Raw genomic sequence first — 54,511 nt, 5'->3', positions numbered from 1 at the left:
AGGAGCGGAGCTGGCTGCGCAAGGCGATCGAGGCGGTCATGACGCCGGCGGTGGAGCTCGTCTGGTCCAAGCGGCGCATCCTGGAGGTCTATCTCAACGTGGCCGAGTTCGGCGAGGGGGTGTTCGGCGTCGAGGCCGCCGCGCGCCACTGGTTCGGCGTCCCGGCGGCAGAGCTGACCGCGACGCAGGCCGCGCGGCTGGCGGCGGTGCTGCCGGCGCCGAAGACCCGCGACGCGGCCAACCCCTCGCCGTGGCTGCGCAGCCGCGCCGCCTCGATCCGCGACGGCGCGGCCACGATCGCCGCCGACGGGCGGGCGGCGTGCTTCGAGGATTGAAATGGTCGGGGTGGCGCGGCATGACAGGCAAGGCTTTCGGCCCGGCACGCAGCCGGGCACACCGCGAGGCACGGCGCACATGACCCGTCTCTACCATGTTCCCCTGTCGCCCTTCTGCCGCAAGGTGCGGCTGGTGATGGCCGAAAAGCGCATCGAGGTGGAACTGGTCGAGGAGCGCTACTGGGAGCGTGACCCGGACTTCCTGCGCCGCAACCCCGCCGGCAAGGTGCCGGTGCTGCGGATGAACGGGCGGGCGATGGCCGAGAGCCAGGCGATCGTGGAATATCTCGACGAGGTGCACCCCGAGCCACCGCTGATGCCGGAGAGCCCCGAAGGCCGCTACGAGGTGCGTCGGCTCTGTGCCTGGTTCGACGACAAGTTTCACCGCGAGGTGACGGCCAACCTGCTCTACGAACGGGTGAACAAGAAGATCACGCGCGAGGGCTTTCCCGACTCGCGGGCCGTCAAGGCGGGTGCCAAGGCGATCAAGTATCACCTCGACTACATGCACTGGCTGCTCGACCAGCGCCGGTGGCTGGCCGGCGATGCGCCGACGCTGGCCGATTTCGCCGCCGCAGCCCACATCTCGGCGCTCGACTACATCTCCGACGTCGACTGGCACCGCAGCGAGAACGTCCGCGACTGGTATGCCAAGATCAAGTCGCGCCCCGCCTTCCGCGGCATCCTCGCCGACCAGGTGCCCGGCTTTCCCCCGCCTGCGCATTACGCTGACCTCGATTTCTGAGGCGTGGCCCGGCCTCCCGCATCGTCGCGCGCGCCTCGGCGACCCGCGCGACGCCGCGCCGCTGACAGCCGGGCAAGGGCCGGCCGTGCCCGCAGAGGAGCGCGCCCCGCGCTGACGCGGCCTTCGGCCCCGCCGCCATCGGGGCCGGCGCCACGGACCCGCCCTTCGGCACGAGGCCCCTCCCCCGGTCAGGCCGACTCGCCGGCGAGGCCCGCCGGCCGTCAGCCAGCATTCGCCGAAAACCCTCCGGAACCTCCCCGATCTCGCCACGAGCCGCGCCCGTCCCGCGCCTCGTGTGCGGGCGACCCCTCCCCCGCTTCGTGGAGCCGAATGGAGGGGGCGTCATGGCAATTCAGTGGGCGGGGTCTGCCGTCAGCACCGCGCCGGTGCGCTCGGAGATGTTCGGCACCAACATGCTCTACGACCGCGATCGCGTCGGCCCGAACGGCACATTCGACGACTCGATGCGCGCGCTGGGCATCGAGCATCTGCGCTACCCGGGCGGGTCGATCACCGAATGGTACTTCGACATTGCCGACCCCGACGCCTCGACCGTCTGGGCGAAGGACCGCAATGCCTGGCGCGAGGTGATGCCGCTCACCGAGTTCCTGACCTGGGCGGGGCAGGAGGGCGTCGGGGTCAACCTCGTCGTGCCCACCGGCTCGCTCATGGCCGGCGGCCCGATGGGCGACCGGCGCCCGCGTGACGGCGCCTGGGGTGATGTCCATGGTTACATCACCGACGTCCTGCAGGGTGATTACGGGGCCGCCCGGATAGATACGATCGAGATCGGCAACGAATACTGGCTGGGTGCCGAGCTGAACCATGTCGAGTATTCGCGGATCGCCAACGTCATCGCCGACGCGGCGCAGAGCGCCATCGACGACCACCGCGCGCGCGAGGGGCTCGGCGCGGGATGGGACGAGCCCGACATCTCGATCCAGATCGGGCAGTACGGGCGCTACTCCACCACGCCCGGCCACATCCAGAACCGGCAACTGATCGACTGGCTCACGCTCGAGGCCGCCGCCGCCATCGACGCCGTGGTGGTGCATTACTACACCCGCGGCGACTGGGCCGAGATCGGCACCCACGGCTACTACTTCGACCGGCTCGACACCTGGGCGGCCGACCCGCGACTCAAGGACATCGATTTCCACGTCACCGAGTGGAACGTGAACAACCAGCAATCGACAGAGCTCGGCCTCAAGCAGGCGAGCGCGATCTGGTTCATGTTCTCCGAGATGATGCTGCGCGGGGTCGACGCCGCCCATGTCTGGCCGATCCAGCAGAACAACCGCACGAACCTGTCGGGCGACGAGGGCCAGTCGGAGCTGACCATCGCCGGCGAGGCGTTCCGCCTGCTGTCCGAGGTGACGGTCGGCACCCAGCTCACCCACCGCACCCTGTGGGAGGGCGGCGCCGCCTGGGTCTACCAGGGGCAGGGGGCAACCCATGTCTACATCGCCTCCCGCTCCGACACGGCCCAGAGCTACACGCTCGACCGCGCCGATCTGGGCCTGCAGGGCAAGGTCTGGTGGAAGACGACGCTCGGCACAACGGGCGCGCCCGGCGACTGGAAGGCGGACCCCGAAGTGGAAGTGCGTGCCGATGTCAGCCCCGACTGGGCGCGTCTGACCTTCGATCTGGCCCCTTACGAAGTGGTGCGCGCCACCTTCTACGATAGTCTCCTGCCCGCCGGGCCGGGGAGCGGCGCGGCCGGGGCGTTCCAGCACGCGCTGACCGGCAGCGATTTCTCTGACCTGATCGTTGCCTCCGATTTCGGCAACCGGCTCGAAGGGCGCGGCGGCGACGACGTGCTCAAGGGCGGTGCGGGGCGTGACGCGGTCTCGGGCGGTGCGGGGAATGATCTCGTGCAGGGGCGCAAGGGCCACGACACGCTCGAGGGCGGGGCCGGCAACGACACGCTGGAAGGCGGCGACGGCGAAGACGGCCTCTTCGGCAGTGCCGGCAACGACCGGCTCGATGGATGGACGGGCGCCGACTTCCTCGTGGGTGGCGCGGGCAATGACCTGCTCCTCGGCGGAGCGGGCAACGATACGCTGTGGGGCGGTGCGGGCCGCGACACGCTCGACGGCGGCGAGGGCGGCGACGTCTATGTGTTCACAGCAGGGGGCGGGCCGGCGGCCGACAACATGCCCGCCATCCCGCATCTCTCGGCAAATGCGCTCGATTTCTGGATGTGACATGCCGCGCCTCGCCCCGACGGCTCGCGCGCCGCGGCGTCGGGCAGTGCGTATTTGGAACAGAAAGAAGCCCGCGAGGAGAGGACGGGGAGCGCCGGGCAGGTGTCACCCGCCGGCTGTGCGCTCCACGGCCCTGGTCGGGCCGTCGAGCGCCACCCGCGTCAGCGCCGCGCAAAGCCGCACGAAGCGCTCGCGGCTGCCCGCCTTCCCGGCCAGCGCCTGCGCGTCTTCCGGCAGGCCGAAACGGCGCGCCTGATCCACCGCCGGGCCATCGACCGTGGGGTAGAAGACGTCCCACGCAAGTTGCGCCTCGCGGGCGAAGATGCGCGCCCCGAGGGGCCCGAGGCCCTTGGCGCCCTGGAGCCGTTTCAAGACGGCGTCCGCATCGCCGCCTTCATCGCGCAGCCGGCGCAGGTCGCCGCCGTACTCTTCCCGCACCCAGGCGGCCGTGTCGCGGATGTAGTCGGCGGTCGACTCGTCGTAACGCGCATAGCCGTTCTCGTTGAGCATGCGCACAAGTTCGGCCCGGTCGGTCTCCTCGATGGCGTCGATCTTGTGCAGCCCCGCCGCGCGCAGCGCACGCGCGGCCCGCACCGCGTTGGCAGCCGAGATACGCGCCGAGAGCATGATCGCACCCACCAGCCAGTGGAACAGTTCCTGCGGCGTGTCGCGCCCCGGCTCCGCCCCCATGTCCTCGGAATAGAGCACGCCCTGCTCCTCGATCAGCACGTCGATCAGAGTGTCGCCCATGACGCATCCTCCTCGGCGGTAGAACCTGTCGGGCGCGCCCCGGTTCCGATCAGAGCAGTGGATAGGCCGCGAGCTCTTCGTAATCCGCGCCGCCCTCGCCCAGATGCGACCGGTAGAGCACCAGCCGTTGTGCCTGGGCCGACCCGACGGGCGTGCCGACATGCGTCAGCGCCCCGTCGAGCTCGGGCTGGCGGCGCGGCGACAGGCCCGCGCCGAAGCGGATCAGCGTGACATGCGGCCTGAACCGCCGCCGCTCGAGCGCGAGGCCCGCCGCCCGCGCCGCCCGTGCGCAGGTCGCCTGCAACTCGTTCAGCGCCGGGTCGGGGCGAATCTCGACCGCGAGCAGCCTGGCCCGGTCGCCGCCATAGGTGGAAAGCCCGTCAAAGGCGAGTACCGGGCGCGGCAGCCGCCGCCCGTCGAGCGCCTCGTGCAACTCCTCCGCCGCCGCCTCGCTCACCTCGCCCAGGAAGACCAGCGTCAGGTGCAGGTTGTCCTCGTCGACCGCCCGGCCGAGCGGCACCGCCTCCTGCACCGACAGAAGCGGCGGGATCAGCGCCTCGGGCACCGGCAGGCCGAGGAAGAGACGCACCGCCTCAGCTCAGCCAGCGCTTCCGACGCCGGTAGGAGCGGACTTCGCGGTAGCTGCGCCGCCCCTGGTCGGACATGCCGAGGTAGAATTCCTTCACGTCGGGGTTCTCGCGCAGCGCCTTCGCCTCGCCGTCCATCACCACGCGGCCCGACTCGAGGATGTAGCCGTAATGGGCGTAGCGCAGGGCGACGTTGGTGTTCTGCTCGGCCAGCAGGAAGGAGACGCCCTCGTTCTCGTTCACCGACTTCACGATCTCGAAGATCTGCTCGACGAGTTGGGGCGCCAGCCCCATCGACGGCTCGTCGAGGAGCACCGTCTCAGGGCGGCTCATCAGCGCGCGCCCGATGGCGCACATCTGCTGCTCGCCGCCAGAGGTATAGCCGGCCTGAGACCGCCGCCGCTCCTTCAGCCGGGGAAAGTAGGAATAGACCATCTCCAGATCGGCCTCGATCGCCCCCGTACCGTCGCCGCGAGTATAGGCGCCGGTCAGAAGGTTCTCCTCGATCGTCAGGTGCGCAAAGCAATGGCGCCCCTCCATCACCTGGATCACCCCGCGCCGCACCAGCGCAGATGGGTCCATGTGGGCGACGTTTTCACCCTGGTAGCGGATGGTGCCCTTGGTCACCTCGCCCCGCTCGGAGTGGAGCAGGTTCGAGATCGCCTTGAGGGTGGTCGTCTTGCCCGCGCCGTTGCCGCCGAGCAGCGCGATGATGCCGCCCTTGGGCACGTGCAGGGACACGCCCTTCAGCACGAGGATCACGTGGTTGTAGATCACCTCGATGTTGTTGACGTCCAGCAGCACCTCGGTGCCCAGCACCTCTTCCGGCGCCTCCGCCCCGATATGGGCGGGCTCGGTGTCCAGCATCCTCGCTCCTCCGTCGCGGCCGCCCGGGCCCTCGGCCTTCGTTCGAACCGCCTGCCCCGGTCAGGGCGAGGCGCGGCCCGCCCCATCATCTTGGCAAAAATACTCGAAACTCCGGCGGCGACGCCCGTGCCGCCGCCGGGCAGGCGCGCTCAGCTTTCAGGCTGGCAATCCTCGTTCATCGGCCAGGGCGCGTTCTCCTCGGCGTAGTCCATCGCGCGGGCCTCGACGAGCGGCGCGATCAGTTCCTGGTCGGCCGAGAGCAGGTCGCTGTCCTGCACGAACTTCTCGCCGTCCCAGCGCAGCATCCAGCCGCCCGCGCTGCCGGTGTGGTTGGCGCAGGAAGTCGAGAAGGGCGGTACCATGCCGGTCATGCCCAGTTCGGCCAGACGCTCCTCGGTGATCTCGAGGTTCTCCAGCCCGTCGCGCAGCATCGGCCCGTCGATCTCGGCAACACCGTGGATCTCCTGCGCGGTGCGGATGCCTTCGGCGAGGATCATCGAGATCACGAGGCCCCGCTGGTAGAACACGCCGCTCGTGTTCTCGGCGTCGCTGAGGCCCTTGGAATAGACGTGCTCCTCGAGCTCGGCCATGATCGGGGCATCCGGCTGCGGCATCGACCACGAGATCGAGCGGTAGCCCGCCCCCTCCTCGCCCAGCAGCGCGAGGTCGGCATCCTGCCCCGCCCACCAGATGCCCACGAACTGGTCCATCGGGTAGCGCGTCTTGGCGGCTTCCTGCAGCGCGGCGGCATTCATCGCGCCCCAGCCCTGCATCACCACGAAGTCGGGCCGCTCGCGGCGGATCTGCAGCCATTGCGACGACTGGTCCTGCATCTGGCTCAGGCCCACCGGGATCGGCAGCACCTCGAAGCCGTTGTTCTCGGCCATGTCCTCCCAGAGCGGCAGCGGCTCCTTGCCGAACGGGTGGTCGAGATGGAGATACGCGATGGTCTTGCCCGATAGGGTCGAGAGATCGCCGCCCGCGATCTCCTGAGCGATCATCGAATGCCCCTCCCAGTAGGAGGCCGGCGGGTTGAACGCCCACTGGAACACCCGCCCGTCCTGCATCGGCGAGAAGCCGTAGCCGGGCGCGAGGATCGGGATCTGGTCCTGGTTGGTCTTGGGCAGCACCTGCAGCGTGATGCCGGTCGACCAGGGTTGCGTCACCACCGCGTCGGCCTTGGTGCGCTCGTAGCACTCCACGCCCTTCTCGGTGGAATAGCCCGTCTCGCACTCGTCGAAGTTGATCGGCACGCCGCCGATCCCGCCGTCGCGCTCGTTGAGCAGCGCCATGTAATCGGCCTGCCCGTCCATCAGCGGGATGCCGGTCGAGGCGAAGGGCCCCGTGCGGTAGCTGAGGTTCGGCGCGTAGATCTCCTGCGCGACGGCCGCGCCGGCCGTTCCGGCCGCCAGCGCGCCCGCCAGCGCCAGTCTGGTGAAGTGGTGCATGTCGTACCTCCCTTGGGTTGCGCGCCCTCTCCGGGCACGTCGTTCGGCCGCCCCCCCGCGCGCCTCAGTGCGGGAAGGGCCAGACCAGCAGTTTCTCGCGGATCAGGCCCCACAACCGGGCGAGCCCGTGCGGCTCGACGATCAGAAAGAAGATGATCAGCGCGCCGATGATCATGATGTTGATGTGCTCGAGCGTCGCCGACTTGATGTCGAGGCCCACGAGATCGGGTACGGAGTTGAGCACCACCGGCAGACCCACGATCAGGATCGCGCCGAGATAGTTGCCGAGGATCGAGCCGAGACCGCCGATGATCGCGATGAACAGGATCTGGAAGCTCAGCGCGATGTCGAACAGGTTCGGCTCGGCCGCGCCGCGCCAGAGGAAGACGAACATCGCCCCCGCCACGCCCACGATGTAGGACGAGATGGCGAAGGCCAGCAGCTTCGATTTCATCAGGTTGATGCCGATCAGCTCGGCGGCGATGTCCATGTCGCGGGTCGCCTTCCACATCCGGCCGAGATTGCCGCGCGTGAGGTTGATGCAGACGACCGTCAGCAGTGTGACGATGGCGAGGACCACGTAGTATTTCGTCAGGCTCTCGGAGAGCGGCCCGGCCACGATCAGCGGCCCCATGTCGAGGTTCGGCACCTGGATCGCGCCCGAGGCGTTGTAGTTGTAGAGCCACGGCCACTTCTCGAACAGCCAGACGAGGAAGAACTGCGCGGCGAGCGTGGCGATGGCGAGGTAGAAGCCCTTGATCCGCAGGCTGGGGATGCCGAACATCACCCCGATCCCGGCGCTGAAGACCCCCGACAGCAGGATCGCGAGGATCGGGTTCATCCACGGAAAGATCGTGACCAGCTTGTAGCAGGCATAGGCGCCCACGCCCATGAAGGCGCCGGTGCCGAGGCTCAACTGGCCTGCATAGCCGGTCAGAATGTTCAGCCCCAGAGCGGCGAGCGAGTAGATCAGGATGGGGATCAGCAGCGTCTGGAAGGCGAACTCGCTCGCCGTCAGCGGAAAGACGACCCAGGCCAGCACCAGGATGACGCCGAGCAGTAGGGCGTCCTGCCGGACGGGAAACAGCGCCTGGTCGGCCCGGTAGCTCGTCTTGAACTGCCCCGCGGTACGATAGAGCATCAGCGCGCCCCTTCCCGTTGTTGCAGACCAGGGGCCGGTGCGCGCATCGCTACCAAAGCCCCGCCAGCAGGCCGAGCGCGGCCAGCGCGGCCACGCCCCAGAGAGCCAGCTCGGCCCGGCTGCGCCCCTCCGCGTGCCGTCGCAGGGCGTCGGTGATCCGACGCAGTCCCGGTGCCATCCCGGCGAGGAATGCCAGTGCGACCCAGGCGAGGCCGGATCCCGTCAACGCCATCACGAGCCCCACGACGACAGGCACCATGAGGCTGGTCTCGCCTGGCGGGGCAGGCGGCAGCCCGAGCCATGCCCGGGCCCGTATCAGGACGAGCGCGGCGGCCAGCGTGCCCGCCGAGACGAGGAAGACGTAGGCGCAGAGCCGTTGCAGTCGGTCGATCACGCGGCCCCCGGTGGCGGTGAGATGTCCGGTTGCAAATCCCTTGAAGAAGGGATTTGCAAAATCCTTGCCAAGGATTTTGCGTCGCGCCCATCCCTATACCCTTTCGATGATGCGCTCGCCGAACAGGCCCTGGGGCCGAAACAGCAGCACGATGAGTGCCAGCACAAAGGCGAACCAAGTCTCGGTGCCCCCGCCCATCAGCGGCGCGCCCCAGTAGATCTCGAAGATCTTCTCCAGCACCCCGATCATGAGGCCGCCGACGATCGCGCCGGTGATGCTCTCGAGCCCGCCGAGCATCAGCACGGGCAGCGCCTTGTAGGCGATGATCTCGAGCGCGAAGGAGACGCCCGCGCGGCTGCCCCAGGCGATGCCGGTGACGAGCGCGATGATGCCGGCGATGAACCACACCAGCACCCAGATCGTCTGCAGCGAGATGCCCACCGAGAGCGCCGCCTGGTGGTCGTCGCCCAGCGCCCGCACCGCGCGGCCCATGCGGGTGAAGTTGAGAAAGGCCAGCAGGGCGGCCACCAGCAGGCCGGCCACGACCACCGCGGTTACGTCGATGTGCTGCAGGATCAGCAGGCCGCCGCCGGGCTCGAGGACGAAATCGCCGGTGGGGATGCCGAGCTCCTCGGTGATCATCTGCCGGTTCTCGCCGCCGAAGATCGTCTCGCCGAAACCGATCAGGAACAGCGTCAGCCCGATCGTGGCCATGAACAGGATGATGTCGGGCTGGCCCACGAGCGGCCGCAGCACCACCCGCTCGACCGTCCAGGCGAGCGCGAACATCACCGCCAGCGTGCCCGCCACCGCGACCCAGGCGGGCAGGCCCATCTCGTGCAGCCCAACGAGCGTGAGCGCGGCGAACACCACCATGATGCCCTGCGCGAAGTTGAAGATCCGCGACGAGCGGAAGATCAGCACGAAGCCGAGCGCGATCAGCGCGTAGAGCGTGCCCGAGACCAGCCCCTCCCACACCACCTGCAGGAAGAAGTCGGGCGCCGCGGCCATCTCGACCCAGGGTTCGAAAAGGATGCGGTTCACAAGATCCATGCGCGGGCTCCCCTTGGGAGGGTGGCGGCGGGGGGCCAGCCCCCCGCACCCCCCGGAGTATTTCGGCCAAGATGATGGGACACGGGCCGGCTGGGGGGCCTGCGGTCGCGCCGCGGGTGCCCGCTCCGACGCGATGCCGGCGCGATACCGCCGCGATATCCACGCTCCGCCTCACTCATGGGGCACCCCCAGATAGGCGTCGATCACGGCCTGGTCGTTGCGCACCTCGTCGGGCGTGCCGTCGCCGATCTTCTTGCCGTAGTCCATCACCACCACGCGGTCGGAGAGGTCCATCACAACGCCCATGTCGTGCTCGATCAGGCAGATCGTCGTGCCGAACTCGTCGTTCACGTCGAGAATGAAGCGGGACATGTCCTCCTTTTCCTCGACATTCATCCCCGCCATCGGCTCGTCGAGGAGCAGCAGCGACGGCTCGGCGGCAAGGGCACGGGCGAGTTCCACCCGCTTCTTCAGGCCGTAGGGCAGGCGCCCGACGGGCGTCTTGCGGATGTTCTGGATCTCGAGAAAGTCGATCACCCGCTCCACCTTTTCGCGGTTCTCGATCTCCTCGCGCTCGGCCCGGCCCCACCAGAGCGCCTGCTCGAGCACGGTGGCCCGCATGTGCGTGAGCCGCCCGGTCATGACGTTGTCGAGCACGGTCATCCCCTCGAACAGCGCGATGTTCTGGAAGGTGCGCGCCACGCCCATGCGGGCGACCTCGTAGGGCTTCATCGGAGGTCGCCTGGCGCCCTTGTACCAGACCTCGCCCTCGGACGGCGTGTAGAAGCCCGAGACGATGTTGAGCATCGACGACTTGCCGGCGCCGTTCGGCCCGATGATCGCGCGGATCTCGCCCTCGCGGATGTCGAACGTGATGTCGTTGATCGCCACGACGCCCCCGAACCGCAGGGTGATATCACGCATTTCCATCAGCACGCCGCCGATGGTACGGCCGTCCTCGGTGACGAAGGGCTCGGGGCTCAGCTCGGTCATTCGTCCTCCGGCAGGATGGTCTCGACGGCGGAGAAGGTCACGCGCCCCTCGGGGGGCTGGGCGACGAAGGTTACCTCCAGCCCCCGGTGGCGGTGCGTCGCGAAGCGCGAGCGCAGCGACGCCACGCCGGTCAGCCAGTCGTCATCGTAGCGGGTGCCGACGAACGAGTAGCGGCGCGCGTCCTGCACCGCCTCGGCCCAGTCGAGGAAATCGGAATAGACGGCGTTTATGGTCTCGGCGCTCAGGATGCGGCTGTTGAGCACGTCGCAGAGGCGGCGCTCTCCGGCCGGGCCGGGAAGGGTGACCGCTCCGAGCAGGAAGGGCGCATCGGGGTGGCGCCAGGTCTCGGTCGGCGCGGCATAACCGAGCGCGATGTCGGGCGCAGGCATCAGCCCCATGGCCCTGCCGTCGATGGTCTCACCCCGCTCCAGCGCGGGCAGGCAGCCCGCGATGGTCGCGTCATGCCAGGCCTCGACGAAGGGCGTGGCGCCGGCCGGGCCGGCCGCGAGCGCCACGAGCCCGAGGGCGGCGAGCCCCTGCGGGATGGTGGGTGGGGCGATGTGCGCAGCACGAGCGTCACCCATCATCCTCACTCCGCCGCCATCGCCTTCGGCGCCGCCGGCACCACCGCCGCGTCGCGGATCTCGAGCGTCGCGCGGATCGCGCCCTTGCGGCCGTCCTCGTAGGTGACTTCCGTCTCGGTCGCGATCTCCGTCGCCCCGCCGTAGAGCGCATCGACGAGGTCGGCGTATTTCTCTCCGATCACCGCGCGGCGCACCTTCCGGGTGCGGGTCAGTTCGCCGTCGTCGGCGTCGAGCTCCTTGTGCAGCACGAGAAACCGGTGGATCTGGCAGCCCGACAGCATCTCGTCTTCGGCGACGCTGCGGTTCACCTCCTCGACATGGCTCTGCACGGTATCGAGCACCTGGGGGTGTCCGGCGAGCTCCTGGTAGCTGGAATAGGCGATGTTGTTGCGCTCGGCCCAGTTGCCCACCGCCGTCAGGTCGATGTTGATGAAGGCGCAGCACATCTCGCGGCCCGCGCCGAACACGACCGCCTCGAGGATGTTGGGGTAGAACTTGAGCTTGTTCTCGACATATTTCGGCGCGAACAGGGCGCCGCCGGCCATCTTGCCCACGTCTTTCGCGCGGTCGATGATCCGCAGGTGGCCGGTGCCCTCCTCGATGAAGCCCGCGTCGCCCGTGGCGACCCAGCCCTCGGCATCCTTCGTCTTTGCCGTGCTCTCGGGGTTCTTGTAGTAGGCCTCGAAGACGCCCGGGGAGCGGTAATAGATCTCGCCCGACTCATCGATGCGGATCTCGACGCCGGGAGAGGGCACGCCCACCGTGTCGGGGCGCACCTCGTGGTCGGGCTGCTGGGTGATGAAGACCGATGCCTCGGTCTGGCCGTAGAGCTGCTTGAGGTTGATGCCGAGCGCGCGGTAGAAATCGAAGATTTCGGGCCCGATCGCCTCGCCCGCGGTATAACCCACCCGCACGCGGGTGAAGCCGAGCGCGTTCTTCAGCGGCCCGTAGACGAGCACTTCGCCCAGGGTGTACAGCGCACGGTCGGTCGCGCTCACCCGCTTGCCGTCGAGGATGGCGGGGCCAACCCGGTTCGCCACCGCCATGAACCGCCGGAACAGCCACCGCTTGAGCCGCCCGGCATCCTCCATGCGGATCATGACGTTGGTCAGCTGGGTCTCGAACACGCGCGGCGGCGCGAAATAGTAGGTCGGCCCGATCTCGCGCAGGTCGGTCATCATCGTGTCGGGGCTCTCGGGGCAGTTGACGCAAAAGCCCGTCCACATCGCCTGCCCGATCGAGAAGATGAAATCGCCCACCCAGGCCATCGGCAGGTAGGCCAGCACCTCGTCGCCCGGCCGCAGGCGATCGAACTCGGCAGAGTTCTTCGACGTCTCGACGATGTTCCGGTTGGACAGCACCACGCCCTTGGGCTTGCCGGTCGTGCCCGAGGTGTAGAGCATCACGCAGGTGCTGTCGGCGTCGAGCTCTCGCACCCGCGCCGCAAGCTCCGTCTCGAACCGCTCGTGGGCGACGCGCCCCTCGGCCACGATGTCGGACAGCGCGTGCAGGCGGGTGTGGTCGTATTTCCGCATGCCCCGCGGATCGAGATACATCATGTGGCGGATCGCGGGCAGCCGGTCCTGGATCGACAGCACCTTGTCGATCTGCTCCTGGTCGCCGGCCACCACGAAGACCGCGCCGCAATGGTCGAGCACATAGGCCATCTCTTCGGCCACCGCGTCCTGGTAGAGCGGAACGGGGATCGCGCCGCACATCTGCGCGGCCACCATCGACCAGTAGAGCGCGGGGCGGTTGCGCCCTATGACGGCAACGTGCTCGCCGCGCTCGAGCCCGAGCGCGAGAAAGCCCATCGCCATGGCGCGGATCTCGGCCTCGGCCTCTTTCCACGTCCAGCTCTGCCAGATGCCGAATTCCTTCTCGCGATAGGCGGGCTTGTCGCCGAACCGCGCCGCGTTGCGCGCCAGCAGGCCGGGTACGGAAACGGGGTCGCCCTCGGGCGTCGCCATCGCGGATGCTCCTCCCTTGTGCCCGGGGTCTTGTTGGTGGCGCCCCGTGGTCACAATCGACGCACCGAGTATAGCCAGCCCCGCCCCCGAGTCGTCAAATTCTTTTTGAACGAGCGTTCAAATAACGCGGTCCCTGCCCGCGTTGCGCCGCGGGGCGCTTGCCCTTTCAGGCCGACATGGTAGCGGAGTGGCAGAGGGAGGGCGTGTGCCATGACGCATCTGTGGGTCCGGGCCGAGGAACGCGAGAACGAGCGGCGCGTCGCCGTCACGCCGGAGGGCGTGGCAGATCTGGTCGCCGCCGGTCTGCGCGTGACCGTCGAGGAAAGCCCGGCCCGCGCGTTGGGAATCGACGGGTATCGTGCCGCCGGAGCCGTAGTCGCGCCTGGGGGAAGCTGGCGCGAGGCGCCCGGTGACGCGCTGATCCTCGGGCTGAAGGAACTGCCGGAGGACGACACGCCGCTTCCGCACCGACACATCCTGTTCGGCCACGCCTTCAAGGGGCAGCCGGCCGGGCGGGCGCTGCTCCGGCGCTTCGCGGAGGGGGGCGGCACGCTTCTCGACCTCGAATACCTCGTCGACGACGAGGGCAGGCGGCTCGCCGCCTTCGGCTTCTGGGCCGGGTTCGCGGGGGCGGCCGTGGCGCTCAAGTGCTGGACGGCGCAGCAGCGGGGCGAGACCTGCCCTCCGGTCGATACCTACGCCACCCAGCAGGCGCTCCTGCAGGACTGCGAGGACGAGCTCGACGCGCTCGGCACCGCGGTCAGGCCCGAGGTGCTGATCATCGGGGCAAACGGGCGTGTCGGCCAGGGCGCGACCGAGTTCTGCCGGCTCGCCGGCCTGCCCCCCACCCTGTGGGACATGGCCGAGACCGCCCATGGCGGCCCGTTTCCGGAGGTGCGCGCGCACCCGATCTTTCTCAACTGCATTCTCGCACGCCCCGGCGCCCCGGTCTTCGTGCCCGAGGGCACGGGCGACGCCCCCCGGATGCTGCGGGTCATCGGCGACATCGCCTGCGACCCCACGTCTGATTTCTCCCCGATCAAGGTCTACGACCGCGCCACGACCTGGGCTGCGCCCGCGCTGCGCGTGCACGAGGCGCCCCCGCTCGACGTCATGGCGATCGACAATCTGCCCTCGCTCCTGCCCGCCGAGAGCTCGGAGGATTTCGCCGCCCAGCTCCTTCCGGTGCTGAAGCAGCTTCCCGCCTGGGAGAGCGGCGCCGAGGGCCCCTGGGCCCGCGCCGAGGCCGAGTTCCACCGCCACGCCCCGAAACAGACCGCCTGAGGTGCCATTATGACGATCCACTGGTGCGGAACCGGCCTGAGTGCCATCCCGGGCCTGCGCGCCCTGATCGAGGAGGGGCGCGAGGTCTGCGTCTGGAACCGGACGCCGGAGAAGGCGCGCGAGGCCGTGGGCGACCTGACCGACTGGATCGAGCCGTTCGAGATCGGCACCCTGCAGGAGACGATGAACGCGGGCGACATCGTGGTGTCGATGCTGCCGGGCGACTGGCACCTGCCGCTCGCCCGCGCCTGCCTCGCCGAGGGCGCGCATTTCATCACGTCGAGCTACATCGCCCCGGAGATGCGCGCGCTCGACGAGGCGGCGAAGGCGCGCGACCTGCGCTTCGTCAACGAGGTGGGGCTCGACCCCGGCATCGACCACCTGATGGCCCACTGGCTGGTGGCCGACATGCGAAATGGGGGGCACGCGCGGCCGGGCGCGGAGTATTCGTTCCTGTCCTATTGCGGCGGGGTTCCGAAGCACCCCAACGCCTTCCGCTACAAGTTCTCGTGGTCGCCGCTGGGCGTGCTCAAGGCGCTGCGCTCGCCCTCGCGCTCGATCCGCGATTTCTCGACGCTCGAGGTGCGCCGCCCGTGGGACGCGCTGACGAGCTACCAGGCGCCCCTCGACCCGCCCGAGACCTTCGAGGTCTATCCCAACCGCGACAGCCTGCCCTTCATGGCCGAATACGGCTTCGAGGAGGGCTGGCGCGTGCGCGACTTCGTGCGCGGCACGTTGCGGCTGGGCGGCTGGGCCGAGGCCTGGGCCGGCATCTTCGACGAGATCGAGGGGCTGGCGGGCGCGGCCGGCGAGGCCCGCCTGCGCGAGCTGTCCGACGAATTGTGGGCGAGGCACGCCTACGGCGAGGGCGAGCCCGACCGCGTGGTGCTGTGCGTCTCGCTCGAGGTGCGGCACGAGGGGCGACCGACCTACCACAAGACCTACGCGATGGACGCCTGGGGCGACGCGCGCGGCTCTGCCATGGCGCGGCTCGTCTCGCACACCGTGCGGCTGGCGGTCGAGTCGGTCTCGGCCCGCGCGATCCCCCCCGGGGTCACCGCCGCACCGTCCGACCCGAAGCTGGTGGCCGACTGGCTCGCGCAGGTCGACGTGCAGGCCCAGCGTCTGGGCGTGGTCGACCACCTGCGCTGAGGGGGCTTGCCGTAGGGCGCCGCCCGTCGGACCGTGGGCGCGCGGCAGGAAGGGAGGCGCCGATGTGCTGGGGGCTGGCCGCCTCGGTGGGCATGGTGGCGGCGGGGGCCGCGGGCACCGCGCTCACCCTGCGCCGGGGCGAACACCGGGCAATCCCGCTGACGCTCGGATACTTCACGCTGATGGAGGCGCTGCAGGTCGCGGGCTACGCCACGCTTGATCAGTGCGGCAGCCCGGTGAACGACGCCGTGACGCTGGCCTCCTACCTGCACATCGCTTTCCAACCGCTCGTCATCAACGCCTTTGCGATGGCCATCACGCCCGCGGCCGTCTCGCCCGCTCTGCGGCGCGCGGTCTACGGGCTGGCCGCTCTGGCCACGCTGTCCCTGCTGATCCGGCTCGCGCCCGCAGGCCCGTTCGGCCCCTGCGACCCGGCCACGGCCATGTGCGCCGAGGCGCTCTGCACCCGAACGGGGACGTGGCACATCGCGTGGGAGGTGCCGCTCAACGCCGGCCTTCCGGGCCTTCTCGGGCTGTCGACGCCCAACGTCCAGTTCCCCGCCTATCTGGCGGCGGTGTTCCTGTTGCCGCTCGCCTATGGCGCATGGCGCTTCGTGCTCTTCCATGCCGCCTTCGGCCCCGTGCTCGCCTGGCTGCTGACGCCCGACATGGACGAGATGCCGGCGATCTGGTGCCTGTTCTCGATCTTCCTGCTTGTGGTCGCGCTGAGCCCCGCGATCCGCGTCCGCCTCCTCGCCGCGCCGCAGGCGACCTGACCCGTTGGCGTTGACAGCGGTCATCGCGCCCGGCCCGGCCGGCGGCATAGAGCCGTTGAAGGACAGCTGTCGCAAAGGAGAGCGCAATGACCACACGCGTCCGCACCGCCCTCTTGCTCGCCCTGCTCGTCGCCTCGGCCGCCTGCACCCGAACGGAGACCTACCCCGTGTCGGGTCGCCCCTGCGGCCCCGACGACCCGGTGCAGGACATCCGGGCCGGAGAATGCATCCCTCCGGGCTGACGGCCGGTGCGGGCGAGCTCAATAGCGGCTGAGGTCGTCTTCCTCGTCGCTCACGTCGAGGCCGAGCGCCTCCATTCCCGCTTCCAGGTAATCGGCCAGTTCGGGCATCGAGGCGAGGTAACTCTCGGTCGGCGAGGTCCGCTCCTCGCGGGCGGTGCGCAGCGCCTCTTCCACCTCGGAGGCATCGAAGCTGTCGCGCCCGATCCACACGCAGGCGACGAGGCTGGTCTGCTCGTCCTCGTTGAGCCCGGCGATGTAGTCCATCAGCCGGGGGTGGTCGGGCCCGTATTCCCGGGCCAGCGCGATCACGCGCACGACCTTGCCGTTGGCGATGTCGAGCATGGGTCCCTCCGCGATAGGTCCTCCTTGTCCCGCGCCCTCGGCCCATACGCAAGCGACATGCGGCCGCAACGCCGCAACGGCAGGGGCGCGGGCAGACACGGCATCGCGCCGCCCTCTCGGGCCGGGAAGCACAGCCAAGGCTCGCACCTGCCGCCCGGTCGCGCTATGGCAGGGGTGGATCTGCCCGGAGGAAGGGATGTTCTTCGCGCTCGGCCGCCTTGTCCTCATGCTGCTCGTCGTCTCGACGGTGGCCTACGTGAGCCTGTGGTTCTACGCCCGCGCCGCGCAGAAGGAGCGGCTGGAGCGCCGCTGGGAGGAAGAGGGGCGGCCCGGCAACCGCGACCTTTTCGTGCAGGAGGGGCTCGACTCCGAGCGCTACGCGTTGCGCCGTCGCCTGCTTCTGGGGGTCTACGCGGTGCCCTTCACCGTGCTCGCCATCGTCGTGTATTTCGCCAACTATGCCTGAGTGAGGGAGGCCGCCCGTGCTATCCTACCTGAAATGGACGTTCTGGATCGTCTTCTGGGCCGCGATCCTCTCGGTCCTGCACTACACGCTTCCCCGGTGGGACGTGGTGCGCATCGCAGACACCTACGAGCGGCGCGAAACCTTCGGCGCCAATTCGATCTTCTGGTCGCACGCCGATACCGGCTCGGGCACCGGGGAGGTCACGCGCGAGGTGTTCTTCATCCAGACGATCACGCCCGGCGGCCGACCCATCGTCTATCGCAACGAGGACACGGGCTGGGGCTGGCCGCCCTTCTTCAAGTTCGATTCGGCGAACCTGCAGACCCTGGCCAACGACATGCGCTCGACGTCCGACAGCCCCGACTGGGTGGCGGTCAAGCATTACGGGTGGCGGGCGGAATTCATGACGATCTATCCCAACGCCCTGCGCATCAAGGATGTCGACGGCCCCGACGAGCGCGTCATTCCGTGGACGGCGATCGCCATCCTGATCGCGCTCGGCTGCGTGTTCTGGGCGATCTACGCGCGCTGGCGCCGCTTCTGGGATAACCGGGTCGACCCGCTGCTCGACGGCGACGAGGCCTGAGCCCCCGGCAGTGCCGACGAATAGGGCGCGCACCCCGCGGATGCGCGCCCCGGCGAGATCAGGCTTCGGCTGTCTCGGCTGCCTGGGCGCCGGCCTCGACGGTCCTGCCTTCGGCGCCGAGCCGGGCGGTATCGCCGCGGGCGATCTCGATGCGGCGCGGCTTCAGCCCCTCGGGCACCTCGCGCACCAGCTCGATGTGCAGCATGCCGTCGACATGGGTCGCCCCGGTGACGCGCACGTGGTCGGCAAGGTGGAAGCGCCGCTCGAACGCGCGTGTGGCGATGCCGCGGTGCAGGTAGGTGCGGCCCTCGTCGGCCTCCCGCTTGCGGGCCGCGACGATCAGGGCGCCTTCCTTGACCTCGACGGTCAGGTCGTCTTCGGCAAAGCCGGCGACGGCGATCGAGATGCGGTAGGCGTCATCACCGAGTTTCTCGATGTTGTAGGGCGGGTAGGTCGGCTGCGCGACATCGGCCGACATCACGCGGTCCATCAGGTCGGCCACGCGGTCGAAGCCGACAGTGGCACGGTAGAGCGGGGAAAGATCGTAGGTTCGCATAGGTCATCCTCCATCGAGCGATACCATCGTTGCGGAGCGGCCCCCTCCACGCGGGACGGAGGCCGGTTCGGCTGGTCCGGGCCCTGGGGTCGGCGCCCGGATGTCGCGCAGATGGGAAGCGCGACCCGTCGCATCAAGAGGGGGGAGGGCGCCGGCCCGGCCCCCCGGCCTCGCGGTGCCGACAACACGCAAACGGGCCCCGGAGCAACACCCCGGGGCCCTGGAATTCCGTCGTGCGGGTCTATCGCGCTGGTGCGATCAGGCGAGCGCGATGTTGACCGCAGCCTGCCGGCCGTCGCGCCCGGTCTCGAGGTCGAAGGTGACCTTCTGGTCGTCGGCGAGGCCGGTCAGCCCCGAGCGCTCGACCGCGCTGATGTGGACGAACACGTCCTTGCCGCCCGAATCGGGCTGGATGAAGCCGTAGCCTTTGGTGGTGTTGAACCATTTCACGGTGCCAGAGGCCATTCCCGTGTCTCCTGTAGTGTTGCTGCCCGCGGAAGTGCGGCAGCCCGGCGCGTCAGAGCGGTATCGATAGAACTGACGTGCGGTAGGCAGACAGGGATCGAATGCGGTAACGGTCGCCTTTCATATATCGCATGACCCAGTCGGTCTGGCAAGAGCCGCGACGCGGCGCGCGCCCCCGTCCCGATGGGCCGAAACGGCGCCAGCGCGCCGCCCGGCCGTCGAGGCCCTCGAGGGGCGTCGGCCGTTCCTTCGCAGGGCTGCGCGCCCGCCCGGCCATGTCCGGCATCTCCTCCCCATCTCTTCCTCATCGGGCGGGATGCACCGCCTCGCCCCCCCTGCTGGTTTCCCTGCTCGATGGCATGAGCGGAGCGGGGCGCGTTGGCCTTACGCATCGGCCCCCCCGGTCATCTCGGCGATCCAGTCGCCGAAGGGGTGATGGGCGAAGTCGAGACTCTGCGCCACGAGGGGCGGCACGTCGTAGGGGTGCGACTCTCGCACCATCCGCTCGATCTCGGGCAGCAGGTCGGCGCGCGACTTCAGTGCCAGCGGCACCTCGCTCTCGACCTGTCGCGCGCCCTGCCAGACGTAATGCGACTCGATCTCGGGGTAGATGTTGGCGCAGGCCACGAGGCCCGCATCCAGAAGCGACGCGGCCAGCGCACGGGCCGTCTCGCGGTCGGGGCAGTTGAGCAGGATCCTGACGGGGGTCATCGGTCTCTCCTTTCCTGTCGCGGGGAAGCTAGACGGCACCTGCCGCGCCCGAAAGAGGGCGGCATGCCCCGCATCCGCGCGGGGCCGGGCCGGAACAGCGCGCCCGGCGCGGCGTTTTCATGAGGGCACGGCACGGCGAGCACGCACGGCCCGCGAGGGCCGACACAGGGCGTCGCCGCCGCGTGCCGCGGTCGTGTGCCGACCTCGCCGGGGCCGCCGCGCGCCCCGATCCGCGCCGCGGCTTGAGGCCGCCCAAGGCGGGTTCCGCCTCTGCGGGCCTGGCGGGAGAGGCCATGGTTCACAGACTGTTTCTGCCGACCCGCAGGGCTGTCGCATGGACTCCGCCCGCTCGAATCGCTACGACCCGCGCCAGGGGGCCAAGGACGTGATGTTGAAGAAAAGAGCCAAATACCATCTGGGCCAGGTCGTGCGCCACCGGAAGCATCCCTTCCGCGGCGTCGTCTTCGACGTCGATGCCGTCTTCTCGAATTCCGAGGAATGGTACGACGCCATCCCCGAAGACAGCCGGCCGGCCAAGGAGCAGCCGTTCTACCATCTGCTCGCCGAGAACGACCAGAGCTACTACGTCGCCTACGTGTCGGAGCAGAATCTCCTGCCCGACTACTCGGGCGAGCCGGTCGACCACCCCGACGTGCCCGACCTGTTCGGCGAGTTCGAGGACGGCGTCTACCCGCTGCACTTCCAGCTGAACTGATCCGCCCCAACGCGTCTTGCGGTCAGATCGGCGCGCCGCCACGGGCGCTGCGCGTGCGGCGCCGGGGGGCTGTGCGTATTTGAGACAGAAAGAAGCCGACAGCGCGCTCGGGCGCGTTCGGACCCGGGTGCGTTCGTGCGACGACTGCTGCCGAGTCGCGCTGGGGGCAGGGCGTCACGACCAGACGGGGCGGTCAGCCCTCGCCGACGTTCCGGGCGAAGCTTTCGCCAAAGGCCGCGCGCTGGGCATCGCTCGCCTCGGTCTGGTGCCGCGCCTTCCACTCGGCGTAGGGCATGCCGTAGACGATCTCGCGCGCCTCTTCCTTGCCCATGTCGAGGCCGCGTTCGGCGGCCGCCTCGGCATACCAGCGGCTCAGGCAGTTTCGGCAGAAGCCCGCGAGGTTCATCATGTCGATGTTCTGCACGTCGCTCCGCTCGCGCAGGTGCTGCACGAGGCGGCGGAAGGCCGCGGCCTCGAGCTCGGTGCGGGTCTGGTCGTCCATCTCGGCCTCCATCACGCTCTGACAGGGATCTGGGCGGGACCGCCCATGTCGGCAAGGGCGCCCTCGAGCAGGGGCGCGAGCCGCGCGGCCCAGGCGCGCTGCTGCGCCACGGTTTCGATCAGGTCCTGCCGCAGCTCGATCAGCACGTTGGGCCGGCCGTGGCGCAGGGCGTGACGATCGACCGCGTCGCCCGGCAGGTGGCCGCCATAGGGCTGATTGTCGCCAACCACGATGTCGCCCTCGGCCTCGAGCCGGGCGATGAGCGCCAGCGCGAGGCGCGGGTCGAGATGCGAGTGCAGCACGCCCACGTGCCACGGCCGGGGCGGCCGCCCGCGCAGCTGCGGCACGAAGGAGTGGATCGAGCACAGGACCGTGTCGTCGCGCCGCCCGGCCATCCGCGCCAGCGCGGCGTCGTAGGGGCGGTAGCACAGCGCCATCCGGTGCTCGAGCTCGGCGGCGTCGGCGAAGCGGTTCCCGGGGATGACCGTGCCGTCGTAGATCCGCATGAGCAGCGTCGGATCGTCCTCGCCGCGGTTGGGGTCGATCACGAGGCGCGAGAAGTTCGATGTCAGCACCGGGGCGCCCAGCGTCTCGCCCAGCGCCAGCGCCACGCCTGCCGCACCGGGATCGTAGGCGATGTGACGGCCCATGTCGGCCTGGCCGAGGCCGAGCGCGCCGCCCCGCACCGCCTGCGGCACGGTGTTGGTGGCATGGTCGCAGGTCACGAGCCATGGCGAGGCGCGGTCCTCGCCGGTGATGCGGTAGGGTTGATACGTCATGTCCGGTGTCGGTCCTCGGGGGCATGGCATAAGGCGGGCACGAGGCGAGGGCCAGAGGGGTCGGCGCACGGGGGTGACAGCCCCGCCGGTTTACCGCTAACAGGGTGCCGGAAATCCAGGAGCATGCCATGAGACGCAACCGCAACGTCAAGATCGTCGCCACTCTCGGTCCTGCCTCGTCGGACCACGGCACGATCCGCGCGCTGTTCGATGCGGGGGCGGATGTCTTTCGCCTCAACATGTCCCACGGCAGTCACGACGAGATCGCCGCCCGTCACCGCATCATCCGCGAGGTCGAGCAGGAGACCGGCCGCCCCATCGCCATCCTCGCCGACCTGCAGGGGCCGAAGCTGCGGGTGGGCGTGTTCGCCGGCGACAGCGAGGAGCTGATGGACGGCCAGCGCTTCCGCCTCGATCTCGAGGAGCGCGAGGGCGACGCGAGTCGCGTCGAACTCCCCCACCCGGAGATCTTCGCCGCGCTTTCGCCCGGCGCGACCCTGCTGGTCAACGACGGCAAGATCCGGCTGCGGGTCGACGAGTGTGGCCCCGACTTCGCCGACTGCACCGTGATGGCGGGCGGCACGATCTCGAACCGGAAGGGCGTGAACGTGCCCGACGTGGTTCTGCCCGTCGCCGCGCTCTCGGACAAGGACAAGGCCGACCTCGAATTCGTCTGCGAGCTCGGCGTCGACTGGCTGGGGCTGTCGTTCGTGCAACGGGCGGACGACATGCACGAGGCGCGGACGCGCGCTAAGGGCCGCGCCAAGATCCTCGCCAAGATAGAGAAACCTGCCGCCGTGCAGGCCTATGACGAGATCCTCGTCGCCTCCGACGGCATCATGGTGGCGCGCGGCGATCTCGGCGTCGAGTTGCCGGTGCAGAATGTGCCCCCCATCCAGAAGCAGCTCATCCGGGGCGCCCGCAGCGCCGCCAAGCCGGTGATCGTGGCCACGCAGATGCTCGAATCGATGATCGAGAGCCCGGTGCCGACACGCGCCGAGGTGTCGGACGTGGCCACCGCGATCTACGAGGGCGCCGACGCGGTGATGCTCTCGGCGGAGTCGGCCGCCGGTCAATACCCGGTCGAGGCGGTGACCACGATGAACGACATCGCCATGGAGATCGAGAGCCACCCGACTCACCGCGAGATCATCGAGGCCAACCGCAGGATCGACCGCACCACGCGGGCCGATGCCATCGTGTCGGCCGCGCGCGAGATTGCCGAGAATACCGGCATCGAGGCGATCTGCTGCTTCACCGAGTCGGGAACCTCGGCGGCGCTGATCGCCCGCGAGCGGCCGCGCGTCCCGATCGTGGCGATCACGCCGCACATCGCCACCGCGCGGCGGCTCTGTCTGTACTGGGGCGTCAACAACTTCCTGCTCGAAGACGAGGTGACGCGCTTCAAGATGGCCGTCGTGGGCGCGGCGCGCACGGCCCGCGCGGCGGGCTTCGCCACCGAGAACGATCATATCGTCGTGGTGGCCGGCGTGCCCTTCAACGAGGCGGGCACCACCAACATCCTGCGGATCGCTCCTTGTGACGAACGGTTGATCTTCCGCTCCGACCCCGAATAATGCCGCCGTCGCGTCGGCCGGTGAGGAGGGGCGAGTGGACCCGGATCTGTTTTTCGTCATCGGCCTCCTCGTGGGCCTGCTCGCGATTCCCGCGCTGATCAGCGCCTTTTCCGAGAGCAGGCCGCCCCGCGCGGCCGCCATCATGGTGATGATCTCGATCGTGCTGATCCTGCTCGCCGTCCTGCAGAAGCCGGGCGGCTACGACATGGGCGAGATCCCGGGGGTCGTGGAGCGGGTCGTCTCCGGCTTTCTGAACTGACGCCGCCCCTTGCCCCGCGCGCCGGCCTGCTGTATGCGCCGCCGCTCAAACGCCGCGTGCGCGGGCCACAGTGGCATGCCTGCGGGCGCGCGAAGACCCCGAAGAGGAGCGTCAAATGCCCAAGATGAAGACGAAGTCGAGCGCCAAGAAGCGCTTCAAGGTCTCCGCCAACGGCCGGGTCATTGCGGCCCAGGCCGGCAAGCGGCACGGGATGATCAAGCGGACCAACAAGTTCATCCGCAAGGCCCGCGGCACGCAGGTCCTGTCGAAGCCTGACGAGAAGATCGTCAAGCGCACGATGATGCCCTACGCCCGCTGAGGAGGAGAGACCATGCCGAGAACCAAAGGCGGAACCGTCACCCACGCCCGTCACCGCAAGGTCGTCAAGCAGGCCAAGGGCTATTACGCCCGCCGCTCGACCAACTTCAAGACGGCGAAGCAGGCTGTCGACAAGGCCAACCAGTATGCCACGCGCGACCGCAAGAACCGCAAGCGCCAGTTCCGCGCGCTGTGGATCCAGCGGATCAACGCCGCCGTGCGTGCCCATGACGAAAGCCTGACCTATTCGCGCTTCGTCAACGGGCTGGCCAAGGCCGGGATCGAGGTCGACCGCAAGGTGCTGGCCGATCTCGCCGTGCACGAGCCCGAGGCCTTCGGGGGCATCGTCGACAGGGCGAAGGCCGCGCTGGCCTGAGCCAGGCGCAGATCCGACGCGAGAGGCCGCCCCGTGGGCGGCCTTTTTCGTGCCCCCGCCGCGGTCGCGTCCATGCCGGGAAGGCTGGCGCGTGTCAGACAGCCTCCGCCCTGCGTCGCGCCGCGCCACGCGGCTTGCGGCGCGGCGCCGCGCGGGGTAGGGCGACGCCGCCGGGAGGGCCTGCGGGGTACGGAGCGCGCCATGGATGACCTGCGAGACAAATACATGCGGCTCATTGCCGGGGCAGCCGACGAGGCCGCGCTCGAGGAATTGCGCGTGCAGGCCGTCGGCAAGAAGGGCGAGATCAGCCTGAAGATGCGCGAACTGGGCAAGATGTCGCCCGACGAGCGCAAGGAAGCCGGGCCGCGGCTGAACGCGCTGAAGGACGAGATCAACGGGGCGCTCGCCGCAAGGAAGGCCGCGCTGGGCGACGCTGCGCTCGAGGAGCGGCTGCGCGCGGAGTGGCTCGACGTGACGCTGCCCGCCCGACAGCGGCCCGCCGGCACCATCCACCCGGTCAGCCAGGTGACCGAGGAGGTGACGGCCATCTTCGCCGACATGGGCTTCGCCGTCGCCGAGGGGCCGCAGGTCGAGACCGACTGGCACAATTTCGACGCGCTCAACATTCCCGGCCACCACCCCGCGCGGGCCGAGATGGACACGTTCTACATGGCGCGCGCCGAGGGCGACGATCGGCCGCCGCACGTACTGCGCACCCATACCTCGCCGGTGCAGATCCGCTCGATGCTGGCCCATGGCGCGCCGCTTCGGGTGATCGCGCCGGGCCGGGTCTACCGCGCCGATTACGACCAGACGCACACGCCCATGTTCCACCAGGTCGAGGGGCTGGCGATCGACACCGACATCACGATGGCCAACCTCAAGTGGTGTCTCGAGGAGTTCTGTCGCGCCTTCTTCGAGGTCGACCATGTCGACCTGCGGTTCCGCGCGTCGCACTTTCCCTTCACCGAGCCCTCGGCCGAGGTCGATATCCGCTGCTCGTGGGAGGGCGGCACCCTGAAGCTGGGCGAGGGTGACGACTGGCTCGAGATCCTCGGCTCGGGCATGGTGCACCCCAAGGTGCTCGCGGCGGGCGACATCGACCCGACCGCGTGGCAGGGTTTCGCCTTCGGCATGGGGATCGACCGGATCGCGATGCTCAAATACGGCATCCCGGACCTGCGCGCCTTCTTCGACAGCGATCTGCGCTGGCTGCGGCACTACGGGTTCGGCGCACTCGACATGCCGGCGATCCACGCGGGCCTCAGTCGCTGAGGCCGCGGAAGGGGCGTCGTGCCGTGCGGCGGGGCGCGCGAAACGTCAGAACGACGAGGGCGGCGGTTGATCGGCCTTGATCGGGTGGCGCGAGACGCGGCCGCAATTCCATCCCGACTGGGCGGCAGACGGAACGTAACCCGTCGCGCAGGAGGGTGGGCCGTCGTTTCGCACGAGCGAGGTGCTGCCGCGCATCGGGTCCTGCGCATGGCTGAGCAAGGCGATGAGACCGAGCAGCACGAGGCTGAGCACACGTGCACTGAACAGGTCGAACGGCAGGAAGCTCATGGCGTTTCCTCGCGGCATCCTTCGTTCTGCAGACGGTGCAGCAGGAACGTGGCGATTCTTGGGCATGGTTGATTTGAGGAGAATCCGGGGCAGATTGACGGAATGCTGAAGTGGACGCGCCTTCGCTGGGTCCTGTTGCTGGCGGCCATCGTCGCCGGGCATGTCGCCATGTGGCTGTCGCCGAGGACGACGTCGGACGAGGCGCTGCGGCTCACCCTCATGAACGCCTCGATCTGGGCGGTGGTGCTCCTGCCCGCGATCGGGGTCAGCATGTGGGCACGCGCGCACCGGGGTCGGCGCGATGCGGTAAGCCACTTGAGCGATCGGGCGCCGACGCGGGAGAGGACGGGGGCCGAAGGGGAACGGCCCGAGTAATTTCCGCCCGAGTGCTTTCGGCCCGAGTTCTTTCGGCCCGAGTGGCGCTGCCCGGCGTCGCGCCGGCCGGCATCGCGGTGGAGTCGAACGCGCAGGCGCGCTGCCGGCACGCGCAACTCCCTGGCGGCCGGGCCGGCGGTTGCCTCGCCGTGGCCGGATGGCGGTGAGGCCCCCACGGGCGCGCCGTGTCAGAGAGCGGGGTCGGCGCCCTCTGCCGGGTCGGCACCGGCCATGCCGCCGACACGCGATTCTGCCAGGAGCGACGTCGGCAGGAACAGGGCGGGCTCGGGCGCGAGCGGCCAGAGCCCGCCGGGCGTGGGTGGCAGGGCGGCAGGCCCTGGCGAGGGGCGCGGCTGCGGCGGGCGCGTGGCGCGAGGTGGCAGACCCGGCTCGGTCGCCTTGCCCGAGGCCGAGGCGGAGATGACGCTCTCTGCGCCCCCCTCCACCGGCAGCAGCATCCGCCCTGCGACGGCGAGGGCGACAGCCACGGGCAAGGCGAGGCGGGACGGGCCGAACGGGGCGGGCGACCCGGCGGGGCCGGGCGAGGCGGACGGCGCAGGACGTGGCATGGCGGCACCTTTGTATCAGAGGTGTCGCCACGCCTAGCGCATCAGGGTCAACAGTCCCCTAACGGGCCTCCACCCCGTCGTCGGCCGCGGCGCTCACCCAGGGCAGCAGATCGGCCACGGGCGTGTTCCAGACACGCGCGGGATGATACTTGCAGATCGTCCGGTTGAGCGCCGGATCGTCGAACCAGTTCGGGCACGAAAAGGCGCCACCCGCCCCCGTGCCTGCGCTTCCGGCCGAGCCCGGACCGTTCGACACCAGCCCGAGCGCGATGATCACCAGCAGCGCAACGAGCAGCGGCTTCAGCAGGCCGCCGACAAGATCGCCCAAGGCCCCCATGACATACTCCACTCTCCAATCGGCGCCCCCACCGTCGGATGTGGCGACGGTAAGGTGCCATCGCGGCGATTTTGGGGCGAGCGCCCCCAATTTTCGAAGACAATGAGGCGAAAGCGCAGCGATTGTCGGTGCGCTGCCTGCGCCTCTCGCCGACGCCGCAACGACCGCCGGTCGCGCCCGGGGTTTTCCCCGCCGCGGCTCTCGGCTAAGCCCGCGCGCGGGCCGCCGCAGCGCGGCGGGGCAGTGGCGTGAGGGAGCGCGAGGATGAAGTTCACCCTTGGCTGGCTGAAGGAGCACCTCGAGACGGAGGCGACGCTGGAGGATATCCTCCACGCGCTGACCGATCTCGGTCTCGAGGTGGAGGGCGTCGAGAACCCTGCCGCGCGCCTCGCCGACTTCACCCTCGGCCGCGTGCTGGAAGCCGAGCCGCACCCCGACGCCGACCGCCTGCGCGTCTGCCGCGTGGCGACCGACGAAGGCGAAAGGCAGATCATCTGCGGCGCCCCGAACGCCCGCGAAGGGATCACCGTGGTCGTGGCCAAGCCGGGCGTCTACGTGCCCGGCATCGACACGACCATCGGCGTCGGCAAGATCCGCGGTGTCGAGAGCCACGGCATGATGGCGTCCGAGCGCGAGCTGGAACTGTCGGACGAGCACACCGGCATCATCGAGCTGCCCTCGGGCGAGGTCGGCCAGCGCTTCGTCGACTGGCTGGCCGCGAACGACCCCGCCCGTGTCGACCCGGTGATCGAGATCGCCATCACGCCCAACAGGGCCGACGCGCTCGGCGTCCACGGCATCGCGCGCGACCTTGCGGCGCGCGGCCTGGGGCGGCTGAAGGACGGCGTTGTGGAGCCGGTGGCGGGCGCCTTTCCCTGCCCCATCGGCGTGACCATCGACGGCGACACGTTGGAGCAGGCGCCGGTGTTCTACGGCCGGGTGATCCGCGGCGTGCGCAACGGCCCCTCGCCCGACTGGCTGCAGGCGCGGCTGCGCGCCATCGGGCTGCGCCCCATCTCGGCGCTGGTCGACGTGACCAACTTCTTCACATTCGACCGCAACCGCCCGCTGCACGTCTTCGACGCCGACAAGGTGAGGGGCGATCTTCGCCTGCACCGCGCGCAGGGCGGCGAGCGGCTGACCGGCCTCGACGAGAAGGAGTATGTGTTCGAGCCGGGCATGACGATCATCTCCGACGGCGAGGGCCCCGAGAGCATTGCCGGCGTCATGGGCGGGCTCGCCACGGGCTGCACCGACGAGACGGTGAACGTCTTCGTCGAGGCGGCGTTTTTCGATCCGGTCCGCACCGCGCATACGGGCCGCGCGCTCAAGATCAACTCCGACGCGCGCTACCGCTTCGAGCGCGGCATCGACCCGGCCTGGACGCCCCACGGCCTCGAGGCGGCGACGCGGATGATCCTCGATCTCTGCGGCGGCGAGCCCTCGGAGGTGGTCATGGCCGGCGAGATCCCCGATCATTCCCGCGCCTACCGCTTCGACCCGCAGCGGGTGGAGAAGCTGGTGGGCATGGCGATCCCCGAGGCCGAACAGCGCGCGACGCTCGAGGCGCTGGGCTTCTGCCTCGATGGCGAGGGCGCGCATGTCATGGCCCACGTGCCGCCGTGGCGGCCCGACGTGACGGGCGAAGCAGATCTCATGGAGGAGGTGGCGCGCATCGCCTCGCTGACCAGGCTGCAGGGGGCGCCGATGCGCAGGCCCCGGCCCGGCGTGCCCAAGCCCGTGCTGACGCCCATGCAGCGGCGCGAAGCGGTCGCGCGGCGCACCTGCGCGACGCTGGGGCTGAACGAGTGCGTGACCTACTCGTTCATCGACGCCGCCGCCGCCGCGCTGTTCGACGGTGGCGACGAGGCCACGCGGCTGGAAAACCCGATCAGCTCCGAGATGAGCCACATGCGCCTCTCGCTGCTGCCGGGCCTCCTGCAGGCCGCGGCCCGCAACCAGGCGCGCGGCTTCGGCGATCTGGGCCTGTTCGAGGTGGGCGCGGCCTTCCACGGCGGCGAGCCGGAGGAGCAACACACCCTCGTCACCGGCATCCGCGTGGGCCACACCGCGCCGAAGGACGTGCATGGCATGCGCCGCCCCGTCGACGTGTTCGACGCCAAGGCCGATGCCGAGGCGGTGCTCTCGGCAATCGGCGCGCCGGCGAAGGTGCAGATCCGCCGCGGCGGCGAGGCGTGGTGGCACCCCGGGCGGCACGGCGTGATCGGCCTCGGCCCCAAGACCGTGCTGGGCGTCTTCGGCGAGCTGCACCCGAAGGTGCTCGGCGGGCTCGACGTGAAGGGGCCCGCGGTGGGCTTCGTCGTTCGGCTCGAGGCAGTGCCGTTCCCAAGGTCGAAGGGCACGGGGCGCGGCGCGCTCGACGTGGCCGACCTGCAGGCGGTCGAGCGCGATTTCGCCTTCGTGCTCGACGTCGACGTGCCCGCGGCCGACGTGGTGGCCGCCGCGCGGGGCGCCGACAAGGCGCTGATCGACGAGGTGCGCGTCTTCGACGAGTTCGTCGGCGGCAGCCTCGGCGAGGGGCGCAAGAGCCTGGCCATCACCGTGCGCCTGCAGCCCCGCGACAAGACGCTCACCGACGACGAGATCGAGGCGGTCGGCAAGGCGGTGGTCGACAAGGTGACGGCGGCGACCGGCGGCACGCTGCGGGGCTGACGGACGGGCCGGTCCCGGCGGCGGCCCGTTATCGAGACACGGGGTCGCGGGCGCCCCGCCGTCGGCATTTTCTTGCCGGTCGCCTTTGACGCAGGCGTCGGGGGACCGATACCGGTAGCATGACGCCCGCGTATCCTCGCGGGCGCCCCAACAGAGAGGAAACCGCATGCAACGACGTCACGCGCTGAAGCTCATGGGCGCCACCGGTGCGCTGGCCGCACTCGGGGCCTGCGCCCGCCCGACCGGGCCGGGAACGATCGTCGACATCGCGTCGTCGAACCCCGATTTCTCGACCCTGACCGCCGCGCTGCAGGCCGCGGGCCTCGTGGACACGCTCAACGGCGCCGGCCCCTTCACCGTCTTCGCGCCGACCGATGCGGCCTTCGCCGCGCTGCCCGCGGGCACGGTCGAGAGCCTGCTGCTGCCCGAGAATCTGGCGCAGCTGCAGAACATCCTGACCTACCACGTCGTGCCGGGCGCCATCACCTCCGACCAGATCCTCGGCCGGCGCGTGACGGTCGAGACGGTGCAGGGCGGCACGCTCACCGTGAACGGGCAGGTCGGCAAGGTCGGCAACGTGCGCGTGAACGACGCCAACGTCATCATCCCCGACATCATCGCCTCGAACGGCGTGATCCACGCCATCGACAGCGTGCTGCTGCCGTGATCCGCGGGCGGCCGGGGAGCGCGCGATGCGTGCCCGGCCGCACCGCCCCCGCCCTCCCGCCGCGCGCCCGCCGGGCAGCGCGGCCACCACGGGCCCGGGCATGCCGCGAGGGAGGGGGACGCCCATGCCGAGCAACATCCGCACCATTCTCTGCCCGGTGAACCTGCGCCACGCGGCGCTCGACACGCGGGCCTACGAGATCGCTCTCCACCAGGCGCGGATCCACGCGGCCTTCCTGCACGTGGTGACCGTCGCGCCCGAAATCGAGCGCAACCTCAACATCTACGATTCGAGGAAGTACTGGGGCGAGAAGCTGCAGGAGTTCCTGACCGCCTTCCCGCCGGGTGACGTCGCGCACAAGGCCGAGGTGCTGACCGGCGCGGTGCATCGCGCCATCGTCCGCTACGCCACGGATGTCGAGGCCGACCTGATCGTGATGGAATCGGCCAACCCGCGGGTGCGCGACTATCTGCTCGGCACGACGGCGAGCCATGTCGTGACCCACGCGCTCTGCTCGGTCTACGTGGTGCGCTGAAAGGCGCGCGGGGCCTCTCGCGCGGCCCAACCCCGCGAGGCCGCGTCCGGCATCCCTTGGTCTGGGGCCCGGCCGTGCCGACCGCTCGGACGCAGGCGCGGCGCAACGGGGTCTTCTCGTGCCCAACGCGCATGACGGGTGGCGTCGGGGCGTTCCGCCGAGGGGGCGCCCCTCTCCCGGCATTGGCGTCCGCCTCGCGCTCTGCCGCTCGCGCCGCGGGGCGGGAGGGCGCGCTGCCGCGGCCCGTCACCCCAGGTCGCGCGACGGGATGACGGGGAAGAACGCACCTCCCGACCACAGGCCGAACCAGCTTTCGCCGTCGACCTCGTGGTGGTCACCCGCCTCGACCAATCGGTAGAAGGTCTTTCGGTCGATCAGCGCCTCGAGATCGGCGCGCACGAGCACGTAGGGGCGCGGCTCTCCCGTCTCGGGGGCGCGCTCCACCCTGACAGGGCGGTCGGGGCCGGCGGTCACCGAATCGCCCACGTTGGTCCGAAAGGTGACGGCCTGCGCGCGCCCCTCCCCGGCGATGTCGGCGTCGACGGCCACGAAAGGGGCGTCCTCCACCCGAATCCCCACCTTCTCGACCGGCGTGACGAGAAAATACTTCGCTCCTTCCTTGCGCAGGATCGTCGAGAAAAGCCGCACGAGCCCCGGCCGCCCGATCGGCGTGCCCTCGTGAAACCACGTCCCGTCGGCGCGGATTTCCATGTCCAAGTCCCCGCAATCCTGGGGATTCCACAGGTGGACGGGTGGCAGGCCGCCCCCCCTCGCGGCCGCGGCTGCGGCAGCGGCGATCCCCTCGGCATCGGTCTTCACGGTCATTTGTCGCCTCGCGGGTTTTTGCCATTTTACCCTTCTGGGATACCTTCTGGCCGACAACGTAATCCCGCAGGAGCCGGCGCCCATGTCCACCCCCGACGATCTCGTCGCCGAAATCGAAGCCCTCGGCGCAAAGCTCGCCGAGGCCAAGACGTCGATCAACAAGCGTTTCATCGGTCAGGAGCGGGTCGTCGACCTCGTGCTGTCGGCGCTGCTCTGCGGCGGGCACGGCCTGCTGATCGGCCTGCCCGGGCTGGGCAAGACGCGGCTGGTGGACACGCTCGGCACGGTGATGGGGCTCGAGACCAACCGCATCCAGTTCACGCCCGACCTGATGCCGGCCGACATCCTCGGCTCCGAAGTGCTGGAGGCGGGCGAAGACGGCAAGCGCCAGTTCCGTTTCATCGAGGGGCCGATCTTCTGCCAGCTGCTGATGGCCGACGAGATCAACCGCGCCTCGCCCCGCACCCAGTCGGCGCTGCTGCAGGCGATGCAGGAGAAGGAGGTGACGATCGCCGGCGAGCACCGCCCCCTCGGCATGCCCTTCCATGTGCTCGCCACCCAGAACCCGATCGAACAGGAGGGGACGTATCCGCTGCCCGAGGCCCAGCTCGACCGCTTCCTGGTGCAGATCAACGTGGAGTATCCCGACCGCGATACCGAGCGCGACATCCTGCTCGCCACCACCGGCATCGCCGAGGAAGAGGCGCACGCCGTCTTCACCACGGCCGAGCTGATGGCCGCGCAGACCGTGCTGCGCCGGATGCCCGTGGGCGAGAAGGTGGTCGACCTGATCCTCGACCTCGTGCGCGCCTGCCGCCCCGGCGAGCCCGGCGTGCCCGAGGCGGTGGCCCGCAATGTCAGCTGGGGCCCCGGCCCGCGCGCCGCGCAGGCGCTGATGCTGACGGTGCGGGCCAAGGCGCTGCTCGACGGCCGCCTCGCGCCCGGCCCGCAGGACGTGGTCGACATGGCCGAGCCGGTGCTCCTGCACCGCATGGCGCTGACCTTCGCCGCCCGCGCCCGGGGCGAGAGCCTGGGCGACATCATCCATGACGTCGCCGCCGGGATCACGCGCGTCGAGGCGGCTGCGTGAGCCCGCCCCTCTCCACCGAGAGCGACTTCGACCAGGCCGGCCCGCAGCTGCGCACGCGGGCCGAAGGGCTCGCCTCGGTGCTGCCGCCGCTGCTCGCGGAGGCCGAGCACCTCGCCTCGACGGTGATGTTCGGCGCCCACGGCCGCCGCCGCTCGGGCGTCGGCGACGAGTTCTGGCAGTACCGCCCGATGACCGAAACCGACGAGGTGCGCATGATCGACTGGCGCCGCTCGGCCCGGTCCGACGTCCATTTCGTGCGCGAGAAGGAGTGGCAGAGCGCGCAGTCGGTGGTGATCTGGGTCGACGGCTCGCGCTCGATGGCCTTTTCCGGCGACAAGAACCGGCCGACCAAGTCTGACCGCGCCCGCCTGCTGGCGCTCGCCATGTCGGTGCTGCTGGTCCGCGCGGGCGAGCGGGTGGGGCTGTCGAATCTCGGTCAGCTGCCCCGCTCGGGCCAGGTGCAGCTGGTGCGCATGGCCGAGGCGCTGACCGGCGATCTTGGCGACGACGATTACGGCATGCCGCAGACGCCGGGCCTGCCGCAGCACGCCCGCGCGCTCTTCGTCTCCGACTTCATGGGCGACATGGAGGGCGTCGAGGCGGCGCTCGCCAAGGCCGCCGACCGGGGCGTGCGCGGCGCGCTCCTGCAGGTTCTCGACCCGGTCGAGGAGAGCTTTCCCTTCGACGGGCGCACCATCTTCGAAAGCATGGGCGGCACGATCAGCCACGAGACGCTCAAGGCCGGCGAGCTGCGCGACCGCTACCTGCAGCGCCTCGCCGAGCGCAAGGACCGGCTGGAGCACCTGAGCCGCGTCTCGGGCTGGCTCTACCAGTGCCACCACACGAGCGACAGTGCGCAGGCCGCGCTGCTCTGGCTCTACGCTGCGCTGGAGCGCTCCCGCTGATGTGGACGATCGGTGCCCTCGGCTTCACCGCGCCCCTGCTGCTGCTCGGGCTGCTCGCATTGCCGATCCTGTGGGTTCTGCTGCGCGCGGTGCCGCCGGCGCCGATCCGCCGACGATTTCCCGGCGTCGCGCTGCTGCTCGGGTTGACCGACGACGAGACGCAGACCGACCGCACGCCGTGGTGGCTGCTCCTGCTGCGGATGCTGGCGGCGGCCGCCGTGATCATCGCCTTCGCCGGCCCGGTGCTGAACCCGCAGACAAATCGTGCGGGTTCCGGCCCCGTCCTGATCCTGGTCGACGCCACGTGGGCCGACGCGCGCGACTGGCCGCGCCGGCTGGACCGGATCGAGGGGCTGCTGGCCGATGCCGCCCGCACCGATCGCCCCGTGGCGCTGGTGGCGAGCACCGACCTGCCGCCGGGCGACCTTCCGTTCCAGGCGCCGGGCGCGTGGGAGAGCCGGCTGCCCGGCTTCTCGCCGGAACCATGGATGCCCGAGCCTGACGAGCTGACGGAATGGGCCGACGGCCTCGAAGGCGCCTTCGAGACGTGGTGGCTGTCCGACGGGCTGGCGCGCGAGGCGCGCGCGCCGGTGCTGGCGGCGCTGGAAGACCGCGGGGCCGTCACCGTGTTCGAAAGCCCGCGGCCGCTGCACGGTCTGCGCCCGGCCACCTTCGAGGACGGGCTGGTACAGGTGACGGCCTTGCGGGCGCGGAGCGAGGGCGCCTCGGAGGTGACGATCTCGGCCATGGGCCTCGATCCGGCGGGCATCGAGCGAAGGCTGGCGCAGGCCGACGCGGAGTTTGCCAATGGCGAGCGCGAGGCCCGGGCCGAGCTGTCGCTGCCCCCCGAGCTGCGAAACCGCATCACCCGCTTCGAGGTGGACGGCGGGCGCTCGGCCGGCGCGGTGACGCTGACCGACGACTCGTTGCGCCGCCGCGAGGTGGCGCTGCTGGCCGGGCGCGAGAACCGCGAGGGGCTGGAGCTGCTGTCGCCGCTTCACTACCTCGAACAGGCGCTGGCGCCCACGGCCGACCTGATCGACGGTGCGCTGTCGGACGTGCTTCTCGCCAATCCCGACGCGATCATTCTCGCCGACATCGCCACCGTCTCGCCCGCCGAGCAGGAGGGGCTGCTGGAGTGGGTTGAAAGCGGCGGGCTGCTGGTGCGCTTCGCCGGTCCGCGCATCGCCTCGTCCGACGTCTCGCGGGGCGAGATCGACTCCCTCATGCCGGTGCGGCTGCGGCAGGGCGGCCGCTCCGTCGGCGGCGCGATGAGCTGGGGCGAGCCGAAGACGCTCGCGCCCTTCGAGGAAGGCTCGCCCTTTCACGGCCTCGACGTGCCGCAGGACGTCACGGTGCAGGCGCAGGTCATGGCCCAGCCCGACCCGGAGCTGGCCGAGCGCTCCATCGCCAAGCTGGCCGACGGCACGCCGCTGGTGACCCGGCGCGGCATCGGCCAGGGGCAGGTCATCCTGTTCCATGTCACCGCCAATGCCGAATGGTCGTCGCTGCCGCTCTCTGGCCTCTTCGTGCAGATGCTGGAGCGGCTGGCGATCTCGACCCGGCCGGCGCAGCCCTCGGCAGACGACCTGGAGGGCACGGTGTGGGAGGCGGCTGCCGTGCTCGACGCGTTCGGCCGGGTCCAGGACGCGGGCACGCTGCCCGGCGTCGAGGGCTCTCGCCTCGCCCAGGGGCGCCTCGGCCCCGACATGCCCCCCGGCCTCTACGAAGGCGAAGACAGGAGCATTGCCGTGAACGTGCTAGGCCCCGACGATACCCTCGCCCTCGCCGCCTGGCCCGCGCGCATCCCCGTCGAGGGACTCGATGTCGCCCGCGAGACGCTGTTGAAGGGCTATGTCCTGGCCCTTGCGCTGGCGCTGCTTGCGGCCGACATCCTGGCCTCGCTGTTCCTGTCCGGCCGACTGCGCGGGATGCGGGCAGGCGGCACTGCGGCGGCGCTCGCCGCGGCTCTGCTGCTGCATCCCGCCCCCGCCGACGCGCAGGAAGGGCTGACCGACGAGGAACGCTTCGCGCTGGAGGTGACGAACGAGGTCGTGCTGGCCCACGTCGTCACCGGCGACGCTCAGGTCGACGGGGTTGCGCTCGCCGGCCTGCGCGGCCTGTCCGAGACACTGTTCCGCCGCACCTCGATCGAGCCGGCCGACCCGATCGGCGTCAACCTCGAGACCGACGAGCTGGCCTTCTTCCCGTTCCTCTACTGGCCGATCTCGACCGATCAGCCGATCCCGTCTGACGAGGCGTATGCGAAGCTCAACGAATACCTGCGCACGGGGGGCATGATCCTGTTCGACACGCGCGACGCCGATATCGGCGGTTTCGGCGCAGAGACGCCGGAGGGCCGCAAGCTGCAGCAGCTCGCCCGCCCCCTCGACGTGCCCCCGCTGGAGCCCGTGCCGCAGGACCATGTGCTGACGCGCACCTTCTACCTGTTGCAGGACTTTCCCGGCCGCCACACCAGCCGCGACGTCTGGGTCGAGGCCGCCCCGCCCGACGCCGAACAGGTGGAGGGGATGCCCTTCCGCAACCTCAACGACAACGTGACGCCCGTGGTGATCGGCGGCAACGACTGGGGCACCGCGTGGGCCGTTGACGAGCGGGGGCAGGCGATGTTTCCGGTGGGCCGCGGCTATGCCGGCGAGCGCCAGCGCGAGATCGCCTACCGCTTCGGAGTCAACCTGATTATGCACGTGCTGACCGGCAACTATAAGTCCGACCAGGTGCACGTGCCCGCGCTTCTCGAACGACTGGGGCAATGATGGATCGCGCCGGCGAACTCCTTTTCGACCCGCTGCTGCCGTGGGTCGCCGTGGCGGCGCTGGCCGTTCTGTCGGCGCTGTTCGTGGGCTTCGCGCTCTGGCGCGGTCTGCGCGGCTGGTGGCTGCGCGGCCTCGCGGCGGCGGCCCTGCTGATCGCGATCGCCAACCCCTCCTACCAGCAGGAGGATCGCGCGCCACTGTCCGACATCGTGCTGATGGTGGTCGACGAGTCGGCCTCGCAGCGCATCGCCGGCCGTCCGGAGCAGACCGAGCGCGCCGCGCAGGCCATCCGCGACGCGGTCGCCCGCCTGCCCAACACCGAGCTGCGCGAGGTGACCGTGCGCACGGCCGGGGACAACGCCGGCACGCTCGCCGCCTCGGCGCTGGCCGAGTTGATGGCCGAAGAACCGCGCGCCCGCATCGCCGGGGCGGTCATGGTGTCCGACGGGCAGGTGCACGATGTCGAGCGCATGCCCGACCTGCCCGCGCCGCTTCACGTCCTGCTGACGGGCGAGGACAACGACTGGGACCGCCGGCTCGTTGTCAGGAACGCCCCGGCTTTCGCCATCCTCGACGAAGAGGTGCTGCTGACCGTCCGCGTCGAGGATCAGGGCGCCGTGCCCGACGCGGTCTCCGGGCAGGCGGAGCTCACCATCGCCGTCGACGGGGGCGACCCCATGCCCTTCGCGGTGCCGGTCGGGCAGGACATCGAACTGCCCGTGACGCTGCCCCACGGTGGCATGAACGTGATCCAGTTCCAGGTCGCCGCCTCGGAGGGCGAGTTGACCGACCGCAACAACGAGGCTGTGGTGCAGATCAACGGCGTGCGCGACCGGTTGCGCGTGCTGCTCGTCTCTGGAGAGCCGCACGCCGGCGAGCGCACATGGCGCAACCTGCTGAAGTCGGATTCGTCCGTCGACCTCGTGCATTTCACCATTCTGCGCCCGCCCGAAAAGCAGGACGGCGTGCCGGTGACGGAACTCTCGCTGATCGCTTTCCCCACGCGCGAACTGTTCCTCGAGAAGATCGACGAGTTCGACCTGATCATCTTCGACCGCTACAAGCGGCGGGGCATCCTGCCGATGATCTACCTCGACAACGTGCGTCAGTATGTCGAGCGTGGCGGCGCGGTGCTGGTCGCGGCCGGGCCCGATTTCGCCAGCGCCGACAGCCTCTACCGCTCGCCCCTGTCCGAGATCATTCCCGCCACCCCCAGCGCCCGGGTGCTCGAACGGCCCTTCCTGCCCGAGCTGACCGAGGCGGGGCTGAAGCACCCTGTCACCCAGGGCTTGCCCGAGCTGGGCCCCGCGCCCGACGAGGGCGAGGAGGGGCCGGGCTGGGGCCGCTGGTTCCGCCTGATCGACACCGACCCCAAGTCGGGCCACACGGTGATGGCGGGCGATACGGAGCGGCCGCTTCTCGTGCTCGACCGCGTGGGAGAGGGGCGCGTGGCCCTGATGGCCTCCGACCATGCGTGGCTCTGGTGGCGCGGATACGAGGGCGGCGGCCCGCAGCTGGAGCTGCTGCGCCGCCTCGCGCACTGGATGATGAAGGAGCCCGAGCTCGAGGAAGAGGCGCTGACCGCCACCGCCGAGGGCGGCGAGGTCACGGTGACGCGCCGCACCATGGGCGACCCGCCGGGGCCTGTCGAGGTCGAGGGGCCGGGCGGCGAGACCTTCGCCCTCGACCTGACGGAGGAACGGCCGGGCCGCTTCATCGGCACTTTCGAGACGGAGGAGACGGGGCTTTTCCGCCTCGCCGAGGGCGAGATGACGGCCATCGTCGGCGTCGGCCCCTCGGCGCCGAGGGAATACGAGCAGACCATCGCCAGCGGCGACGCGCTCGACGAGGCCGTGGCGGCGCGGCGCGGCGGAATCCAGCGCATCGAGGAGGGGCTGCCCTCGATCCGCGAGGTGCGCGAGGGTCGCATCGCGGCGGGCCGCGGCTGGATCGGGATCACCCCGCGCGAGGCCTACCTGACTGCCGACGTTACCGTGACGCCGCTCGTCGCGCCGCTGCTGTTCCTGCTTGCGGCGATGGCGCTGACGCTGGGCGCATGGCTCCGCGAGGGGCGCCGCTGAGCGGGGACGCCCCGACAAGCAGGCGGAACGGGAGAGGTGGCCCGCCCCGGCAGCGGGGCGGGCATGTCATGCGCCTCAGGCAGCCGCACGCGCGCCGCGCCGGCGCGACCGACGGCGCGGCCGGCCCTTGCTCTGCGGCCGGTTGCCCTGCGGCCGCTTCGCGGGCTGCTGCAGGGCGGGCCAGGGCGTGCCGCCCGCGACGTCGAGCGACGCGCCCAGCGCCTTCTCGATGGCGCGCAGCTCGCCTGTCTCCTCCTCGGCGCAGAAGGCCACGGCGCAGCCATCTCGCCCGGCCCGCGCCGTGCGGCCGATGCGGTGCACGTAGTTCTCGGGCACGTTCGGCAGGTCGTAGTTGTAGACGTGTCCAACGGCCGGAATGTCGAGGCCCCGCGCGGCCACGTCGGTCGCCACCAGCACCCGCACCTCGCCCGCGCGGAACGCGGCGAGCGCCCGGTCGCGCTGCCCCTGGCTCTTGTTGCCGTGGATCGAGGCGGCGGCGAAACCGGCCCGGTCGAGCTGCTTCATCAGCCGCTCGGCGCCGTGCTTGGTGCGGGAAAAGACCAGGGCGCGGTCGTCGCGGTGGCCGTCGAGCAGGTCGATCAGCAGCGCCTGCTTGCCGTCCTTCGCCACGAAATGCACCGACTGCGCGACCTTTTCCGCGGCCTTGCCCGGCGGCGACACCTCGACCCGCACGGGATCGGACAGGTATTCGCGGGCGAGTTCGGCCATCTGCGGCGGCATGGTTGCCGAGAACATCATGGTCTGCCGTTCGGCGCTGAGCCGCGGCGCGATCCGCCGCAGCGCGTGGATGAAACCGATGTCGAGCATCTGGTCGGCCTCGTCGAGCACGAGGAACCGCGTCTGCCGCAGGTCGATCGCGCCGCGATCCATCAGGTCGATCAGCCGGCCGGGCGTGGCCACGAGAATGTCGGTGCCGCGCGCGAGCCGCCCCGCCTGCGCATTGAGCGACCGGCCGCCCACGACGAGGGTGATCGACAGCCGCTCGCTCACGCCTTCGAGCGTGGCGACGATCTGGGCGGCCAGCTCGCGGGTCGGCGCCAGCACGAGGCCGCGCGCGCTCTTGGGCGCGGGGCGGCCCCGCTCGGCCGCGAGCGCCACGACCAGAGGCAGGCCGAAGGCGGCGGTCTTGCCGGTGCCGGTCTGCGCGATGCCCAGGACGTCGCGGCCCGCGAACGCGTGGGGGATCGCCTTGGTCTGGATGGGGGTGGGCGCCGTCAGGCCGAGGCCCTCGAGGCGGGAGACGAGACGGGCATCGAGCCCGAGATCGGTAAAGGTCATGCAAAGTCCTTGTCCGGACATGCGTCCGGTGGGCCGGGCCCGTGCTGGGTCCGTCGGCCGGGATGCGCCCGGGGCGACCGCCCGCCGCGCCGGATTGCGCCACGAGCCGCCCGCGGCGGCGTCCCCCTGCGTGATGTGGGAAACGGTCGGTCGCGGCCGGGGTCCGGGGCGATGCCCGACTGCTCACGCGGCAGAACGGCGACCTGCCGTCGATATGGAGCGCCCCGGCGGCGCCGTCAATACACCTCGCGCCTCCCCCGGTGGCGCGCGCATCGAGGATGTCGCACGGATCGGCGCTTCGCCCCGCCGCGCTGTCGGCCACCGCTGCGAGGCCGCGTCTCCGCATCTCCGTCCGGCGGGGCCGTTCGCCATGGGGTGGCATTGGCCGGGCGCGGTGCCCCGGTGGGCAGAGAGCGGCGCGGGTGCCGCTGTGCCGGGGCGTGGCCCGCGACGGCCTAGGGTCGGCCCGGGCCGGGCGCCCCGCGGGCGAGGTCGGCGAGGATCGGGCAGTCGGGGCGATCGTCGCCGGCGCAGGTCTCGACGAGATGGGCGAGCGTCTGGCGCATCGAGGTGAGGTCGGCGATCTTGGCGTCGATCTGCGCGAGGTGGGCGCGGGCGATCTCCTTCACCTCGGCGCTCGCCCGGCCCTTGTCGCGGTAGAGCGCGAGCAGGGCGCGGCATTCCTCGATCGAGAAGCCGAGCGCGCGGGCGCGGGCGGTGAAGGCGAGCTCGTGCAGCTGCGACGGCCCGAAAACCCGATAGCCGTTCTCGGCGCGGGCCGGGCGGACGAGCTCGATCTCCTCGTAGTAGCGGATGGTCTTTGCGGGCAGGCCGGTCGCCCGGGCGGCCTCGCTGATGCTGACTTGTTCGGTCATGGCCGTCCCCGGGCACACGGTTGCGCGTCGCACGGCTGAACTGGGGATCGGGAAGCGGTCAGGTCAAGGGCGGCGCGGCAACATGTGCCGCTCTCGCGACGGTCCGGCTTGTTCCGCTGGTGCCCCCGGCCTACATCGCGGCCATGCTCAGGTTGCTGCCCTTCATGCCCTCTGCGCCGCTGGTCAACGTCGTCCGCATGTCGGGCATGATTGCGGCAGGCCCGCGCGGCCTCAACGACCAGACGCTCGCGCCGCTGCTCGAGCGCGCCTTCCGGCGCGGGGCGCCCAAGGCGGTGGCGCTGGTCATCAATTCGCCCGGCGGCTCTCCGACGCAGAGCTCGCTCATCGGCGCCCGCATCCGCCGGCTGGCCGAGGAAAAGGAGGTGCCGACCGTCGCCTTCGTGGAGGACGTCGCCGCCTCCGGCGGCTACTGGCTCGCCTGTGCGGCCGACGAGATCTTCGTCGACCAGAACTCGGTCACCGGTTCGATCGGCGTGATTTCGGCGGGCTTCGGCTTTCCCGAGGCGCTCGGCAAGATCGGGGTGGAGCGGCGCGTCTACACCGCCGGCAACTCCAAGAGTTTCCTCGATCCGTTCCAGCCCGAGAAGGACGAGGATGTGTCGCGCCTGCGCGCGATTCAGGATCATGTGCACGGCAACTTCATCGGGCACGTGAAGGCGCGGCGTGGCGCAAAGCTGCCCGAGGGGCGCGACCTGTTCACCGGCGAGGTCTGGGTGGGCGCGCAGGCCCTCGAGGTGGGGCTGGCCGATGCCGTGGGCCACCTCGTGCCCGAAATGAAGAAGCGTTACGGCGACAAGGTGCGCTTCAACGTCTACGGGCCGAAGCGCGGGTTTCTGAAGCGGCTCGGGATGGACGCGCTGACCGCGCTGCCCGACGCCATCGAGGAGCGCGCCCTCTGGGCGCGTTACGGCCTGTAATTGCTGGTCAAGATCGTCACTTTCTTCCTGATCGGGATCGCCGTTCTGGCGCTTTTGGGCCGGTTGCGCTGGCCCGGTGCCGCGCGGCGGATCGGCAAGGACGACGTGCCGAAGCCCCCCAAGCCCAAGAAGTGCCGCCATTGCGGCGCCTACAAGGTGGGCTCCGGCCCATGCCCCTGCGGAAAGGGCTGACGCCGCATGCTGACCGACATCCTGCTGGCCAGCCTCGGCCTCGTGATCCTGCTGCTCGCAGGCGACGCGCTGGTCAGGGGGGCGGTCAATCTCGCGCTGCGGATCGGGGTGCCGGCGCTGCTCGTGTCGCTGACCATCGTCGCCTTCGGCACCTCGGCGCCGGAGCTGCTGATCTCTGTCGCCGCCATTCTCGACGGGGCGCCCGGCATCGCGTTGGGCAACGTGGTGGGCTCGAACACCGCCAACATCCTGCTGGTGCTTGGCATCCCCGCGTTGATGACGGGCCTCGCCACCGAGGGGCACGACACCCGCAAGACCTATTCGATGATGATCGCGGCCTCGGTGCTGTTCATCGCGCTGGCCTTCGCGGGGCCGTTCACGTGGTGGCACGGGCTGATCCTGCTGGCCGGCCTGTCGGTGGTGCTGGGCGACGCCTTCCGCAGCGCGCGCAACCACCGGCGCGACAACAGGGAAGCGGCCGAGGCCGCCGTCGAAGCTGAGGAGATCGACCTCGAGGGCGCCGACGACGAGATGCCGGGCTGGAAAGTGGCGCTGTTTCTCGTGCTGGGGCTCGTGGGCCTGCCGCTTGGTGCCGACATTCTCGTCGACAGCTCGGTGCGCATCGCCGAGACGCTGGGCGTGCCCGACACGGTGATCGGCCTGACGCTGATCGCCATTGGCACCTCGCTGCCGGAGCTGGCCACCACCGTGATGGCCGCGATCCGGCGGCAGGCCGACGTGGCGCTGGGCAACGTGATCGGGTCGAACATGTTCAACCTGCTCGCGATCATCGGCGTCTCGTCCTTCGTGGGCGAGATCCCGGTCGACCCGGTGCTGCTGCGGTTCGACCTGTGGGTGATGCTGGGCGCGTCGCTCCTGCTCGCGCCCTTCGTCTTCCTGCACTGGCGGATGGGGCGAGCCTGGGGCGTGGCGCTCTCCGCCCTGTATGTGGGATACCTGTATCTCGTGGTCGCCTGAGGGGGAGGTAAGCGATGACCGAGAAACGCGCGCTGGTCACCGGCGGAGGCAAGCGGCTGGGAGCGGCGATGGCGCTCTACCTGGCCGACCGGGGGCACGACGTGGCGGTGCACTACAATTCTTCGGCCGACGGCGCCGAGGCGGTGGTTGAGGACATCCGCCGCAAGGGCCGCCGGGCCGAGGCGGTGCAGGCCGACCTGCTCGACCTCGACCAGACCGAGGGGCTGGTGGGCGGCGCGGCCGAGGCGCTGGGCGGGCCGCTCAACGTTCTGGTCAACTCGGCCTCGATCTTCGAGCATGACCGCCTGGGCGGCGTCACGGCAGAGAGCTGGGCCCGCCACCTCGACAGCAACCTGCGCGCGCCGGTGTTTCTCACGCAGGCCTTCGCGGCCCAGGCGCCTCGGGCGCCGCGTGATCACGAGGGCGATCCGCTTCCGCAGGCGCTGGTGGTCAACCTCCTCGACAACCGGGTGGAGCGGCTGACGCCCGAATACTGTTCCTACACGCTGGCCAAGATGGGCCTCTACGCCTTCACCACGACGGCGGCGCAGGCGCTGGCGCCCGACATCTGCGTCAATGCCATCGGCCCCGGCTGGACGCTGCCGGACGCCGGCCAGTCGGACGAGGAGTTCCTGCGCATCCGTGCCGCCGTGACGCCGGGGCGTGGCCCGCGCCCCGAGGACATCTGCGCGGCGCTTGGCTACTTCCTCGATTCGCCGGCAGCGACGGGGCAGACGCTGCTGGTCGACGGCGGGCAGCAGATCGACTGGCGGGCCCGCAAGGCCGGTGCGTGACCGCCTGTCAGGCTGGGCTGACATGTCACTTATGCACGCTGCGACAAGCTGTCACGAAAGCGTCAACAAATCTTTAAGCATCTCAAAGGTTTGGCAGAGTGCAAAGAAAATATATCACGAGATCAATTGCTTAAGAAGTCGCCCAATTCTTGTGCAATTCAATCAATCGGACGGGATTCAACGGAAAATCCGGCTCGTCGCGGATTTCTCCGCAGACTTGTCCACAGGAATCGTGGAGAGCTTTTCCCTTGCCCCCCGCCTCCCTAGATTGCAGCCCTCAGAGGGAATCGCGCCACAACGCGACACGGGTGAATGACCGATCAGGCCAACCGGTCCGAACCGGACCAAATTGCGCAAAGTGACGCAGGGCGGAACGACGCCGACCCGCCCACGGGGCACGCCTGCATCCAGGGCTACCTGCAGACGCTCGACGGCTCGCCCGGCGTCTACCGGATGCTCGACGCCCAGGCGCGCGTACTCTACGTCGGCAAGGCGCGCAACCTGAAGGCGCGGGTGTCGAGCTATGCCCGGCCCTCGGGACACAGCCCGCGGATCGCGCGGATGATCTCCGAGACCGCGCAGATGATGTTCCTGACGACGCGGACGGAGACCGAGGCGCTGCTGCTGGAGCAGAACCTCATCAAGCAGCTCAAGCCGCGCTACAACGTGCTCTTGCGCGACGACAAGTCGTTCCCCAACATCCTGATCACGGGCGATCACCCCTATCCGCAGATCCGCAAGCACCGGGGGCGGAAGGCGACGAAAGGCCATTACTTCGGCCCCTTTGCCTCGGCCGGCGCGGTGAACCGCACGCTGAACCAACTGCAGAAGGTGTTCCTGCTGCGCAACTGCACCGACTCGACCTTCGAGACGCGCACCCGGCCCTGCCTGCTCTACCAGATCAAGCGGTGCTCGGCGCCCTGTGTCGGCAAGATCAGCGAGGCCGACTACGCCGGGCTGGTGAAGGATGCCGAGCGGTTCCTGCAGGGGCGCTCGACCAAGGTGCAGGCGAAGCTGGCCGAGGAGATGCAGGCGGCCTCCGAGGCGATGGAGTTCGAGCGGGCCGCTGCCCTGCGCGACCGTATCCGCGCGCTGACGCAGGTGCAGAGCGTGCAGGGGATCAATCCGCAGGGCGTGGCCGAGGCCGACGTGATCGCGCTGCACATGGAGGGGGGGCAGGCCTGCGTGCAGGTCTTCTTCATCCGCGCCAACCAGAACTGGGGCAACCGCGACTACTACCCCCGCACCGGCGGCACCGAGAGCCCGGCCGAGGTGCTGCAGGCCTTCCTCGCCCAGTTCTACGACGACAAGGAGCCGCCGCGGCAGGTGATCCTGTCCGACGACGTGGAGGACCGCGCGCTTGTGGCAGAGCTGCTGTCGGAGAAGGCGAAGCGCAGGGTCGACCTGCTGGTGCCGCAGCGCGGCGAGAAGAAGGAGCTGGTCGCCGGCGCCCTGCGCAACGCCCGCGAGAGCCTCGCGCGGAAGATGGCCGAGAGCACGGCGCAGGCGAAGCTGCTGAAGGGGCTGGCGGAGGCGTTCGACCTGCCCCAGCCCCCGCGACGGGTCGAGGTGTATGACAACTCCCACATCATGGGCACGGATGCGGTGGGCGCGATGATCGTGGCCGGCCCCGAGGGCTTCGTGAAGAGCCAGTACCGCAAGTTCAACATCAAGGGCGACGCGCTGACGCCCGGCGACGACTTCGGCATGATGAAGGAGGTGCTGACCCGCCGCTTTCAGCGCCTGATGAAGGAAGACCCCGATCGCGAGACCGAGAACTGGCCCGACCTTCTGCTGATCGACGGCGGTGCGGGGCAGGTCAGCGCCGTGGCCGAGATCATGGCGGAACTGGGGGTGGAAAACATCCCCTTCGTCGGCGTGGCCAAGGGGGTGGACCGGGACGCCGGCAAGGAAGAGTTCCATCGCCCCGGGCAGCGGCCCTTCGCGCTGAGGCACAACGACCCGGTGCTGTATTTCGTGCAGCGCCTGCGCGACGAGGCGCACCGCTTCGCCATCGGCGCGCACCGCCAGAAGCGGGGCAAGGCGGTGGGCGCAACGCCGCTCGACGATATTCCCGGCGTGGGCGCCACGCGCAAGCGGGCGCTGCTGGCGCATTTCGGCTCGGCCAAGGCCGTCAGCCGCGCCAACCTCGCCGATCTGAAGGCGGTCGACGGCATCTCGGAGGGGCTGGCCGAGAAGATCTACGACTTCTTCCAGAGCCGCTGAGTGCGCGTGACGATGCGTTAAGGGCGCTCTGCTAGTAGCCGGCGGCGAGAGCCGACCATGACCATCATTCGCCCCCCCGATTCAGAATTCGAGATCGCGACCGGCAGCAACGTGAACACGTCCGGCGGCCCGGGCACGTTCGACGCGGCGTCGCCCGATGTGCGTGGCCTCGAGATCACCATTCCCTCCGATGACGAGGATCCGTATCTTTTCGAGGTGGGCGAGACCTACGATCTCTCGTTCCAGTCCGCCGCCGGCCCGGTGGACCTGCGCGGCGCGACGATCCTGCGCAGCGACGTCTCCAATGGCTACGGCCAAGACCCTGTCGTCGTCTTCGAAGGCAGCGATCAGTGGGGCGAGACCGTGCAGGTGGTCTGGGCGCCGGGATTCGATCTGTCCGGGTGGGTGGAGTCCATGCAGGCCAACGGGGCACGGGCAGGGTTCCACACCGCCGACCAGTCGGCCGAGACCTACAGGATGCCTTGCTTCGCGGCGGGCACGCGCATCGCCACGCCGCTCGGTCTGCGGCGGGTCGAGACCCTGCGCGCCGGCGACCGTGTGCTCGCCCGTGACGGCGGCGTGCGCCGGATCGTCTGGAGCGGGCAGGCGCTCTGCCCCGGGCGGGGCGCCTCGGCGCCGGTGGTGATCGCGCCCGGATTCCTCGGCAATGCCCGCCCGCTGGTGCTGTCGCGCCAGCACCGGGTTCTGGTGGCCGATCCGCGTGGAGCACTCTGGTTCGACGCCGGCGAGGTCTTTGTGCCGGCCGTGGCCCTGGCCGAGGCCGGGGCGGCGCGGGTGGTGCCGCGCTCGCGCATCGTCTGGTGTCATCTCCTGCTCGACACGCACGACATCGTCACGGCCGAAGGGGCGGCCTGCGAATCGCTCTACCCTGGCGACGTGGCGCTCGGGCACCTGCCGGCTGTGTCCCGCAGCGCCGTCGAGCCGCTTCTGCACGGCCCGGACGCGGCCATCCGGCCAGGCCCCCTCGCGCGCCCGGCACTGAGCCTGCGCGAAGCGCGGCTGCTGCTTCACCGGGCCGGCCGCGCCGCCGCGTAAGAGCACCGGGCGCCCACGGAACCCTGCGGCCCAGCGGCGCGCTTTCGCCCTGTCGGCAAACCGGCTAGGGAGGCCATATGCGCCTGAACCTGCCCAATATCCTCACCATCATCCGCCTGATCGCGGCGCCGGGCGTGGCGGTGGCGTTCCTCTACTTCAACCGCCCCGGCGCGGACTGGTTCGCGCTCCTGCTGTTCGTCGCGGCGGCGGCGACCGACTGGATCGACGGGCGGCTGGCGCGTGCCTGGGGCCAGGAGACGAAGCTCGGCACCATGCTCGACCCGATCGCCGACAAGGCGATGGTGGTGATCGCGCTCGCGGTCATCATCGGCTTTTCCGGCCTCGCGCCGTGGATCCTGCTGCCGGCGACGGTGATCCTGTTCCGCGAGGTCTTCGTCTCGGGGTTGAGGGAGTTCCTCGGTGACGTGGCGGGTGAGCTCAAGGTGACGAACCTCGCCAAGTGGAAGACGACGGTGCAGATGGTGGCCATCGCCGTGCTCTTCGCGCAGGGCGTGTTCGAGCACTATATCGCCGGCATCGTCTACGGCATGGGGGAAGAGACGATGCGCGCGGTGCTCGACGGCCGGATCGAGGACACGCAGGGCCTTATCCCGCTGACCTGGGGGCTGACGGTGTCGTGGTACGGGGGCGTCGTGCTGCTCTGGGTCGCGGCGGCGCTGACGGCGTTGACAGGGTGGGACTATTTCAACAAGGCCCGCCCCTACCTGCGCGACGAGGAGGAGGCGAGGGGATGATCGACGTGCTCTATTTCGCCTGGGTCCGCGAGCGGATCGGCGTGCCGAAGGAGCGGGTGGAGACCGAGGCGCCGACGGTCGCCGCGCTGGTCGAGGAGTTGCGCGCCCGCGAGGAACGCTATGCGATGGCTTTCGCCGATCTCTCGGCGATCCGCGTGGCGATCGACCAGGAGCTGGCCGAATTCGACGCGCCGCTCGCGGGGGCGCGCGAGGTCGCCTTTTTCCCGCCGATGACGGGTGGCTGAGGAGGGCGCCTCATGGCCGAGATCCGTGTGCAGGAAGGGCCGTTCGACCTCGGCCACGAGATCAATCGTTTCGAGGCAGCTCTCTCCGGCGCGGGGGCCGTCGTCTCGTTCACGGGCCTCGTGCGCGACGAGGGCGGGCGGCTCCAGGCGATGGAGATCGAGCATTACCCGGGCATGACCGAGCGCGCCGTCGCCGCCATCGCGGGCGAGGCGGAGCGACGCTGGCGGCTTGCGGGCTGCCTCGTGATCCATCGCCACGGCAGGCTGGGGCCCGGCGAGCGGATCATGATGGTGGCCACCGCTGCGCCGCATCGTGCCGATGCGTTCGCTGCGGCCGAGTTCCTGATGGATTACCTCAAGTCGCGCGCACCGTTCTGGAAGAAGGAGCACGGCGCAAGCGGCGAGACCTGGGTGGCGGCGAGGGATGCCGACGAGGAAGCGCTGCGCCGGTGGTGAGCGGGGGCCGAATCTTCGTTTGAAGCTTCGGGAGGGGCCGCGTCGGATCGAGGCGGCCCACGGAGTTATCCAGGAAAGATCGCGGCCGCCATCAGGTAGGAATGGAGCCGACGCCGCCGCATTTTCGGACGACGATCCGGGTGCGGGGTTCAGACGCTCTGTTTGAGGCGGTCGATGTAGCCGCGCAGTTCCTCGGCCTCGGTACGAGCCTCGCGCAGGCCGTCCATCGCTGCGCGCAGCTCGGCCTCGGTCTGGGTGAGCTGGTTGGTCAGCTCGGCCTCGCGCTGCTGGAGGTAGGTGATCGCCTGGTCGCGCGCCTCCTCGGCGTCGTGCAGGGCCTGCGCCATCTGGTCGAGCTCTGTCATGTCGGCCTGGGTGACCCGCGTCACGCGGTGCACGAGCCACGAGGCAAACCAGCCCAGCAGGAACGCCACGAAGAGCACGACGGCAGTGGCGACGATGAATTCGGTGCGGTTCATTCGGTTCTCTCGCCCTCGGGCTCGGCAGTATCCGTGCCGTCGGCGTCGTCGATCGCGTCCTCGTCGGGCGCCGCGTCTCCTGCCGCGACAAGACGGAACTCGATCCGGCGGTTGGCTTCGCGCCCCTCCGCGGTGTCGTTGTCGGCGATGGGCTGCGTCTCGCCGTAGCCCTTGGAGCGGATCCGCGAGATAGGCACGCGCCGCTCGCCGAGGGCCTCGAGCACGGCGAGCGCACGCGCTTCGGAAAGCTCGAGGTTCATCTGTTCGCGGCCCTGACTGTCGGTGTGTCCGGCGATCTCGATCTGCATGTCCACGTCGCGACAGGCGCGCAAGGCCTCGGCGATCTCGTCGACCACCTCGGCGCTCTCGCCCTCGACCTCGGTCGATCCCGGCGCGAAGGTGATCTTGCGCGCCGCGAGGATCACCTCGATCCGCCGGATGCACTCCTCGGGCGTCGGCAGGTCCGCCAGCGGGTCGAGCCGCTCGTCGTAGGTGACGGCGAGGGTGATGTCGGCCTCCTCGCCCAGCTTTTCGGCGAGCAGGCGGGCAATCTCGGCGCGGGCGTTCTCGTTGCCGCTCGTGCCGGTGAGCGACAGGCTCGATTCGAGCACCGTGACCCGCCCGTGATCGACCTCCGACAGGGCTGCGAGCCCGGCGAGCACCCTAACCGGCCAGTCCTCCGGAAGGCCGTCTGCTTCCTGCCGCGCGGCCATGTAGACGGCGTCCACGCCGAACCGGGCGCGCGCGAAGCTCTCGACCGTGGCATGGACGGTCGCGTTGGGCAGACGGCCGCGGAGCTCCACCGCGCCCTCGGGCGCGCGCGACGCGGTGAATTCGGGCGGCGGCGGGCCCTCGTCGCCCGGCTCGGCCGCCGGCTCGGGCAGGACGGCGTTGAGCGAGAAGACCGCCGGCAGGTTGCTCCCGAGCGCCCCCGCCACGTCGTCGAACAGCGCGGGGTCGGTGCCTTGCGCGGCGACCAGCGCCACGTCGGCGTCGGAAAAGGTGAGCGAGCCTCCCTCCAGCCGCGCAAGCGCCTCGATGCCCATGATCACCGCGTTCGGCCATTCGGGCGTCGGCACGCCGAGGCCGAGGGTGCAGGCGCCCTTGCCCTCCATCCCCGCCGCCCGGGCCGCGGCGAGGATGCGATCGCGCCCGCGCTCGTTGTCGGCCGAGCAGGCGTCGAAGCGCGCGCCGCGATCGTCGATCAGGAAACGCAGGGTGAAGGGCGTGATGACCGGCCGGGGCGCAGAGATGTCGAGCGAGACCGCCACGTTCTCAGGGGATAGGCGCGACAGCATCGTCTCGAGCCGGCGCTGCTCGTCGCGCGAGTTTCCGATGGCGGTGATCGAAACGGCGCCGGCCGTGACCGAGATCTTGGAGCGGGGCAGGCGGGCGAGCGCATCGAGCGCATAGTTGAGCGAGGGCACCCAGAGCGGCGGCACGGGGTAGTCGGCCGCTTCGAGGAAATCGGTCACCTCCACGCCCTCGGCCAGCGCGCGGATCTCCTCGGCCATCGCCTCGCGGTCGAGCGCGGCGGGAACGAGGCCGATGAGTTGCACGCCCTCGTCGTTGCGCAGGATCTCGACGGAGAAGGCGGGCGCGGCGACGGGCGCGGCGGGCCTGACCGTGGTGCCGTCGATCACGCGGCTCGCCTCGACGACGCGGCCCGAGACCGAGAGCGCGTTGAAGCGGGCGGCCTCGTTGGGCGCCTCGCCGCCCACATGCACCTGCAGCCCGTCGGTATGCACGCGCGCCCACTCGTGGTTCGCCTCGATGAGCGCGGTGCGCACGGCAGAGTGCGAGCGCGTCTCGATCACGCCTGCCGCGAGCGTGGCCGAGAGCCAGGCCAGCAGGGCGGCGAGGGCGAAGGCGCCGACAGTGATGATCTTGGGGCCGAGGCGCATCGGGCATCCGGGGTCAGCCGCGGGTTCGGGCCGTCATAAGCCTCGGCCGCGGCGGGATCAATCGGCGTGCGCACATGCCGGCGTCATTCGGCCGGGGCGCTTCGAGGGGGCGCGGCTGACGATCGCTTCCAGCCGTTCCCGGGCCTTGCGTGCCGCCGGCGTCGAGGTTTTCGGGGCAACCCGGTGCCGGCCGTCTCGACATCCGCCCGGCCGACGGCACCCCCGCGCGTTGCGTCGACTCATGCGGCTGGCCGCGGGCGCGGCCGGCGCAGGTGCAGCGCCGCCCCGAGCGCGTAGACCGCCAGCAGCAGCACGCCTCCGACGGCGAGGAACGCCGCCAGCGCCACCGCCGGGCCGGCTTCCGCCCCGCCCGGAAGCAGCGCGGCGAGCGGCGGCGAGAGCCCGCCGGCGGCCAGCGCGTGGCCAAGCGTCGCGACGAAGAGCGCGGCGAGGGCGAGCGCGGCGCCGACCACCAGGCCCGAGACTGCGCGGGCGCGGGCAGGGAAGGCGGCGGCCCGTCGCAGCGCCTCGAACTGGCGGCGGATGTCGGCCTGCATGGCGAGCAGCGCCGGCACGATCAGCAGCACCAGCAGCACACCGAACCCGAGGCCGAAGACCAGCGTCAACACCGTCGGCTTGAGGAACTGCGCCTGGGTCGACGGCTCGTAGAGCAACGGAGCGAGGCCGAAGACGGTGGTGAGCGTTGTCAGCAGCACGGGTCGCAGGCGGTCGCAGGTGCCGTCGACGATGGCGGGGATCAGGCCGCGCGACTCGGCGTATTCGTCCACCGTGCTCACCAGCACGATCGAATCGTTGATGATGATGCCCGACATGCCGATCAGCCCGACCACGCTGAACATCGACAGCGGCACCCCCCACAGCGCGTGCCCGTAGATCGCGCCGATCAGGCCGAAGGGGATCACTGCCATGATCAACAGCGGCCGGAACCACGATGCGAAGACCCAGGCGAGGACGAGGTAGATCCCGAGCAGGCAGAAGCCGAAGCCGACGCTCGCATCCGTGAGAAAGCTCCGCTCCTGCTCGGCGAGGCCCGAGAGGCGCCAGCCGATGCCGAACTCCTCCTCGAGCGCGGGCAGGAGCCGCTCTTCGAGCGCGCGGCGGATCTCTGCGGCGCGGGCGGCGTCGTCGTCGGCGATGTCGCCGGTGACCGAGACGACGCGCAGCCCGTTCTCGCGGTTGACGACTGAAAAGCCCTGCCGCCGCTCCACCTCCACGATGTCGGCCAGCGGCACGTAGGTGCCCGCCTCGGTGCGCAGTTGCGTCCGGTCGAGGAAATCGGCGGTGAGCTCGCGCGCGGGAAGCTCGACGCGGATCTCCGAGGTGCGGGGGCCGATGGGGAAGGTCGCCGCCTCGATGCCGCCGAGGCGGTTCCGCAGCACGCGGCCCAACTCGTCGATCGAGAAGCCGAGCGCGGCGCCCTGCGGGGTGAGATCGAGGATCAGCTCTTCCTTGTCGTAGGACAGCGAATCCTCCAGCGCCGAGACCTCGGGGAACTGGGCGAGCTCTGCCTTCAGCCGCTCCGCGGCCTCCTTCAGCGTGGCGGTGCCCGCGCCGAACAGCTCGACATCGAGCGCGTCGCCTCCCGGCCCGGAGCGCCATCCGCGGAAGCTGATCGTCTCGACCTGCGGGTGCCGCTCGACCTCGTCCTGCAGGCGGCGCACGAAGTCGAAGCTGGAATAGGGGCGCGCGTCGGGGTCGATCAGCTCGACGGCGATGGAGCCGAGCTGCCAGCTCTCCTTGTTGTCGGCGCCCGGCAGCGAGCGGCCGGTGTTGCCGCCGATCTCGGCCAAGGCGTAGGCGACCGGATTGGCCCCGTGCTCGGCCTCGAACGCGGCGCCGACCCGCTCGACCGCCTCCTGCAGCGCGCGGAGCTGGGCCATCCCGTCGTCCTCGGTGGCGCCGGGGGCCATGGCGAAGTTGCCCGAGACCGAGCCCTCCTCCGGTGCCGAGAAGAAGCGCCATTGCACCTCGCCTGTCACCAGGAGCGACACCTGTGAGGCGAGCAGCACGAAGAGGCCCGCGATCACCGGGTAGCGCGCCCGGATCACGAGGCGCATGAAGGGCCGGAACGCGCGGTCGCGCAGCCAGTCGAAGCCGCGGTTCACCTGCCGCGAGGGCCAGTCGTACCATGCCTCCTTCTTCTGCGAGGCGGCGAGCGAATGGGCCATGTGGTTGGGCAGGATCAGGAAGCACTCGACCAGCGAGGCGATGAGCACCACGATCACGGTAAAGGGGATGTCGGCGATCATGTCGCCGAAGCGGCCCTCGATCACGAACAGCGCCGAGAAGGCGATGATGGTCGTCAGGCTGGCGGAAAAGACCGGGCCGGCCATGCGGCCGGCCGCGCGCTCGGCGGCGACCGCCGGCGGCTCACCCAGCGTGCGCGCGCGGTAATCGGCGTGTTCGCCGACGACGATGGCGTCGTCGACCACGATGCCGAGGGTCAGCAGCAGGGCGAAAAGCGAGATCATGTTGATCGTCAGCCCCGCCGCCCACATCAGCGCGATGGCCGCGAGCAGCGCCACGGGAATGCCCATGGCGACCCAGAACGCCGTGCGCGCGTTGAGGAACAGAAACAGCGTGAGCAGCACGAGGCCGAGGCCCAGCGCGGCGTTCTTGACCAGCGTGTTCAGGCGGCTCGAGATCGACTCGGCCCGGGTGCGGATCAGGTCGATCTCCACCCCCTGCGGCAGGCCCGCCTCCATCTCGGCGGCCACCCGCTCGACCGTCGCCTGGATCTGCAGCGCGTCGCCCTCGGCCGAGCGGTCGACCCGCATCGAGATGGCGGGGTCGTCGCCCACGAAATAGCGCCGTTCGCGCGCGACGCCCTCTGTCAGCACCGTGGCGACGTCGCCGACGGTCAGCTGCCCGCCCTGCGCGTCGCTGCGCAGCACGATCTGCCCGATCTCGTCGGCGGTGCGCTTTTCCTGCCCGGTGCGGACGCGCGCGTTGGCGCCCGAGACGTCGCCCGCCGGGTCGGCCGCGGCCGCGGCGCCGATGGCGTCGGCAATCTCGCGCATGGTCAGGCCGTGGCGCATGAGGCTCGCGGTCGGCACCTCGACCACGATCCTCGGCGCGGCGATGCCCCGGATCGTCGTCTTCGTCACCCCTTCGGCGAACAGACGCACGGCGAACTCGTCGGCGAAGCCGGCGAGCTGTTCCACGCCCACCGGCCCCTGGATGATGACGTCGGTCACCCGGTCTGACCACGAGCTGCGCGACAGCACCTCGATGTCGGCCTCATCGGGCAGGGTGGTCAGCCCGTCGATGGCCTGGTCGACCTCCTCGCCCGCGCGGGTCATGTCGGTGCCGGGGGCGAATTCCACCTCGATCCGGGCACTGCCCTCGCGCGCCCGGCTCGATGCCTCGTCGACGCCGTCGATGGCCATGAGCACCGGCGAGAGCAGCTCGACGATGGTGGCGTCGATATCCTCGGCGCCCGCGCCCTCCCACGTCACGCCGACCGTGATCTCGTCGGTCACCGTGTCGGGGAAGAACTGCGCGCGCATCTGCGGCAGGGCGGCGAGACCGGCCGAGACGAGCAGCACGAGCAGCAGGTTGGCCGCCGTGCGATGGCGGGTGAAGTAGGACAGCAGGCCGCCGGTGCCCGAGCGGACGGCCTGACGGCTCGGCAGCGCCATCGCCTCAGCCCCCCATCCGCGCTTCGATGCGCGCGACCAGATCCGCCGGCACCGTCTCTGCCTCGAGCTGGGCGA

58 protein-coding genes (2 of these 58 only partly in view) are annotated in these 54,511 nt (G+C 70.3%); 32 read left to right on the top strand and 26 right to left on the bottom strand.

Features of this window, described 5'->3' with window-relative positions:
• The 3 genes from mtgA to DLJ49_RS22460 all read left to right on the top strand — a co-directional run.
• Positions 1-335, top strand: partial view of a monofunctional biosynthetic peptidoglycan transglycosylase gene (gene mtgA / locus DLJ49_RS12285; protein ID WP_369932515.1) — the 3' portion only. It extends 412 nt beyond the left edge of the window; only the last 335 of its 747 coding nucleotides appear in the window; its start codon lies beyond the left edge, outside the window; it ends in the stop codon at positions 333-335.
• 79 nt (positions 336-414) lie between these two features.
• Positions 415-1,080, top strand: a complete 666-nt coding sequence (locus DLJ49_RS12280) for an FtsZ-binding protein FzlA (RefSeq protein WP_115393859.1) — start codon at positions 415-417, stop codon at positions 1,078-1,080.
• A 344-nt stretch (positions 1,081-1,424) separates the two neighbouring features.
• Positions 1,425-3,287 (top strand): calcium-binding protein, encoded by a 1,863-nt coding sequence (locus tag DLJ49_RS22460; protein ID WP_158547455.1) that lies wholly within the window; start codon positions 1,425-1,427, stop codon positions 3,285-3,287.
• A 105-nt stretch (positions 3,288-3,392) separates the two neighbouring features.
• Here DLJ49_RS22460 and DLJ49_RS12270 read toward each other — a convergent pair whose 3' ends face one another.
• From DLJ49_RS12270 to DLJ49_RS12225, 10 genes are all read right to left on the bottom strand, one after another.
• Positions 3,393-4,037, bottom strand: a complete 645-nt coding sequence (locus DLJ49_RS12270; RefSeq protein WP_115393842.1) for a hypothetical protein — start codon at positions 4,035-4,037, stop codon at positions 3,393-3,395.
• A 49-nt stretch (positions 4,038-4,086) separates the two neighbouring features.
• Positions 4,087-4,626: an RNA 2',3'-cyclic phosphodiesterase gene (gene thpR / locus DLJ49_RS12265; RefSeq protein ID WP_115393841.1), complete on the bottom strand. Its 540-nt coding sequence runs from the start codon at positions 4,624-4,626 to the stop codon at positions 4,087-4,089.
• A 4-nt stretch (positions 4,627-4,630) separates the two neighbouring features.
• Positions 4,631-5,491: an ABC transporter ATP-binding protein gene (locus tag DLJ49_RS12260; RefSeq protein ID WP_115393840.1), complete on the bottom strand. Its 861-nt coding sequence runs from the start codon at positions 5,489-5,491 to the stop codon at positions 4,631-4,633.
• Between the two features lie 149 nt (positions 5,492-5,640).
• Complete coding sequence (locus DLJ49_RS12255) at positions 5,641-6,939, bottom strand: ABC transporter substrate-binding protein (RefSeq protein ID WP_115393839.1); 1,299 nt, start codon at positions 6,937-6,939, stop codon at positions 5,641-5,643.
• Positions 6,940-7,003: 64 nt separating this feature from the next.
• A complete protein-coding gene (locus DLJ49_RS12250) occupies positions 7,004-8,080 on the bottom strand; it encodes a branched-chain amino acid ABC transporter permease (RefSeq protein ID WP_115393838.1) in 1,077 nt (358 codons plus the stop codon).
• Between the two features lie 49 nt (positions 8,081-8,129).
• Entirely contained in the window at positions 8,130-8,474 is a 345-nt protein-coding gene (locus DLJ49_RS12245; protein ID WP_115393837.1) for a hypothetical protein, read from the bottom strand.
• A gap of 93 nt (positions 8,475-8,567) precedes the next feature.
• Positions 8,568-9,527 carry a branched-chain amino acid ABC transporter permease gene (locus tag DLJ49_RS12240; protein WP_115393836.1) on the bottom strand — a complete coding sequence of 320 codons (960 nt, stop codon included), beginning with the start codon at positions 9,525-9,527 and terminating at the stop codon, positions 8,568-8,570.
• A gap of 171 nt (positions 9,528-9,698) precedes the next feature.
• A complete protein-coding gene (locus DLJ49_RS12235; protein ID WP_115393835.1) occupies positions 9,699-10,520 on the bottom strand; it encodes an ABC transporter ATP-binding protein in 822 nt (273 codons plus the stop codon).
• Positions 10,517-11,104, bottom strand: a complete 588-nt coding sequence (locus DLJ49_RS12230) for a hypothetical protein (RefSeq protein ID WP_147277305.1) — start codon at positions 11,102-11,104, stop codon at positions 10,517-10,519. Before DLJ49_RS12230 ends, DLJ49_RS12235 begins: the two co-directional genes overlap by 4 nt.
• 5 nt (positions 11,105-11,109) lie before the next feature.
• Positions 11,110-13,074 (bottom strand): AMP-binding protein, encoded by a 1,965-nt coding sequence (locus DLJ49_RS12225; protein ID WP_115393833.1) that lies wholly within the window; start codon positions 13,072-13,074, stop codon positions 11,110-11,112.
• Positions 13,075-13,284: 210 nt separating this feature from the next.
• Between DLJ49_RS12225 and DLJ49_RS12220 the strand changes: the two genes are divergently transcribed.
• The 4 genes from DLJ49_RS12220 (at position 13,285) to DLJ49_RS22115 (ending at position 16,528) form a co-directional block, all read left to right on the top strand.
• A complete protein-coding gene (locus DLJ49_RS12220; protein WP_115393832.1) occupies positions 13,285-14,358 on the top strand; it encodes a saccharopine dehydrogenase in 1,074 nt (357 codons plus the stop codon).
• Positions 14,359-14,367: 9 nt separating this feature from the next.
• Positions 14,368-15,510, top strand: a complete 1,143-nt coding sequence (locus tag DLJ49_RS12215) for a saccharopine dehydrogenase C-terminal domain-containing protein (protein ID WP_115393831.1) — start codon at positions 14,368-14,370, stop codon at positions 15,508-15,510.
• A gap of 62 nt (positions 15,511-15,572) precedes the next feature.
• Complete coding sequence (locus tag DLJ49_RS12210; RefSeq protein ID WP_115393830.1) at positions 15,573-16,286, top strand: DUF5765 domain-containing protein; 714 nt, start codon at positions 15,573-15,575, stop codon at positions 16,284-16,286.
• 86 nt (positions 16,287-16,372) lie between these two features.
• A complete protein-coding gene (locus DLJ49_RS22115; RefSeq protein ID WP_199533364.1) occupies positions 16,373-16,528 on the top strand; it encodes a hypothetical protein in 156 nt (51 codons plus the stop codon).
• Positions 16,529-16,546: 18 nt separating this feature from the next.
• Here DLJ49_RS22115 and DLJ49_RS12205 read toward each other — a convergent pair whose 3' ends face one another.
• On the bottom strand, positions 16,547-16,870 hold the full coding sequence (locus DLJ49_RS12205; RefSeq protein ID WP_115393829.1) for a DUF3775 domain-containing protein: 324 nt from the start codon (positions 16,868-16,870) through the stop codon (positions 16,547-16,549).
• 196 nt (positions 16,871-17,066) lie between these two features.
• On the opposite strand from DLJ49_RS12205, the gene DLJ49_RS12200 reads away from it, so the two are divergent.
• Positions 17,067-17,336: a hypothetical protein gene (locus tag DLJ49_RS12200; protein ID WP_115393828.1), complete on the top strand. Its 270-nt coding sequence runs from the start codon at positions 17,067-17,069 to the stop codon at positions 17,334-17,336.
• Between the two features lie 16 nt (positions 17,337-17,352).
• Positions 17,353-17,922, top strand: coding sequence for a DUF1523 family protein (locus DLJ49_RS12195; RefSeq protein WP_115393827.1), 570 nt, complete (start codon positions 17,353-17,355; stop codon positions 17,920-17,922).
• A gap of 58 nt (positions 17,923-17,980) precedes the next feature.
• Here the strand turns inward: DLJ49_RS12195 and DLJ49_RS12190 are convergent, their stop codons facing one another.
• The 3 genes from DLJ49_RS12190 to cutA all read right to left on the bottom strand — a co-directional run bounded on the left by DLJ49_RS12190 (position 17,981) and on the right by cutA (position 19,654).
• The gene (locus DLJ49_RS12190) at positions 17,981-18,478 is read right to left on the bottom strand and encodes an Hsp20 family protein (RefSeq protein WP_115393826.1); all 498 of its coding nucleotides are present in this window, start codon (positions 18,476-18,478) and stop codon (positions 17,981-17,983) included.
• A gap of 258 nt (positions 18,479-18,736) precedes the next feature.
• Entirely contained in the window at positions 18,737-18,943 is a 207-nt protein-coding gene (locus DLJ49_RS12185) for a cold-shock protein (RefSeq protein ID WP_115393825.1), read from the bottom strand.
• Between the two features lie 384 nt (positions 18,944-19,327).
• On the bottom strand, positions 19,328-19,654 hold the full coding sequence (cutA, locus tag DLJ49_RS12180) for a divalent-cation tolerance protein CutA (protein WP_115393824.1): 327 nt from the start codon (positions 19,652-19,654) through the stop codon (positions 19,328-19,330).
• Positions 19,655-20,042: 388 nt separating this feature from the next.
• Between cutA and hspQ the strand changes: the two genes are divergently transcribed.
• On the top strand, positions 20,043-20,369 hold the full coding sequence (hspQ, locus tag DLJ49_RS12175; RefSeq protein ID WP_115393857.1) for a heat shock protein HspQ: 327 nt from the start codon (positions 20,043-20,045) through the stop codon (positions 20,367-20,369).
• A gap of 193 nt (positions 20,370-20,562) precedes the next feature.
• Here hspQ and DLJ49_RS12170 read toward each other — a convergent pair whose 3' ends face one another.
• Together DLJ49_RS12170 and DLJ49_RS12165 are read right to left on the bottom strand one after the other, a co-directional pair.
• Entirely contained in the window at positions 20,563-20,871 is a 309-nt protein-coding gene (locus DLJ49_RS12170; protein WP_115393856.1) for a DUF1244 domain-containing protein, read from the bottom strand.
• Positions 20,872-20,882: 11 nt separating this feature from the next.
• On the bottom strand, positions 20,883-21,650 hold the full coding sequence (locus DLJ49_RS12165; RefSeq protein ID WP_115393823.1) for an N-formylglutamate amidohydrolase: 768 nt from the start codon (positions 21,648-21,650) through the stop codon (positions 20,883-20,885).
• A gap of 128 nt (positions 21,651-21,778) precedes the next feature.
• Between DLJ49_RS12165 and pyk the strand changes: the two genes are divergently transcribed.
• From pyk to pheS, 5 genes are all read left to right on the top strand, one after another.
• Positions 21,779-23,227, top strand: a complete 1,449-nt coding sequence (gene pyk, locus DLJ49_RS12160) for a pyruvate kinase (protein WP_115393822.1) — start codon at positions 21,779-21,781, stop codon at positions 23,225-23,227.
• A gap of 34 nt (positions 23,228-23,261) precedes the next feature.
• On the top strand, positions 23,262-23,486 hold the full coding sequence (locus DLJ49_RS12155; RefSeq protein WP_115393821.1) for a hypothetical protein: 225 nt from the start codon (positions 23,262-23,264) through the stop codon (positions 23,484-23,486).
• Between the two features lie 115 nt (positions 23,487-23,601).
• On the top strand, positions 23,602-23,805 hold the full coding sequence (rpmI, locus tag DLJ49_RS12150; protein ID WP_115393820.1) for a 50S ribosomal protein L35: 204 nt from the start codon (positions 23,602-23,604) through the stop codon (positions 23,803-23,805).
• Positions 23,806-23,817: 12 nt separating this feature from the next.
• Positions 23,818-24,180: a 50S ribosomal protein L20 gene (rplT, locus tag DLJ49_RS12145; protein ID WP_115393819.1), complete on the top strand. Its 363-nt coding sequence runs from the start codon at positions 23,818-23,820 to the stop codon at positions 24,178-24,180.
• 201 nt (positions 24,181-24,381) lie between these two features.
• Positions 24,382-25,455: a phenylalanine--tRNA ligase subunit alpha gene (gene pheS / locus DLJ49_RS12140; RefSeq protein WP_115393818.1), complete on the top strand. Its 1,074-nt coding sequence runs from the start codon at positions 24,382-24,384 to the stop codon at positions 25,453-25,455.
• A 45-nt stretch (positions 25,456-25,500) separates the two neighbouring features.
• On the opposite strand, the gene DLJ49_RS12135 is transcribed toward pheS, so the two are convergent.
• The gene (locus DLJ49_RS12135) at positions 25,501-25,743 is read right to left on the bottom strand and encodes a hypothetical protein (RefSeq protein ID WP_115393817.1); all 243 of its coding nucleotides are present in this window, start codon (positions 25,741-25,743) and stop codon (positions 25,501-25,503) included.
• 102 nt (positions 25,744-25,845) lie between these two features.
• Here DLJ49_RS12135 and DLJ49_RS12130 point away from each other — a divergent pair, with 102 nt between their 5' ends.
• Positions 25,846-26,118: a hypothetical protein gene (locus DLJ49_RS12130; RefSeq protein WP_199533363.1), complete on the top strand. Its 273-nt coding sequence runs from the start codon at positions 25,846-25,848 to the stop codon at positions 26,116-26,118.
• Positions 26,119-26,306: 188 nt separating this feature from the next.
• Here the strand turns inward: DLJ49_RS12130 and DLJ49_RS12125 are convergent, their stop codons facing one another.
• Entirely contained in the window at positions 26,307-26,687 is a 381-nt protein-coding gene (locus DLJ49_RS12125) for a hypothetical protein (protein ID WP_233488986.1), read from the bottom strand.
• Positions 26,688-26,745: 58 nt separating this feature from the next.
• Positions 26,746-27,024 carry a hypothetical protein gene (locus DLJ49_RS12120; RefSeq protein ID WP_115393815.1) on the bottom strand — a complete coding sequence of 93 codons (279 nt, stop codon included), beginning with the start codon at positions 27,022-27,024 and terminating at the stop codon, positions 26,746-26,748.
• A gap of 264 nt (positions 27,025-27,288) precedes the next feature.
• On the opposite strand from DLJ49_RS12120, the gene pheT reads away from it, so the two are divergent.
• The 3 genes from pheT (at position 27,289) to DLJ49_RS12105 (ending at position 30,899) form a co-directional block, all read left to right on the top strand.
• Complete coding sequence (gene pheT, locus DLJ49_RS12115) at positions 27,289-29,697, top strand: phenylalanine--tRNA ligase subunit beta (RefSeq protein WP_115393814.1); 2,409 nt, start codon at positions 27,289-27,291, stop codon at positions 29,695-29,697.
• A 166-nt stretch (positions 29,698-29,863) separates the two neighbouring features.
• The gene (locus tag DLJ49_RS12110; protein WP_115393813.1) at positions 29,864-30,364 is read left to right on the top strand and encodes a fasciclin domain-containing protein; all 501 of its coding nucleotides are present in this window, start codon (positions 29,864-29,866) and stop codon (positions 30,362-30,364) included.
• A 124-nt stretch (positions 30,365-30,488) separates the two neighbouring features.
• On the top strand, positions 30,489-30,899 hold the full coding sequence (locus tag DLJ49_RS12105) for a universal stress protein (RefSeq protein ID WP_115393812.1): 411 nt from the start codon (positions 30,489-30,491) through the stop codon (positions 30,897-30,899).
• Positions 30,900-31,145: 246 nt separating this feature from the next.
• On the opposite strand, the gene DLJ49_RS12100 is transcribed toward DLJ49_RS12105, so the two are convergent.
• Entirely contained in the window at positions 31,146-31,724 is a 579-nt protein-coding gene (locus DLJ49_RS12100) for a DUF1285 domain-containing protein (RefSeq protein WP_115393811.1), read from the bottom strand.
• An 82-nt stretch (positions 31,725-31,806) separates the two neighbouring features.
• Here DLJ49_RS12100 and DLJ49_RS12095 point away from each other — a divergent pair, with 82 nt between their 5' ends.
• Genes DLJ49_RS12095 through DLJ49_RS12080 form a run of 4 tightly spaced genes read left to right on the top strand, consistent with a single transcriptional unit; the run spans position 31,807 to position 38,577 of the window.
• A complete protein-coding gene (locus DLJ49_RS12095) occupies positions 31,807-32,814 on the top strand; it encodes an AAA family ATPase (protein ID WP_115393810.1) in 1,008 nt (335 codons plus the stop codon).
• Complete coding sequence (locus DLJ49_RS12090; RefSeq protein ID WP_233488984.1) at positions 32,811-33,719, top strand: DUF58 domain-containing protein; 909 nt, start codon at positions 32,811-32,813, stop codon at positions 33,717-33,719. The genes DLJ49_RS12095 and DLJ49_RS12090 overlap by 4 nt, the downstream gene beginning before the upstream one ends.
• Complete coding sequence (locus tag DLJ49_RS12085; RefSeq protein ID WP_115393809.1) at positions 33,719-36,496, top strand: DUF4159 domain-containing protein; 2,778 nt, start codon at positions 33,719-33,721, stop codon at positions 36,494-36,496. The genes DLJ49_RS12090 and DLJ49_RS12085 overlap by 1 nt, the downstream gene beginning before the upstream one ends.
• The gene (locus DLJ49_RS12080) at positions 36,496-38,577 is read left to right on the top strand and encodes a hypothetical protein (protein ID WP_115393808.1); all 2,082 of its coding nucleotides are present in this window, start codon (positions 36,496-36,498) and stop codon (positions 38,575-38,577) included. Before DLJ49_RS12085 ends, DLJ49_RS12080 begins: the two co-directional genes overlap by 1 nt.
• Positions 38,578-38,652: 75 nt before the next feature.
• Here DLJ49_RS12080 and DLJ49_RS12075 read toward each other — a convergent pair whose 3' ends face one another.
• Complete coding sequence (locus DLJ49_RS12075; protein ID WP_115393807.1) at positions 38,653-39,876, bottom strand: DEAD/DEAH box helicase; 1,224 nt, start codon at positions 39,874-39,876, stop codon at positions 38,653-38,655.
• A 455-nt stretch (positions 39,877-40,331) separates the two neighbouring features.
• Positions 40,332-40,751 carry a Cu(I)-responsive transcriptional regulator gene (gene cueR / locus DLJ49_RS12070; RefSeq protein ID WP_115393806.1) on the bottom strand — a complete coding sequence of 140 codons (420 nt, stop codon included), beginning with the start codon at positions 40,749-40,751 and terminating at the stop codon, positions 40,332-40,334.
• A gap of 143 nt (positions 40,752-40,894) precedes the next feature.
• On the opposite strand from cueR, the gene DLJ49_RS12065 reads away from it, so the two are divergent.
• The 9 genes from DLJ49_RS12065 (at position 40,895) to DLJ49_RS12025 (ending at position 48,391) form a co-directional block, all read left to right on the top strand.
• Complete coding sequence (locus DLJ49_RS12065; RefSeq protein ID WP_115393854.1) at positions 40,895-41,689, top strand: S49 family peptidase; 795 nt, start codon at positions 40,895-40,897, stop codon at positions 41,687-41,689.
• Positions 41,690-41,881: a hypothetical protein gene (locus tag DLJ49_RS12060; RefSeq protein WP_115393805.1), complete on the top strand. Its 192-nt coding sequence runs from the start codon at positions 41,690-41,692 to the stop codon at positions 41,879-41,881.
• Positions 41,882-41,887: 6 nt separating this feature from the next.
• The gene (locus DLJ49_RS12055; protein WP_115393804.1) at positions 41,888-42,859 is read left to right on the top strand and encodes a calcium/sodium antiporter; all 972 of its coding nucleotides are present in this window, start codon (positions 41,888-41,890) and stop codon (positions 42,857-42,859) included.
• 14 nt (positions 42,860-42,873) lie between these two features.
• Entirely contained in the window at positions 42,874-43,653 is a 780-nt protein-coding gene (locus tag DLJ49_RS12050; protein WP_115393803.1) for an SDR family oxidoreductase, read from the top strand.
• A gap of 312 nt (positions 43,654-43,965) precedes the next feature.
• A complete protein-coding gene (uvrC, locus tag DLJ49_RS12045) occupies positions 43,966-45,879 on the top strand; it encodes an excinuclease ABC subunit UvrC (RefSeq protein ID WP_115393802.1) in 1,914 nt (637 codons plus the stop codon).
• Positions 45,880-45,936: 57 nt separating this feature from the next.
• Positions 45,937-46,935 carry a Hint domain-containing protein gene (locus DLJ49_RS12040; RefSeq protein ID WP_115393801.1) on the top strand — a complete coding sequence of 333 codons (999 nt, stop codon included), beginning with the start codon at positions 45,937-45,939 and terminating at the stop codon, positions 46,933-46,935.
• A gap of 77 nt (positions 46,936-47,012) precedes the next feature.
• Entirely contained in the window at positions 47,013-47,690 is a 678-nt protein-coding gene (pgsA, locus tag DLJ49_RS12035) for a CDP-diacylglycerol--glycerol-3-phosphate 3-phosphatidyltransferase (RefSeq protein WP_115393800.1), read from the top strand.
• Positions 47,687-47,935: a molybdopterin converting factor subunit 1 gene (gene moaD, locus DLJ49_RS12030; RefSeq protein WP_115393799.1), complete on the top strand. Its 249-nt coding sequence runs from the start codon at positions 47,687-47,689 to the stop codon at positions 47,933-47,935. The genes pgsA and moaD overlap by 4 nt, the downstream gene beginning before the upstream one ends.
• Before the next feature lie 12 nt (positions 47,936-47,947).
• Positions 47,948-48,391 carry a molybdenum cofactor biosynthesis protein MoaE gene (locus DLJ49_RS12025; RefSeq protein ID WP_115393798.1) on the top strand — a complete coding sequence of 148 codons (444 nt, stop codon included), beginning with the start codon at positions 47,948-47,950 and terminating at the stop codon, positions 48,389-48,391.
• A gap of 149 nt (positions 48,392-48,540) precedes the next feature.
• Here the strand turns inward: DLJ49_RS12025 and DLJ49_RS12020 are convergent, their stop codons facing one another.
• The 4 genes from DLJ49_RS12020 to DLJ49_RS12005 form a co-directional block, all read right to left on the bottom strand.
• Entirely contained in the window at positions 48,541-48,870 is a 330-nt protein-coding gene (locus DLJ49_RS12020) for a hypothetical protein (protein WP_115393797.1), read from the bottom strand.
• Positions 48,867-50,774, bottom strand: coding sequence for an OmpA family protein (locus DLJ49_RS12015; protein ID WP_115393796.1), 1,908 nt, complete (start codon positions 50,772-50,774; stop codon positions 48,867-48,869). Before DLJ49_RS12015 ends, DLJ49_RS12020 begins: the two co-directional genes overlap by 4 nt.
• 239 nt (positions 50,775-51,013) lie before the next feature.
• Complete coding sequence (locus DLJ49_RS12010) at positions 51,014-54,436, bottom strand: efflux RND transporter permease subunit (RefSeq protein WP_115393795.1); 3,423 nt, start codon at positions 54,434-54,436, stop codon at positions 51,014-51,016.
• A gap of 4 nt (positions 54,437-54,440) precedes the next feature.
• Positions 54,441-54,511: the 3' portion of an efflux RND transporter periplasmic adaptor subunit gene (locus tag DLJ49_RS12005; RefSeq protein WP_115393794.1), read on the bottom strand. The gene runs 1,417 nt beyond the window's last position; 71 of the gene's 1,488 nt are visible here — the last part of the coding sequence; its start codon lies beyond the right edge, outside the window — the gene reads right to left on this strand; its stop codon occupies positions 54,441-54,443.

Source organism: Rhodovulum sp. 12E13 (assembly GCF_003340565.1).
GTDB lineage: Bacteria > Pseudomonadota > Alphaproteobacteria > Rhodobacterales > Rhodobacteraceae > HLUCCA09.
This window is presented reverse-complemented; position numbering and strand designations above follow the sequence as displayed.

Excerpts from the sequence above, each read along its gene's own strand:
- rpmI (WP_115393820.1), top strand. The coding sequence starts at position 23,602 with ATGCCCAAGATGAAGACGAAGTCGAGCGCCAAGAAGCGCTTCAAGGTC.
- hspQ (WP_115393857.1), top strand. The coding sequence starts at position 20,043 with ATGTTGAAGAAAAGAGCCAAATACCATCTGGGCCAGGTCGTGCGCCAC.
- DLJ49_RS22115 (WP_199533364.1), top strand. The coding sequence starts at position 16,373 with ATGACCACACGCGTCCGCACCGCCCTCTTGCTCGCCCTGCTCGTCGCC.
- cueR (WP_115393806.1), bottom strand. The coding sequence starts at position 40,751 with ATGACCGAACAAGTCAGCATCAGCGAGGCCGCCCGGGCGACCGGCCTG.
- DLJ49_RS12200 (WP_115393828.1), top strand. The coding sequence starts at position 17,067 with ATGTTCTTCGCGCTCGGCCGCCTTGTCCTCATGCTGCTCGTCGTCTCG.
- DLJ49_RS12220 (WP_115393832.1), top strand. The coding sequence starts at position 13,285 with ATGACGCATCTGTGGGTCCGGGCCGAGGAACGCGAGAACGAGCGGCGC.
- DLJ49_RS12025 (WP_115393798.1), top strand. The coding sequence starts at position 47,948 with ATGGCCGAGATCCGTGTGCAGGAAGGGCCGTTCGACCTCGGCCACGAG.
- DLJ49_RS12100 (WP_115393811.1), bottom strand. The coding sequence starts at position 31,724 with ATGACCGTGAAGACCGATGCCGAGGGGATCGCCGCTGCCGCAGCCGCG.
- DLJ49_RS12110 (WP_115393813.1), top strand. The coding sequence starts at position 29,864 with ATGCAACGACGTCACGCGCTGAAGCTCATGGGCGCCACCGGTGCGCTG.
- DLJ49_RS12065 (WP_115393854.1), top strand. The coding sequence starts at position 40,895 with ATGCTCAGGTTGCTGCCCTTCATGCCCTCTGCGCCGCTGGTCAACGTC.
- pgsA (WP_115393800.1), top strand. The coding sequence starts at position 47,013 with ATGCGCCTGAACCTGCCCAATATCCTCACCATCATCCGCCTGATCGCG.
- DLJ49_RS12235 (WP_115393835.1), bottom strand. The coding sequence starts at position 10,520 with ATGACCGAGCTGAGCCCCGAGCCCTTCGTCACCGAGGACGGCCGTACC.
- DLJ49_RS12055 (WP_115393804.1), top strand. The coding sequence starts at position 41,888 with ATGCTGACCGACATCCTGCTGGCCAGCCTCGGCCTCGTGATCCTGCTG.
- DLJ49_RS12225 (WP_115393833.1), bottom strand. The coding sequence starts at position 13,074 with ATGGCGACGCCCGAGGGCGACCCCGTTTCCGTACCCGGCCTGCTGGCG.
- DLJ49_RS12165 (WP_115393823.1), bottom strand. The coding sequence starts at position 21,650 with ATGACGTATCAACCCTACCGCATCACCGGCGAGGACCGCGCCTCGCCA.
- rplT (WP_115393819.1), top strand. The coding sequence starts at position 23,818 with ATGCCGAGAACCAAAGGCGGAACCGTCACCCACGCCCGTCACCGCAAG.
- moaD (WP_115393799.1), top strand. The coding sequence starts at position 47,687 with ATGATCGACGTGCTCTATTTCGCCTGGGTCCGCGAGCGGATCGGCGTG.
- DLJ49_RS12280 (WP_115393859.1), top strand. The coding sequence starts at position 415 with ATGACCCGTCTCTACCATGTTCCCCTGTCGCCCTTCTGCCGCAAGGTG.
- DLJ49_RS12205 (WP_115393829.1), bottom strand. The coding sequence starts at position 16,870 with ATGCTCGACATCGCCAACGGCAAGGTCGTGCGCGTGATCGCGCTGGCC.
- DLJ49_RS12085 (WP_115393809.1), top strand. The coding sequence starts at position 33,719 with ATGTGGACGATCGGTGCCCTCGGCTTCACCGCGCCCCTGCTGCTGCTC.
- DLJ49_RS12010 (WP_115393795.1), bottom strand. The coding sequence starts at position 54,436 with ATGGCGCTGCCGAGCCGTCAGGCCGTCCGCTCGGGCACCGGCGGCCTG.
- pheS (WP_115393818.1), top strand. The coding sequence starts at position 24,382 with ATGGATGACCTGCGAGACAAATACATGCGGCTCATTGCCGGGGCAGCC.
- DLJ49_RS22460 (WP_158547455.1), top strand. The coding sequence starts at position 1,425 with ATGGCAATTCAGTGGGCGGGGTCTGCCGTCAGCACCGCGCCGGTGCGC.
- cutA (WP_115393824.1), bottom strand. The coding sequence starts at position 19,654 with ATGACCCCCGTCAGGATCCTGCTCAACTGCCCCGACCGCGAGACGGCC.
- DLJ49_RS12095 (WP_115393810.1), top strand. The coding sequence starts at position 31,807 with ATGTCCACCCCCGACGATCTCGTCGCCGAAATCGAAGCCCTCGGCGCA.
- DLJ49_RS12130 (WP_199533363.1), top strand. The coding sequence starts at position 25,846 with ATGCTGAAGTGGACGCGCCTTCGCTGGGTCCTGTTGCTGGCGGCCATC.
- DLJ49_RS12250 (WP_115393838.1), bottom strand. The coding sequence starts at position 8,080 with ATGCTCTATCGTACCGCGGGGCAGTTCAAGACGAGCTACCGGGCCGAC.
- DLJ49_RS12105 (WP_115393812.1), top strand. The coding sequence starts at position 30,489 with ATGCCGAGCAACATCCGCACCATTCTCTGCCCGGTGAACCTGCGCCAC.
- DLJ49_RS12050 (WP_115393803.1), top strand. The coding sequence starts at position 42,874 with ATGACCGAGAAACGCGCGCTGGTCACCGGCGGAGGCAAGCGGCTGGGA.
- DLJ49_RS12255 (WP_115393839.1), bottom strand. The coding sequence starts at position 6,939 with ATGCACCACTTCACCAGACTGGCGCTGGCGGGCGCGCTGGCGGCCGGA.
- DLJ49_RS12135 (WP_115393817.1), bottom strand. The coding sequence starts at position 25,743 with ATGAGCTTCCTGCCGTTCGACCTGTTCAGTGCACGTGTGCTCAGCCTC.
- DLJ49_RS12075 (WP_115393807.1), bottom strand. The coding sequence starts at position 39,876 with ATGACCTTTACCGATCTCGGGCTCGATGCCCGTCTCGTCTCCCGCCTC.
- DLJ49_RS12120 (WP_115393815.1), bottom strand. The coding sequence starts at position 27,024 with ATGGGGGCCTTGGGCGATCTTGTCGGCGGCCTGCTGAAGCCGCTGCTC.
- DLJ49_RS12015 (WP_115393796.1), bottom strand. The coding sequence starts at position 50,774 with ATGCGCCTCGGCCCCAAGATCATCACTGTCGGCGCCTTCGCCCTCGCC.
- DLJ49_RS12270 (WP_115393842.1), bottom strand. The coding sequence starts at position 4,037 with ATGGGCGACACTCTGATCGACGTGCTGATCGAGGAGCAGGGCGTGCTC.
- DLJ49_RS12260 (WP_115393840.1), bottom strand. The coding sequence starts at position 5,491 with ATGCTGGACACCGAGCCCGCCCATATCGGGGCGGAGGCGCCGGAAGAG.
- DLJ49_RS12170 (WP_115393856.1), bottom strand. The coding sequence starts at position 20,871 with ATGGACGACCAGACCCGCACCGAGCTCGAGGCCGCGGCCTTCCGCCGC.
- DLJ49_RS12185 (WP_115393825.1), bottom strand. The coding sequence starts at position 18,943 with ATGGCCTCTGGCACCGTGAAATGGTTCAACACCACCAAAGGCTACGGC.
- DLJ49_RS12040 (WP_115393801.1), top strand. The coding sequence starts at position 45,937 with ATGACCATCATTCGCCCCCCCGATTCAGAATTCGAGATCGCGACCGGC.
- pyk (WP_115393822.1), top strand. The coding sequence starts at position 21,779 with ATGAGACGCAACCGCAACGTCAAGATCGTCGCCACTCTCGGTCCTGCC.
- uvrC (WP_115393802.1), top strand. The coding sequence starts at position 43,966 with ATGACCGATCAGGCCAACCGGTCCGAACCGGACCAAATTGCGCAAAGT.
- DLJ49_RS12020 (WP_115393797.1), bottom strand. The coding sequence starts at position 48,870 with ATGAACCGCACCGAATTCATCGTCGCCACTGCCGTCGTGCTCTTCGTG.
- DLJ49_RS12210 (WP_115393830.1), top strand. The coding sequence starts at position 15,573 with ATGTGCTGGGGGCTGGCCGCCTCGGTGGGCATGGTGGCGGCGGGGGCC.
- DLJ49_RS12230 (WP_147277305.1), bottom strand. The coding sequence starts at position 11,104 with ATGGGTGACGCTCGTGCTGCGCACATCGCCCCACCCACCATCCCGCAG.
- DLJ49_RS12125 (WP_233488986.1), bottom strand. The coding sequence starts at position 26,687 with ATGCCACGTCCTGCGCCGTCCGCCTCGCCCGGCCCCGCCGGGTCGCCC.
- DLJ49_RS12190 (WP_115393826.1), bottom strand. The coding sequence starts at position 18,478 with ATGCGAACCTACGATCTTTCCCCGCTCTACCGTGCCACTGTCGGCTTC.
- pheT (WP_115393814.1), top strand. The coding sequence starts at position 27,289 with ATGAAGTTCACCCTTGGCTGGCTGAAGGAGCACCTCGAGACGGAGGCG.
- DLJ49_RS12215 (WP_115393831.1), top strand. The coding sequence starts at position 14,368 with ATGACGATCCACTGGTGCGGAACCGGCCTGAGTGCCATCCCGGGCCTG.
- DLJ49_RS12240 (WP_115393836.1), bottom strand. The coding sequence starts at position 9,527 with ATGGATCTTGTGAACCGCATCCTTTTCGAACCCTGGGTCGAGATGGCC.
- DLJ49_RS12080 (WP_115393808.1), top strand. The coding sequence starts at position 36,496 with ATGGATCGCGCCGGCGAACTCCTTTTCGACCCGCTGCTGCCGTGGGTC.